General features: G+C 40.4%; 58 protein-coding genes and 4 tRNA genes (1 of these 62 running past the window's edge). 27 read left to right on the top strand and 35 right to left on the bottom strand.

Features of this window, described 5'->3' with window-relative positions; genetic code table 11:
• On the bottom strand, positions 1–76 hold the 5' portion of the coding sequence (locus tag K9M07_00310; protein MCF7851665.1) for a thioredoxin family protein. Its footprint begins 959 nt before the window's first position; the window shows 76 of its 1,035 coding nt (coding positions 1–76); the start codon lies at positions 74–76; its stop codon lies beyond the left edge, outside the window.
• Between the two features lie 300 nt (positions 77–376).
• Between K9M07_00310 and K9M07_00305 the strand changes: the two genes are divergently transcribed.
• A complete protein-coding gene (locus tag K9M07_00305) occupies positions 377–847 on the top strand; it encodes a hypothetical protein (GenBank protein MCF7851664.1) in 471 nt (156 codons plus the stop codon).
• 7 nt (positions 848–854) lie between these two features.
• Here K9M07_00305 and K9M07_00300 read toward each other — a convergent pair whose 3' ends face one another.
• Positions 855–2,039, bottom strand: coding sequence for a tyrosine transporter (locus tag K9M07_00300; protein MCF7851663.1), 1,185 nt, complete (start codon positions 2,037–2,039; stop codon positions 855–857).
• A gap of 226 nt (positions 2,040–2,265) precedes the next feature.
• Here K9M07_00300 and pcnB point away from each other — a divergent pair, with 226 nt between their 5' ends.
• From pcnB to K9M07_00245, 11 genes are all read left to right on the top strand, one after another.
• Positions 2,266–3,507: a polynucleotide adenylyltransferase PcnB gene (gene pcnB, locus K9M07_00295; protein ID MCF7851662.1), complete on the top strand. Its 1,242-nt coding sequence runs from the start codon at positions 2,266–2,268 to the stop codon at positions 3,505–3,507.
• Positions 3,508–3,558: 51 nt separating this feature from the next.
• Positions 3,559–4,320: a hypothetical protein gene (locus K9M07_00290; protein ID MCF7851661.1), complete on the top strand. Its 762-nt coding sequence runs from the start codon at positions 3,559–3,561 to the stop codon at positions 4,318–4,320.
• Entirely contained in the window at positions 4,317–5,453 is a 1,137-nt protein-coding gene (gene lpxB, locus K9M07_00285; protein ID MCF7851660.1) for a lipid-A-disaccharide synthase, read from the top strand. Before K9M07_00290 ends, lpxB begins: the two co-directional genes overlap by 4 nt.
• Positions 5,454–5,467: 14 nt before the next feature.
• Entirely contained in the window at positions 5,468–5,992 is a 525-nt protein-coding gene (locus K9M07_00280; protein ID MCF7851659.1) for a hypothetical protein, read from the top strand.
• Positions 5,993–6,022: 30 nt separating this feature from the next.
• Positions 6,023–6,214, top strand: coding sequence for a 50S ribosomal protein L32 (gene rpmF, locus K9M07_00275; protein ID MCF7851658.1), 192 nt, complete (start codon positions 6,023–6,025; stop codon positions 6,212–6,214).
• Positions 6,215–6,217: 3 nt separating this feature from the next.
• Positions 6,218–7,237, top strand: a complete 1,020-nt coding sequence (gene plsX, locus K9M07_00270) for a phosphate acyltransferase PlsX (GenBank protein MCF7851657.1) — start codon at positions 6,218–6,220, stop codon at positions 7,235–7,237.
• A 705-nt stretch (positions 7,238–7,942) separates the two neighbouring features.
• Positions 7,943–9,454, top strand: coding sequence for an Rne/Rng family ribonuclease (locus K9M07_00265; GenBank protein MCF7851656.1), 1,512 nt, complete (start codon positions 7,943–7,945; stop codon positions 9,452–9,454).
• Entirely contained in the window at positions 9,454–10,461 is a 1,008-nt protein-coding gene (locus K9M07_00260) for a 1-acyl-sn-glycerol-3-phosphate acyltransferase (GenBank protein ID MCF7851655.1), read from the top strand. The genes K9M07_00265 and K9M07_00260 overlap by 1 nt, the downstream gene beginning before the upstream one ends.
• Positions 10,462–10,733: 272 nt before the next feature.
• Positions 10,734–13,643, top strand: a complete 2,910-nt coding sequence (locus K9M07_00255; protein ID MCF7851654.1) for an insulinase family protein — start codon at positions 10,734–10,736, stop codon at positions 13,641–13,643.
• 282 nt (positions 13,644–13,925) lie between these two features.
• Complete coding sequence (locus K9M07_00250; GenBank protein MCF7851653.1) at positions 13,926–14,561, top strand: hypothetical protein; 636 nt, start codon at positions 13,926–13,928, stop codon at positions 14,559–14,561.
• Complete coding sequence (locus K9M07_00245) at positions 14,558–15,103, top strand: nucleotidyl transferase AbiEii/AbiGii toxin family protein (protein MCF7851652.1); 546 nt, start codon at positions 14,558–14,560, stop codon at positions 15,101–15,103. The genes K9M07_00250 and K9M07_00245 overlap by 4 nt, the downstream gene beginning before the upstream one ends.
• A gap of 111 nt (positions 15,104–15,214) precedes the next feature.
• Here K9M07_00245 and K9M07_00240 read toward each other — a convergent pair whose 3' ends face one another.
• From K9M07_00240 to K9M07_00205, 8 genes are all read right to left on the bottom strand, one after another.
• Positions 15,215–15,934, bottom strand: coding sequence for a YebC/PmpR family DNA-binding transcriptional regulator (locus K9M07_00240; GenBank protein MCF7851651.1), 720 nt, complete (start codon positions 15,932–15,934; stop codon positions 15,215–15,217).
• Entirely contained in the window at positions 15,921–16,436 is a 516-nt protein-coding gene (locus K9M07_00235; GenBank protein ID MCF7851650.1) for a GNAT family N-acetyltransferase, read from the bottom strand. The genes K9M07_00240 and K9M07_00235 overlap by 14 nt, the downstream gene beginning before the upstream one ends.
• Position 16,437: 1 nt before the next feature.
• On the bottom strand, positions 16,438–16,947 hold the full coding sequence (locus K9M07_00230) for a GNAT family N-acetyltransferase (GenBank protein MCF7851649.1): 510 nt from the start codon (positions 16,945–16,947) through the stop codon (positions 16,438–16,440).
• Positions 16,947–18,042 (bottom strand): peptide chain release factor 2 gene (gene prfB, locus K9M07_00225; GenBank protein MCF7851648.1). Its coding sequence is split into 2 segments (ribosomal slippage): positions 16,947–17,972 and positions 17,974–18,042, totalling 1,095 coding nucleotides; the frame shifts between segments, so codons are not numbered across the junction. Before prfB ends, K9M07_00230 begins: the two co-directional genes overlap by 1 nt.
• 74 nt (positions 18,043–18,116) lie before the next feature.
• Entirely contained in the window at positions 18,117–20,144 is a 2,028-nt protein-coding gene (locus tag K9M07_00220; protein MCF7851647.1) for a UTP--glucose-1-phosphate uridylyltransferase, read from the bottom strand.
• A gap of 141 nt (positions 20,145–20,285) precedes the next feature.
• Positions 20,286–21,029, bottom strand: a complete 744-nt coding sequence (gene truA / locus K9M07_00215) for a tRNA pseudouridine(38-40) synthase TruA (GenBank protein MCF7851646.1) — start codon at positions 21,027–21,029, stop codon at positions 20,286–20,288.
• The gene (ispD, locus tag K9M07_00210; protein ID MCF7851645.1) at positions 21,016–21,687 is read right to left on the bottom strand and encodes a 2-C-methyl-D-erythritol 4-phosphate cytidylyltransferase; all 672 of its coding nucleotides are present in this window, start codon (positions 21,685–21,687) and stop codon (positions 21,016–21,018) included. The genes truA and ispD overlap by 14 nt, the downstream gene beginning before the upstream one ends.
• A gap of 130 nt (positions 21,688–21,817) precedes the next feature.
• The gene (locus K9M07_00205) at positions 21,818–22,060 is read right to left on the bottom strand and encodes an SWIB/MDM2 domain-containing protein (protein MCF7851644.1); all 243 of its coding nucleotides are present in this window, start codon (positions 22,058–22,060) and stop codon (positions 21,818–21,820) included.
• Between the two features lie 301 nt (positions 22,061–22,361).
• On the opposite strand from K9M07_00205, the gene K9M07_00200 reads away from it, so the two are divergent.
• A tRNA-Leu gene (locus tag K9M07_00200) sits at positions 22,362–22,447 on the top strand.
• 30 nt (positions 22,448–22,477) lie between these two features.
• Entirely contained in the window at positions 22,478–23,152 is a 675-nt protein-coding gene (locus K9M07_00195) for an HAD family phosphatase (GenBank protein MCF7851643.1), read from the top strand.
• A gap of 3 nt (positions 23,153–23,155) precedes the next feature.
• Here the strand turns inward: K9M07_00195 and K9M07_00190 are convergent, their stop codons facing one another.
• Genes K9M07_00190 through raiA form a run of 8 tightly spaced genes read right to left on the bottom strand, consistent with a single transcriptional unit; the run spans position 23,156 to position 30,350 of the window.
• Complete coding sequence (locus tag K9M07_00190) at positions 23,156–23,869, bottom strand: hypothetical protein (protein ID MCF7851642.1); 714 nt, start codon at positions 23,867–23,869, stop codon at positions 23,156–23,158.
• A 30-nt stretch (positions 23,870–23,899) separates the two neighbouring features.
• Entirely contained in the window at positions 23,900–24,730 is an 831-nt protein-coding gene (locus tag K9M07_00185) for a hypothetical protein (GenBank protein MCF7851641.1), read from the bottom strand.
• A complete protein-coding gene (gene gloB, locus K9M07_00180) occupies positions 24,727–25,524 on the bottom strand; it encodes a hydroxyacylglutathione hydrolase (protein MCF7851640.1) in 798 nt (265 codons plus the stop codon). Before gloB ends, K9M07_00185 begins: the two co-directional genes overlap by 4 nt.
• Positions 25,521–27,257: a DUF115 domain-containing protein gene (locus K9M07_00175; protein MCF7851639.1), complete on the bottom strand. Its 1,737-nt coding sequence runs from the start codon at positions 27,255–27,257 to the stop codon at positions 25,521–25,523. Before K9M07_00175 ends, gloB begins: the two co-directional genes overlap by 4 nt.
• A gap of 4 nt (positions 27,258–27,261) precedes the next feature.
• Entirely contained in the window at positions 27,262–27,768 is a 507-nt protein-coding gene (locus K9M07_00170) for a hypothetical protein (GenBank protein ID MCF7851638.1), read from the bottom strand.
• Positions 27,769–27,780: 12 nt separating this feature from the next.
• Positions 27,781–29,334 carry a DUF115 domain-containing protein gene (locus K9M07_00165; protein MCF7851637.1) on the bottom strand — a complete coding sequence of 518 codons (1,554 nt, stop codon included), beginning with the start codon at positions 29,332–29,334 and terminating at the stop codon, positions 27,781–27,783.
• Positions 29,327–29,764 carry a type I restriction enzyme HsdR N-terminal domain-containing protein gene (locus K9M07_00160; protein ID MCF7851636.1) on the bottom strand — a complete coding sequence of 146 codons (438 nt, stop codon included), beginning with the start codon at positions 29,762–29,764 and terminating at the stop codon, positions 29,327–29,329. The genes K9M07_00165 and K9M07_00160 overlap by 8 nt, the downstream gene beginning before the upstream one ends.
• Positions 29,742–30,350, bottom strand: a complete 609-nt coding sequence (gene raiA / locus K9M07_00155) for a ribosome-associated translation inhibitor RaiA (protein ID MCF7851635.1) — start codon at positions 30,348–30,350, stop codon at positions 29,742–29,744. Before raiA ends, K9M07_00160 begins: the two co-directional genes overlap by 23 nt.
• 253 nt (positions 30,351–30,603) lie before the next feature.
• Between raiA and K9M07_00150 the strand changes: the two genes are divergently transcribed.
• Positions 30,604–30,677, top strand: a tRNA-Arg gene (locus tag K9M07_00150).
• Positions 30,678–31,274: a DNA repair protein RecO gene (gene recO, locus K9M07_00145; protein MCF7851634.1), complete on the top strand. Its 597-nt coding sequence runs from the start codon at positions 30,678–30,680 to the stop codon at positions 31,272–31,274. It abuts the tRNA gene before it with no gap.
• A 2-nt stretch (positions 31,275–31,276) separates the two neighbouring features.
• On the opposite strand, the gene K9M07_00140 is transcribed toward recO, so the two are convergent.
• From K9M07_00140 to K9M07_00125, 4 genes are all read right to left on the bottom strand, one after another.
• A complete protein-coding gene (locus tag K9M07_00140; GenBank protein MCF7851633.1) occupies positions 31,277–32,056 on the bottom strand; it encodes a DUF4116 domain-containing protein in 780 nt (259 codons plus the stop codon).
• Positions 32,057–32,084: 28 nt separating this feature from the next.
• On the bottom strand, positions 32,085–32,660 hold the full coding sequence (locus K9M07_00135; GenBank protein MCF7851632.1) for a hypothetical protein: 576 nt from the start codon (positions 32,658–32,660) through the stop codon (positions 32,085–32,087).
• Between the two features lie 561 nt (positions 32,661–33,221).
• Positions 33,222–33,302 (bottom strand) — tRNA-Leu (locus K9M07_00130).
• A 248-nt stretch (positions 33,303–33,550) separates the two neighbouring features.
• Positions 33,551–34,675: a hypothetical protein gene (locus K9M07_00125; protein MCF7851631.1), complete on the bottom strand. Its 1,125-nt coding sequence runs from the start codon at positions 34,673–34,675 to the stop codon at positions 33,551–33,553.
• A gap of 30 nt (positions 34,676–34,705) precedes the next feature.
• Here K9M07_00125 and yidD point away from each other — a divergent pair, with 30 nt between their 5' ends.
• Entirely contained in the window at positions 34,706–34,948 is a 243-nt protein-coding gene (gene yidD, locus K9M07_00120; GenBank protein MCF7851630.1) for a membrane protein insertion efficiency factor YidD, read from the top strand.
• A 5-nt stretch (positions 34,949–34,953) separates the two neighbouring features.
• Here the strand turns inward: yidD and K9M07_00115 are convergent, their stop codons facing one another.
• Positions 34,954–36,147: a LysM peptidoglycan-binding domain-containing protein gene (locus K9M07_00115; GenBank protein ID MCF7851629.1), complete on the bottom strand. Its 1,194-nt coding sequence runs from the start codon at positions 36,145–36,147 to the stop codon at positions 34,954–34,956.
• 192 nt (positions 36,148–36,339) lie between these two features.
• On the opposite strand from K9M07_00115, the gene pheT reads away from it, so the two are divergent.
• Complete coding sequence (pheT, locus tag K9M07_00110; protein ID MCF7851628.1) at positions 36,340–38,736, top strand: phenylalanine--tRNA ligase subunit beta; 2,397 nt, start codon at positions 36,340–36,342, stop codon at positions 38,734–38,736.
• A 14-nt stretch (positions 38,737–38,750) separates the two neighbouring features.
• Here the strand turns inward: pheT and K9M07_00105 are convergent, their stop codons facing one another.
• On the bottom strand, positions 38,751–39,155 hold the full coding sequence (locus K9M07_00105; protein ID MCF7851627.1) for a type II toxin-antitoxin system death-on-curing family toxin: 405 nt from the start codon (positions 39,153–39,155) through the stop codon (positions 38,751–38,753).
• Positions 39,152–39,382: a hypothetical protein gene (locus K9M07_00100; protein MCF7851626.1), complete on the bottom strand. Its 231-nt coding sequence runs from the start codon at positions 39,380–39,382 to the stop codon at positions 39,152–39,154. The genes K9M07_00105 and K9M07_00100 overlap by 4 nt, the downstream gene beginning before the upstream one ends.
• Positions 39,383–39,637: 255 nt before the next feature.
• On the opposite strand from K9M07_00100, the gene K9M07_00095 reads away from it, so the two are divergent.
• On the top strand, positions 39,638–40,639 hold the full coding sequence (locus K9M07_00095; GenBank protein ID MCF7851625.1) for a hypothetical protein: 1,002 nt from the start codon (positions 39,638–39,640) through the stop codon (positions 40,637–40,639).
• Between the two features lie 65 nt (positions 40,640–40,704).
• Here K9M07_00095 and K9M07_00090 read toward each other — a convergent pair whose 3' ends face one another.
• The 3 genes from K9M07_00090 to K9M07_00080 form a co-directional block, all read right to left on the bottom strand.
• Positions 40,705–41,661, bottom strand: a complete 957-nt coding sequence (locus K9M07_00090; GenBank protein ID MCF7851624.1) for a rhodanese-related sulfurtransferase — start codon at positions 41,659–41,661, stop codon at positions 40,705–40,707.
• Positions 41,662–41,690: 29 nt separating this feature from the next.
• Positions 41,691–43,019 carry an HNH endonuclease gene (locus tag K9M07_00085; GenBank protein ID MCF7851623.1) on the bottom strand — a complete coding sequence of 443 codons (1,329 nt, stop codon included), beginning with the start codon at positions 43,017–43,019 and terminating at the stop codon, positions 41,691–41,693.
• Between the two features lie 346 nt (positions 43,020–43,365).
• Positions 43,366–43,929: a hypothetical protein gene (locus tag K9M07_00080; GenBank protein ID MCF7851622.1), complete on the bottom strand. Its 564-nt coding sequence runs from the start codon at positions 43,927–43,929 to the stop codon at positions 43,366–43,368.
• Between the two features lie 239 nt (positions 43,930–44,168).
• Between K9M07_00080 and rpsD the strand changes: the two genes are divergently transcribed.
• The 3 genes from rpsD to asnS all read left to right on the top strand — a co-directional run bounded on the left by rpsD (position 44,169) and on the right by asnS (position 47,176).
• Entirely contained in the window at positions 44,169–44,789 is a 621-nt protein-coding gene (gene rpsD, locus K9M07_00075; GenBank protein MCF7851621.1) for a 30S ribosomal protein S4, read from the top strand.
• A 105-nt stretch (positions 44,790–44,894) separates the two neighbouring features.
• Positions 44,895–45,749 carry a deoxyribonuclease IV gene (locus K9M07_00070; GenBank protein MCF7851620.1) on the top strand — a complete coding sequence of 285 codons (855 nt, stop codon included), beginning with the start codon at positions 44,895–44,897 and terminating at the stop codon, positions 45,747–45,749.
• Positions 45,750–45,775: 26 nt separating this feature from the next.
• Positions 45,776–47,176 carry an asparagine--tRNA ligase gene (asnS, locus tag K9M07_00065; protein MCF7851619.1) on the top strand — a complete coding sequence of 467 codons (1,401 nt, stop codon included), beginning with the start codon at positions 45,776–45,778 and terminating at the stop codon, positions 47,174–47,176.
• Positions 47,177–47,185: 9 nt separating this feature from the next.
• Here the strand turns inward: asnS and K9M07_00060 are convergent, their stop codons facing one another.
• Positions 47,186–48,343 carry a polymer-forming cytoskeletal protein gene (locus tag K9M07_00060; protein MCF7851618.1) on the bottom strand — a complete coding sequence of 386 codons (1,158 nt, stop codon included), beginning with the start codon at positions 48,341–48,343 and terminating at the stop codon, positions 47,186–47,188.
• The gene (locus K9M07_00055; GenBank protein ID MCF7851617.1) at positions 48,336–49,322 is read right to left on the bottom strand and encodes a hypothetical protein; all 987 of its coding nucleotides are present in this window, start codon (positions 49,320–49,322) and stop codon (positions 48,336–48,338) included. Before K9M07_00055 ends, K9M07_00060 begins: the two co-directional genes overlap by 8 nt.
• Positions 49,323–49,437: 115 nt before the next feature.
• On the opposite strand from K9M07_00055, the gene K9M07_00050 reads away from it, so the two are divergent.
• Positions 49,438–49,716, top strand: a complete 279-nt coding sequence (locus K9M07_00050) for a hypothetical protein (protein MCF7851616.1) — start codon at positions 49,438–49,440, stop codon at positions 49,714–49,716.
• On the opposite strand, the gene K9M07_00045 is transcribed toward K9M07_00050, so the two are convergent.
• On the bottom strand, positions 49,710–50,267 hold the full coding sequence (locus K9M07_00045; protein ID MCF7851615.1) for a RecX family transcriptional regulator: 558 nt from the start codon (positions 50,265–50,267) through the stop codon (positions 49,710–49,712). The genes K9M07_00050 and K9M07_00045 overlap by 7 nt on opposite strands.
• Positions 50,268–50,294: 27 nt before the next feature.
• On the opposite strand from K9M07_00045, the gene K9M07_00040 reads away from it, so the two are divergent.
• The 3 genes from K9M07_00040 to K9M07_00030 all read left to right on the top strand — a co-directional run bounded on the left by K9M07_00040 (position 50,295) and on the right by K9M07_00030 (position 51,797).
• A complete protein-coding gene (locus tag K9M07_00040) occupies positions 50,295–50,570 on the top strand; it encodes a hypothetical protein (GenBank protein MCF7851614.1) in 276 nt (91 codons plus the stop codon).
• An 82-nt stretch (positions 50,571–50,652) separates the two neighbouring features.
• Positions 50,653–50,862, top strand: a complete 210-nt coding sequence (locus tag K9M07_00035; GenBank protein MCF7851613.1) for a hypothetical protein — start codon at positions 50,653–50,655, stop codon at positions 50,860–50,862.
• Between the two features lie 2 nt (positions 50,863–50,864).
• Positions 50,865–51,797 (top strand): RluA family pseudouridine synthase, encoded by a 933-nt coding sequence (locus tag K9M07_00030; GenBank protein MCF7851612.1) that lies wholly within the window; start codon positions 50,865–50,867, stop codon positions 51,795–51,797.
• A 144-nt stretch (positions 51,798–51,941) separates the two neighbouring features.
• On the opposite strand, the gene K9M07_00025 is transcribed toward K9M07_00030, so the two are convergent.
• A complete protein-coding gene (locus K9M07_00025) occupies positions 51,942–52,823 on the bottom strand; it encodes a CPBP family intramembrane metalloprotease (protein MCF7851611.1) in 882 nt (293 codons plus the stop codon).
• Positions 52,824–53,095: 272 nt separating this feature from the next.
• Here K9M07_00025 and K9M07_00020 point away from each other — a divergent pair, with 272 nt between their 5' ends.
• Positions 53,096–53,347: a KH domain-containing protein gene (locus K9M07_00020; GenBank protein ID MCF7851610.1), complete on the top strand. Its 252-nt coding sequence runs from the start codon at positions 53,096–53,098 to the stop codon at positions 53,345–53,347.
• A 68-nt stretch (positions 53,348–53,415) separates the two neighbouring features.
• Here K9M07_00020 and K9M07_00015 read toward each other — a convergent pair whose 3' ends face one another.
• The 3 genes from K9M07_00015 to K9M07_00005 all read right to left on the bottom strand — a co-directional run bounded on the left by K9M07_00015 (position 53,416) and on the right by K9M07_00005 (position 57,570).
• Entirely contained in the window at positions 53,416–54,702 is a 1,287-nt protein-coding gene (locus tag K9M07_00015) for a hypothetical protein (GenBank protein ID MCF7851609.1), read from the bottom strand.
• 154 nt (positions 54,703–54,856) lie between these two features.
• Entirely contained in the window at positions 54,857–57,469 is a 2,613-nt protein-coding gene (locus tag K9M07_00010; protein ID MCF7851608.1) for a hypothetical protein, read from the bottom strand.
• Positions 57,470–57,497: 28 nt separating this feature from the next.
• Positions 57,498–57,570: transfer RNA gene (locus tag K9M07_00005), tRNA-Arg, on the bottom strand.
• Positions 57,571–57,671: the final 101 nt, after the last annotated feature.

Genomic DNA, 57,671 nt, shown 5'->3' with positions numbered 1-57,671 from the left:
GAAGCGCGCACACCATTAAAAAAAAGATTTCTCGTCGCCTTGCCAAGCATTTGCGATCAATCAAAAATTCTATCATAGAAAAAAGCCTATCGTTCATGTATTATTACGGGATAATGACAACTCAGATTCATATACCGAAATAAATTGAAGAATCGGTTTTTATCTTCGCCGGCATCTTCGACTTTTTATCCATAATTTTTTGAGCTATCTTCAATAGGTTCAAAAAATTATGCCGGCTAAAGCCTGATAAAAATTCGAAACGCCCTCTTTGCTAAAATTCCAATTCTTCAACTCATTTCGGTATACATCAATTTCCGGTTAAATGTCTATAAACTCGACTTTCCGAAGATGAGTTAAACATAAAAAGGTATAAACTATTTCAACATTTATATTAAGACATTGCAAAGAAAATCTTAGAAAATGCACTTTATCCGGGCTAGAGCAAACACCCGGGCTCATTTTTTTAACCTATCCCAAACACATTCCCGTGTTTGAAAAACCGGTCATTTTATTGACTTTAGATGCTCCCATCCTGAGCGAATCCGACCAATTGGATGATTTATTTCTCATTGACGGAACATGGAAATACGCAGCCGTTATGGAAAAGATAACCCTACAAAAAAACCCTCATCTCATTAAAAGAAGCTTGCCAAGTGGACTCAAAACGAGCTATCCCCGCAAGCAAACGGGATGTATCGACCCCGAGCGCGGTCTCGCCTCAATTGAAGCCCTCTATGCCGCTCATCTCATTACAAAGCGCCCTCATCAACATCTTCTCGATCGCTACTATTGGAAGGACGCTTTTTTAGAAATCAACGCTTCAATCTTAAAAAAATCCTCTCTATGAACAGAGGTCAAGCGAGGGTAAGCCCCACTTCAAAGATCATAAAGATAATTAACAAGGCAAATAAAAGACGTCCTCCCGGTACTTCTCCATGCACCTCTTGCCGGTGCCTTTTAGAATAGCGCTTTATCCATACCATGAGAGTCGGCAACATCCCTAAGAGCAACACACAGCCAATTCCTCCCGCGTAATTGAGGGCAGCAAAGAAAATCGTGGGATTTGTCGTACTGATAATGACAGGAGGCACAAAGACGAGAAGAGCCATAAGCGCTCGACTAGATAGTGTACTTTTAGCTTTAAACCCATCTAGAAAAAAGTCAACTAGCCCCATGGTTACGCCTAAAAATGATGTGGTCATCGCAAAGAAAGCAAAAGCCCCGCCTATAAAGATCAAAGGGGCATGGGGTAAAAAATATTGAAGCGGCTCGATAGCAATAGCACCTACTTGTTTTGCATGTAAAAGACCATGCTCTCCTTCTAAAGGAATAATTCCTTTGAACACGAGATCCCAAATCACATAAATCACAAAAGGAATCGTGCTTCCAATGATAATGGATTTTCTGGCCATCTCTCGATTTTTTCCGCAATACGAAAGAAGGCTTGGAACGACCCCCTGATAACTAAATGTTGTAAATAAAATAGGAAGCGCAGGCGCTGCATATTTAAAATCAATCACTTTCAAATTCGTTAATTTAATTTTATCAATACCCAAAGTAATAAAGGCGCAATATGTCACAGCGAGAGCAATCATCAACACTAAGTTAATCTTATGTATCGCATTGTGACCGGCTAGAACAAATCCCCCAAAGAGGAGTGTAAAGCATAAAATGCCCAAAAAAGCATGGGAACTGCTAAAGAAAAAAGTATTTAGGACGCCGCCGCCGCCCGTTACATAAGCAATCGTCAAGCTATAGAAGAGAAACAGATAGAGCAATAAGGCAATGACTTTTCCGACAGGCCCGAGATAATGCCGGGAAAGAGAAAGAATATTGGTATCTTTGGGCATCGTCAAAGCGACCTCAAGCAAGAGCAGTCCCGTAATTAAACTAAACAACCAGCATAAAACATAGATGCACACGGCAGGTAAAAACCCGGCTTGAGCCGTCGCGATCGGCAGGGCAAGCATCCCGGCTCCGATGGCTGTTCCACCGACAAGCAATGCCCCATTAAATACTTTTTTTTTTGAAAATTCCACTTGTTTATCCCTCTTTCAGCGCTATTGTACTCAAAAAGCTGCAAAATCAACTCTAAGAACCTGATAATGAATTAAATAAACTCAAGACCCGGGTTGTTTACGTATCATTCCAATACCACGTAGACACAAAATCATGCCGCATCGATTTTTTTTAGCCTAGAATTTTCATAGGTTAAAAGTCCTAAATCGATTAAACTACTCAAAAAAACCCAACTTATGACACGGCGTGCTTCCAAAAATATACACTAAAAAACAACACGGTATTTCTCTCAACCAAATTGATCCCGATGCACTATACGTTATCATAACCCTTCAAAAAGCGGGATACACCTCTTACCTTGTTGGAGGAAGCATTCGAGACCTTCTTCTAGGACATACGCCAAAAGACTTCGATATTTCAACCTCAGCAAGACCGGAAGAAATCAAAGCCTTATTTAAAGGCCGATGCCTTTTAATCGGACGTCGTTTTCGACTCGCTCATATTCGCTTTAAAGCTAAAATTATTGAGGTGGCCACGTTTAGAAGTGGGAACACTGAGGGTGAAAATCTCATTATCCAGGATAATACTTGGGGTACCCCGGAAGAAGATGTCCTGCGACGCGATTTTAAAATCAACGGTCTTTTTTTTGACCCCACTTCAGAAACTATTATTGATTATGTTGGTGGTTTTGAAGATTTTCAAATGAAAAAGCTCGAAGTGATCGGCGAGCCCTATATTCGGTTTAAACAAGATCCCGTCCGCATGATTCGCCTGCTTAAATTTTTGGCTCGATTCGATCTGCAAATTGATGAAAAGATGAAAATCGACTTTTTAGAATGCCGACAAGAAATTTTAAAAAGCTCTCAAGCACGTATTTTAGAAGAAATTATGCGCATGCTCCATTCCGGAGCAGCCTCAAAATTTATCCGTTTAATGTCAGACTGGGGCCTCTTGCAACAGTTACTTCCGGAGCTCTCTTCTTTCTTTGAGCACGATCCAAATCATCTGATTTATCGTTATTTAGATGAAATTGATTCGATGATCAAATCGCACCCTCAAATTAAGATCGATCGCTCTATTTTAATTGCTTGCTTAATTTTCCCTCTTGTCGATTCTCACATTAAAACGCAACTGATGGAAAAACCAAAACCACCCCATTCAGGACAAATCCAAACGGTCGCAAAATCGTTAATCGACACCTGTTTTCATCCCTTTTTTCAGCTCTCAAGAAAAATAAAAGGAGAAGTTCTCTATCTAATTTCACTACAGTATCGCCTTGTCCCCCTTAAATCGGATGCTAAAATCCACTATCGTATTCCCGGATCTCCTTCATTTACTCTCGGATTAAAATTCTTGAACTTAAGAGCACGCATCAACCGCGATCTGCAACCGATGTGGTCTGCTTGGAAAACGGCCTATGAAGAAATGAGACAACCGCCTTCTTTTTTTACCCCCCGAAAGCGTTTCCGTAAAAAACGAAGAAAATAAGCTTTGGCTTAAATTAATCTATTGGAGTTTCGATATATAAGATCATCAGTTATGCTAAAAAAACTCACCCTTGAAAATACGCTCAACACCCATTATCTCGGCCCCCATATCGATGAAGGCCCCCTCCCGGCCGTGTTTTATTTCTGCATTTCCGCACAAGATTCTCTATCATTGGATCCCATACATCAACCGGCGCGCGCCTGCGCAGATCAATCCTTGCGCATCTTCAGCGTTGATCTCCCCTTTCATGAGAGTTATATCTCTCCGGATGAAGAACCTATCCGCCGCTGGGCCGAAGCCTTAAAGCGCGGAACTGATTTTATCTCTCCCTTTTGCGATCAAATGCGCCAACTCATCGATGAGTTAGTCAATCGTCAAGTGATCGATCCCGACAAAATAGGTTTGATGGGTCTATCAAGGGGCGTATTGCTCGCCTGTCACCTCGCTCTACATATCCAAACGAAAGCCATTTTAGGATTTTCCCCACTACTTCGTTTTGATACGATTGCAGATTTCTCAAATGAAGAACAAAAGCTGATCGATCGCTTGAGTCTTTTTAACTATTTGGATACGCTCTATTCAAAAACCTTTCGCTTTTATATGGGCAATTGCGACACCAAAACATCAACTAAGACCTGTATGGATTTTATCTTACACTTAGCCGATCGAGCTTATGAGAAGGGATTGCGCTCTTCCCCCATTGAACTGATCATTGGCCCTTCTATCGGTTATAAAGGACATGGAACAACAAAAGAGACATTTACACAGGGAGCTCAATGGCTTAAAAGTCAACTGATTGAGGTATCACATTGAAACAACCACCGCCGATTTTGCCAAAAATGCACCGTTGTGATCTTTTTATATCAGCCGCAGAACCAAGTGGTGACCTGCATGGCGCTGAAATTTTAAAATATCTCTACCCTTATGCATTAAATATCCATGGCATTGCGGGCCCTAGAATGCGCAAACTAGGACTTGAGACGCACTATCGCGCAGAAGATTTCAATGTCATGGGATTTTCCGATGTGCTCTTTGCTCTTCCCAAACTAGTTCGACTATTTAAGAGCGTCAAAAAAACAATTTTGCATTTGAATCCCAAAGTTCTCGTTTTGATTGATTATCCGGGATTCCACCTCAGACTCGCCAAACATTTAAGATATGCCGGATTTACAGGACAAATTGTCCAGTATGTTTGTCCGACAATTTGGGCATGGAAAAAAAATCGCATTCATACAATGAATGCCCATCTAGATCTTCTGTTGACGATTTTACCTTTTGAAACAAAGTATTTTGAATCGTCGCCCTTAAAAGCCCATTTTGTTGGCCACCCTCTTTCAAAAATGATTTCGACAAAGGCCATGTATTCAAAGAAAGACCCCGATTTAGTTGCGATTTTCCCCGGTAGTAGAAAAAAAGAAATCGAGAGAAATCTCCCCCTTCAAATCAAAGCTTGTCATGCCCTAAAAAAACTATCTCCATCACTACACGTCGTCATTTCCGTCGCCGATCGCTCAATCGAACCTTTAATTCGAAAATTCAATATTCATAACTTCCCTCTTGTTCCTTCTGAAGAAACCTATTCTCTGATGCAAAAGTGCTCTTATGCCGTTGCCACATCGGGAACCGTCACTCTTGAGCTTGCACTGCACGGGGTGCCGACTGTTGTCACCTATGCCCTCAGCAAATTCGACCAATTTGTGGCGACTAAAATTTTTAATATTAACCTCCCTTATTACTGCATTGTCAATATCATCTTAGAGGCTGAAATCTATCCGGAACTGATTGGAAGTATGCTGACTCCTCTTTCTCTTCTGAGGGCGCTCAAGCATCTTATTGATCACTGCACACCGGAATCTGAGCGAGAAAAATTCCTAAAACTCAAAGAAGCCCTCACAAATAGAGACGCTTCCATTGAATCGGCTCAAGAAATCATCAAATTGCTATAAAAAAAATTTGAATTGTGGATTTTTTTCACGCTCTTGATTACAATCTAGCCATTGAATTTATTGGCATAAATTGCGTGGAAGATCTTTTCATTATTTACATTGATCGTTTGAAAGCCGGACATGATGAAACCATATCATGTACCGTCCCTCCTGATTTTATGAAAATCGATGAAAATGAGCTCTTTTTCCCGGATGAGGTCACTTTTTCAGGAAAAGTCTATTTGACTGAGGAACATCTCATTATTCATATTGATATTGAAACTACAGCGCAAATGCCATGTAAAATGTGTAACGAATTAAAACGCTTCCCTATTCAAATTAAAGGACATTATTATACCCATCCCCTTGATGAAATAAAAAATGGTCTTTTTGATTTGTCTCTCGTAATCCGAGAGTTAATCTTACTTGAGCTTCCTACTTATTATGAATGTCCTCAAGAAGAATGCGAAGGAAGAGCCGAAGCAAAAAAATATTTAAAAAAAAGCGATGATCGCGAGGGAAATTCCTATCACCCTTTTGCCGATTTAGAAGGAATTTAACCCTTTTTATAACTATACGGAGTTGACCAAATGGCAGTCCCAAGAAACAGAGTCTCTACAGCGCGAAGAAACAGCAGACGCGCGCACCATGCAAAAAAACAAAGAGCAACATGCGAATGTACAAACTGTGGGAAAATCCACCTCCCTCACCGCGCATGTATGCATTGTGGCCACTACAATAACCGCTCACTTATTGCTGGGCAGAGTGGCGATAACGCATAATCTATGACTGAAAACTGTCCCACGATTGGCGTTGATATCTTGGGAGGAGAACGATCCCCACAAGACCTATTAAATGGGCTTTTTGACTGTATTTCTCAAATCAAAATGCCCATTCATCTCGTCTTTTTTGTGACAGCAGATCTGTCTGATTCGTATTCTAAACGACTCATAGAATCCCCTTTTGCGGATTTTATTCGCGTTTCTTTTGTCTCTGCATCTGAGATCATTCAGCTGGATGAACACCCCATTACCGCCGTTAAAACAAAAAAGAATTCATCCATGCACCTGGGGGTCAATGCCCTCAAACACAAAGAGATCGATGCATTCATCAGCATCGGGAATACGGGAGCTCTTCTCACTCTAAGCACTTTGACTCTTAATCTCCTCAAGGGGACAACACGCCCCGCCCTTATTGCAATGATGCCAACAAAAAAAAATCCCGTTGCTGTGATTGATGTGGGCGCTAATGTGACATGCAAACCCCATCAATTTGTAGAATTTGCCGAAATGGGCGTTGCCTTCCAAAAAACGCGAGGTATCGCCAACCCTAGAGTTGGGATTCTCAATATCGGAACGGAAGAAGTCAAGGGAACGCTAGAAATCAGACAAGCGCATCATCACATTGCAATTAAATCGCAGGACAATCCCAATAAACTCTCCAATTTTTTGGGAAATATGGAAAGCCATGATGTCTTTGAAGGCAAAGTTGACGTATTAATTACCGAAGGCTTCACCGGAAATATTTTTTTAAAAACGGCTGAAGCCACGTCTGCCTTTTTAATTCATGAAATCAAGAGCTTACTCGAATCGAAACCCAATCCTCAAATCTCGCACCTTGTCGAGGAGCTTGAAGAGCACTTTTGCCATGAAGCCTACCCGGGCGCTCTTCTTATCGGTTGTGATGGAATTGTCATCAAATGCCATAGTTATTCCGACACCCAATCGATATTCAATGCAATTCAAGAAGCGATGAACCTGATTAAAGAAAAGCTCATAGAAAACATTAATTTTCATTTTGAATAAAAGCCCTAGCTGCAATCCCACTGAGTAGGTATCTACTTGATTATTTTCAAAAATCAAGCTATAATCATTTTTTATTGCTTTCCAATTTTATGGGAGATATGGTTCTTTTTTTTAGGAGCACCACACCTCTCGTGATTCAAAAATTGGAATGTTTAGAAGCCAGCGAAAGCAATGGTCGATTAAGCCAGAGGCTCTTCTACTCAAGTGGGGATGCCGGCGACAAAAAAAAACAACTCTTGAATCACGAGCTGTATATATACACAAACGAACTCAAAAGCTAGTTTCGCTTGACATGGATAGACTTTTTTTTAGTTTAATCACTCGGCGTTGAGTGCGCCTAACTCGAATTTAAAGTGCCTCATTGGCATCGTTTTAACTTTTGAGTTTGTTTATGTATAAATCAATTTTTTAAGGCATCTAGATAATATTGACCCAACTCATTTCGGTATATACCGAAATGAGTTGAAGAGTTGGGGTTTTAGCAAAGATGGCGCTTTGAATTTTTATTAGGCTTTAGCCGGCATAATTTTTTGATCCTATTGAAGATAGCTCGAAAAATTATGAATAAAAAGTCGAAGATGCCAGTGAAGATAAAAACCAATTCTTCAATTTATTTCGGTATATACTGAGATTTTATCTAGTTTGATATGAGGATTTAGTTTGAGCTCAAATAAAGTTATACTTTTGAATATTGAATCAAAAGAAATGCGGCTTGCCATTTTAAAAGCAGGTCAGCTTCAGGATTTAATTGTTGAACGCAAAAAGAGCCGGCAATTAACCGGTAATATTTATAAAGGCAAAGTGATGAATATCCTTCGCAATATTCAATCAGCTTTTATTGATATTAGCGAAGGCGAAAATGGATTTATCCATATTTCGGACATTTTGGAAAATACACAAAAATTCCAGGAAATGTTCGATATGGATTTTGATCTCGATGCTGATATTAGCAATTATAGTCCTAAGAAGCAGCAGGAAGAGGATATCTCCAAATTACTCAAAAAAGATCAGTCTGTTTTAGTTCAGGTTGTGAAAGAACCTATTGGCTCAAAAGGGGCCCGCCTCACATCCAACATCTCCCTTGCGGGTCGCTATCTTGTGATGCTTCCGAATAACCCACATAAAGGGGTGTCGCGTAAAATCCAAGATCCACGGGCAAGAGATCGTTTAAAAAAATTGATCCGCGCTTTTGAAATGCCAAAAGATTTTGGTCTCATTTGTCGTACGGCTAGTGCCGGCGCGACAACGGAACAACTGATTGAGGAAGCAACGGAATTGACAAAGCAATGGAATACAATCGTTGAAGATTTTCATCGCACAGATCGAGCCACATGTCTTTATCAAGAATCAGATCTGATCAAAAAAGCCCTAATGACAGCGATTGACAAACATTTTGACAAGCTTCTCGTTGACAACGCCAAAGTCCATCAAATTTTAGTAAAGCTTCACGACAAATATGCAGGTGATCATAAGGTCAAAATCGAGCTATACCGCGACTCAACCCCTATGTTTGAGCGATTCAATGTGGAAAGGGAAATTGAAAAAGCACTCAAGAGAAAAATATGGCTTCCAAGTGGAGGTTATCTCTTCTTTGATCGCACGGAAGCGATGCATACGATAGATGTCAACTCGGGTCGAAGCACACACAAATCCGATGGAACCCATAATGTTGATGAAACGCTTGTCAAAATCAATATGGAAGCAGCGGAAGAAATTGCAAGACAACTTAAAATCCGCAATGTCGGTGGACTTGTCATCTGTGACTTTATTGATATGCAAACCCGCAAAAACCAGCGACGCGTTCTCGACAAATTTAAAGAGGCCCTTAAAGAAGACTCTGCTAGATGCACCGTATTGGGAATGAGCGAATTTGGTCTTGTAGAAATGACGCGCCAACGCAACCGCGAATCGCTTGCGCAAACCCTATTCACGAATTGCCCCTATTGCAATGGCAATGGCATGATTAAAAACCATGAGAGCGTTTCAATTGAAATGGAAAGAGCTTTAACTAAACTTTTATCCCAACAAAAATACCCGTCTTTAAAATTGACATATCATCCAATGCTTGACCATTATTTAACAACCAATGATAAAGAGCATTTTATAAGACTTGCTAAAAAGTGGCAGTGCCACATTGAATTCGGTATAAGCGATACCCTTCATTTAAATGATTATCAATTTTATTCCACAGAAGAGAAGGAGTTAATTGAAACCTAATGGCGCGCCATTTAAAAGATCTTTTAATTCCCTATCAAAAAAGACAGACGATATCAGGAAAATTACTTCATGTTCTCGATTCTTTTCTTGAAAGTTATGAAGAAGTGGCTCTTTCAAATGGAAAAAACATCGATGAATTGATTGAATCAATGACAAGAATCCTATCTGCCATTGAAAAGCAAATTCTTTCCCCTTATGTTTTCCCTCCCTACCATCAAATGATAAGGCATCCTATTGATTACTATCAGCTTGGGATTGATTTCATTTCACCCCTGATTAAATTAAGTGAATCGACTTTAACGGGAAGCGCATCGATCCGGGCCATTGATCAAGCAATAAAGCATAAAGAAAATGCCATATTATTTGCGAATCATCAAATTGAGGCTGATCCTCAAGTCATTAGCATTATGCTAGAAGAAAACTTCCCGGCCTTAGCTGAAAAGATGATTTTTGTCGCAGGAGAGCGCGTCCTCGTTGATCCACTTGCCGCTCCCTTTAGCATCGGCCGTAATTTGCTCTGCATCTACTCAAAAAAATATATCGATACACCTCCGGAACATCGCGATAAAAAGCAATTACACAACAAAAAAACTATGCAACTCATGAGCGAGCTTCTCACTGAAGGAGGAAAATGCATTTATGTTGCTCCTTCAGGAGGAAGAGATCGCCCCAATGCACAAGGGATTGTAGAACTCGCCCCTTTTGATCCTCAAAGTATTGAGATGTTTTATCTCATGGCTAAAAGATCAAAAACAAAGACCCATTTCTTCCCTTTAAGTTTGGCAACCTATTCAGTTCTCCCCCCTCCTGAAACAACCCAAATCGAACTCGGTGAAAAACGGGTCACTCGAGGTGGCGCCACCCACATTCACTTCGGAACAGCCATTGATATGGAACATATCCCGGGCCTTGATCATTTAGATAAACATAGTCAACGCAAAGTGAAAACGGATTATATTTTTAACCTCGTTAAAACGGCCTATGACAATTTTAATGTCAATTACTAGTGTTTAATTGCAAAAGTCCCCGAGCTTATTTTGATCAGGTTTTTCTGTCTGATGGTCTGTAAAAGTTCAGGGTAGACTTGAGTGAGTCACTCTGAACTTTTACAGACCATCAGGCGGGAAAAGATGATCAAAATAAGCCGGCGGATTTTTGCAATTAGACACTTAGTGTTTGATTGCACAAAAAGATGCCTGATAACGAAATAAAAGTTGAAACACTTAAGCCTCTTATAGTATACCGAAAGTGATTCTATTTACTTTGCTATGGGGGGGTTATGAAACAATTTGTTTTTGCATTATCTTTTTTAGTTTTATCTCAAATTTCCGCTCTGAATTATACGATCATTGAAGATCAATGCCAATTGCAGAGAAAATCCCCGTCCATGCAAAATATTACAACGCGTAAAATTTTGCTCAATAATGGGATCAAAGTCTATATGATTTCCGATCCGAATGCCATTAAATCATCAGCAGCTCTGTCCGTTAAAGTAGGACAATGGCAAGATCCCGATGCTTATCCGGGAACAGCCCACTTTCTAGAACACATGCTCTTTATGGGGAATAGCAAATATCCAAATGAAGAGGAATATCACCACTTTATTGCCGATCATGGCGGGACAAATAATGCTTGGACTTCAACTGATTATACAGTCTATGGCGCCTCCATTAACAACGATGCCTTCCCGGAATTTTTAGACCGGCTCTCACAATTTTTTGTCTCCCCTCTCCTATCTCAGTCTTGTGTGGAACGCGAGTATAAAGCTGTGGATAATGAAAATACGATTTATAATAACAGCGATTCGCGTAGAAAGTGGCGCATTTTAAGCACCACATCCGCAAAAGAGCACCCCTTTTCCCGATTTAGTACCGGAAATTCTCAAACACTCAGCAAAATTCCTCCGGAAACTTTACATGCATGGTTTGAGGAAAATTATGCCCCCGAATATATGACACTCTGCCTCTACTCTAACGAAACGCTCGATGCGATGACAGAAACGTGTAGTCAAACTTTTATCAATATTCCCCATCGCAAAGGCCCCTCTAAACAATATCAACTCATTTTCTCTAATCAGCAAAAAGGCCATGTTGTTTCCGTCAAACCCATTCAAAACATCAAACAGCTCGATCTCACTTGGGAAATCCCCTTTAAAAAGGGAACGCAACTCAATCTCATGTCAGCTAACTTTATTGCCTCTCTTCTTGAAAGCAAAATGGAGGGAAGCCTGTATCAATCCCTCCTAAAACAACATCTAATCGATTCAATTGATGCCGGAGCCTTTCGACTCAGTGATAACAATATCCTCTTCACAATCTCAATCGGCCTCACTGAAAAAGGACTCGATGATAAAGAAGCCGTCATTGAAAAAATCTATCAAACCATAGCAGCTTTGAAAACTAAGCCACTTCCCTCATACCTCTTTCAAGAAATGCAAACCATGCAAACCCTCAATTATGAATTTGAAAATCGCCCCAACGATCCCTTCATGATGGTCATGGAGATGGCAGCCAATTTACAGTATGAAAACTTTGCAACCTTCCCGGAAGAAACACGCATTATCCCCTCTTATAATCCGCATCTTATCCGGGAAATCTTATCCGCACTTACGCCTGATCAATGCCTAACTATTGTCTGTGCTCCTCAAGATGAAGTCGTTCAATATGATCAAGTCGAAGAATACTATGGTATCGAATATACAACTGACTCCATTTCACAAAATGAACTCCAAAAGCTCTCTCATGTCCCGCTTGCAACCGATATTAGAATCCAAGACTCTAACCCTTTCATGCCAACGCATTTAGCCCTGATTGAGCGCTCAGATACTCAGCAACAAGATACGCCTCAAATATTCATTGATCAAGAAGGTGGAGCCCTATTTTATAGAGCAGATCCCGGGTTTTTGACACCGGAAAGTTCTTTAATTGTCTCCATCTCAACGCCCTCTGTAAACCCTTCTCTGACATCCAATGTATGTACATCTCTTTATACTATGATCTTGTCCCAAAAACTCACCCCCATTCAATCGATGAGTAGTGCTGCCGGAATCACAGTCGGTATAGGCTCAAGTGCTGATAAAGAAGATCTGATGATAAGTCTTAGTGGCTATAGTCAAAATGCCTCTAAGGTCATGCTTGAATGCACCCGGATCATGAAATCACCCCATATCACCCGTCATGAGTTTGATCTATATAAACAACTCCTAGTGATCCAGTATCAAAATGCTGAAAAAGCACAACCCATTCGAAAAGGCATAGAACTCTTAAATACAACGCTCTATAACAATGAATACCTTTCTTCAGACAAAGAAAAAATGCTGCTTTCCCTTCAATATGAGGACTTTATAGACTTTACAAGCCATTTATTTGACCGTACTTACCTCAAAGCCTATATGGCCGGCAACTTATATCCTAAAGAGGCGACAAGCCTTTATTCTCAGATGAATCAAACTTTAGGTGGAGCGCCTTTTACTCAAGTCGATTTGGCAAAGCGCAAACTCATCCGTTTTCCTCAAGATCAATCTCCTCTGCAGATTAAGGGCCGCTCCACTCAACTCGGCTCTTCTACTATTCTACTCATCCAATTGGGAGAAAGTGATCCCGAAAAGCTGGCAACTCATTCTATTTTATCCCAAGGAATCGGCTCTTCATTTTTTGATGAATTGCGCACTAAACAACAAACGGGATATCAAGTTGGAGCTCAGGGCATTGAGAGGAATAAGGAACTCATGCATCTTTTCTATGTGCAATCGGCAAACTATAAACCGGAAGATCTCATCAATCGTTATGAGATTTTTCTCAATGAGTGGACAAATCATATCGATACCACCTTATCGCCGGATAAATTCGAAGTGATTCGTCAAACCCTCATTGCAGAGCTCTCTCAACCGGCTGCAAACCTCGATGAATTAGCAATGAAAGATTATAGCCTTGCTTTTGAATATGAGCGCGATTTCGAGCGCATTCATCGTCAGATTAGAGCACTTCAAAATCTCGACTATCCCACGTTCAAAAAAAATGCCATTGATATGGTTTCTAAAAACAATCCACGTCGATTTGCCGTTTTAGTTGAAGGGAAACAAACCGGTGAAGCACCGGTAGAATTAACGCCATCCGACACCTCAAACACCCTCGTGAATTATACCCTCACAACACAAGATGCCATCCGCAAAGACGGCACCTTTTTATGATCTTGCACTGAAAAACCTCTTCCTTCGGATCGAGGAGATTTTTTGATGGATCAAGAAATATTGGCTATATCATATGGTTGGACAGCTTGGACCCAAGGAGATTGCAGCTTAGCTCCATTCAACTATCACATTATTAAAGAGTTAAGGTTTTTATGTTAAGACACTAACCAAAATTCCTATAAAAAATAGGAATTTTGGTTAATTTTTTCTATTTTTTTACTAAAATACCCATTTAAAATAGGAATACCGGTAAATTAAAAAAAGACAATAATCTAGGATGTTATGAGAAATATTTTAAAACTCATTGAAACTCCCTATATCGATGCACAGGCGCTTCTTAAGCTTTTATCCGACTATAAGAGACCTCGAGAGGCGATATTGCGAATGTTAAAAAATGAAGAATTAATCAGACTCAAAAATGGCTTCTATCTTATCAGTGAAAAAATCACCCACGGATCAGTAAAAATCATCCCTTTTGAACAGATAGCAAACCTGCTTTATGGCCCTTCATATGTCAGCATGGAATGGGCATTATCCTTTTACGGAATGATTCCCGAAAGAGCATACACCATTACTAGCATGACATTGGGAAGAAAAAAAGAGTATCATACTCCTGTAGGAGATTTTTCATACTATCCCATATCCTCAGAGAGTTATTCCATAGGAATCACACAAAAAAAAAACCCTGACTATCTCGGAAGTTTTTTAATTGCCAGTCCCGAAAAGGCGCTAGCCGATATAGTCTTTAAGACATGTAAAAACTTGGATAAGTATCAGCTTAAAGATGACTTATTAGAGTCAAAACGAATCGACCAAGAGCGATTACATGAATTAGATAAGGAGTTATTGCATGATATTGTAAGATCTTACCATGCAAAACATGTCCATTATCTCTCAGACATTATAGGAATGTTATGACTTTCGATTCCAGCATCGAACAAATGCTTAAAAGTTATCCCGATGATATGCCCCAAATAAAGGGAGTACATCCCGATCAAAAAATCCAGATCAAACTTGAAATCGATACTGACCCCCCACTTTCTCATATGCCTCCGGAAAGTAAATTAGTCAAAAATCCGGTCCCTTTCTACATTTCTACCTATACAATCATCGATCTTTTTGCAGGTAAAATGCATGCTTCTCTTTGCCGAAATTGGAAGAAGCGGATTAAAGGACGAGACTGGTATGATGTGATCTGGTACATACAAAGCGATATCCCGGTAAATTTAGCTCATCTCAGGGAACGCATGCAACAAACTAAGCATTTGCACCCGAATGAAAAGTTCGGAGAAAAAGAACTATTAGAAAAAATACACAAAAAAATCGACGAAATCGATTGGGAATTAGCAAAAGCAGATGTTGCCTTCTTTATCCCAAATAAGCAAAGACTAGATATTTGGTCAGCTCCATTTTTCCACGACCTTATGAATCACCTGCGAGTTGTAGATACTCCCACATGAGTCCAAATCTATTCTCTATTTTTGCTAACGTCGAGAGCTGTATATTGGGCCACTACTTGATCCAAATACAGTTCACCCTTCTTGAAAGTGCGCCTCAAGTCTATGAAATCATCAATCGAATGCCATATTGTGATAGACTTCAGTCACATCTTCGATCTCTTCGAGCCATTCAATAAGCGCAAGATTTGCTGCGCCGGCCTCTTCATCACATTCGACATAGTTTTGTGGAATCATCTGAAGAGAACACTCCTCGACCTGAATGTTTTTTTCATCAAGGATGTCTTTAACCGCCATGAGTTGATCCGGTGGTGTGGTAATGACATATAAATCACCGACCACTTCAAAGTCTTCAGCTCCCGCTTCAGTTACGAGCAAAAAGAGATCTTCTTCCGTTGATTGATCTTTTGGAACATGGATGATTCCCTTTTTATCAAAGTTATATGCGACGGCTCCCGGAGCGGCAATATTCCCACCGCGTTTATTCGTTGCAATGCGCATATCTGAGGCCGTTCGATTTTTATTATCCGTCATGATATCAACTAAGATCCCGACACCGCCATAGCCATATAACTCGTATTGCATCTCAAAAAAGTCCGCTTGATCTGCACTGCTTGCCTTCTTAATATTGCGCTCAATATTATCCGATGGGACATTTGCAGCGCGCGCTTTTTGAATGGCAAGTTTTAAACGCGTGTTCCCCTTGGGATCGGGCCCACCTTGTTTCACTGCACTAATAATTTCTTTAGCCATCTGAGAAAAGATTTTTCCTTTTTTCGCATCAGATCGCATTTTGCGGTGCTTAATATTCGCCCACTTACTATGTCCGGCCATATTCCCCTAGTTTTTTTTGCATTAAAATTTTATCGCGGTATCCATCCGATTCTTTTAAAAATTTGGGATGTCTTCCATATTCGACATACCCTTTACGGCTATAAAGACGTCTTGCAGGATTGTCCTCATACACTTCCAGATGAATCATTTCAATCTGATGATCTTCTTTAGCCACCTTCTCAAGATAATCGAGCATATAAGAGCCAATGCCCAAGTTGCGAAATTTTTCTGAAACGATGATCATAAAAAGCGATTGGTGCTTAAGTTTGGAAAAAGGACTCACGTATAAAATGACAAATCCGCAAATTTTTCCTTCATATTCTGCCGTATATACGGATCCCACATCCCGATAGGAAATCGTTATGCGAGCGGCATCTTCAACTTCTCTATGATCACACATAGGAAAATAAGGAAGCACCCCGGGTTGCATCAAAAAAGAGATCAGAAAGGGTAGGTCATCATTTTCACTCAGGCGCATTTGTACTTTATCTTCAATACTCATTTTAAAATACAACCTCCATCACAATCCGAGAGTAGTATTCATCGTTTAATTTAAAATAATCTTCTTGACGAAAGACCTCATTAAATCCCTGTTTTTGCAAAACGGGAATCAGCAAACACCCTTCCATTATTTCTGCATGAATCGAATAGAGTTTAAATTGTGTTTTAGCAAGATGCGCAATGTTGCGAACAAGAGAGGTCCCAATGCCTTTCCCTTGTAGATAGGGATCCACGACAATATTAAACATAGCGAGGTGAGCGACTTTCTTATAGGGCATGAGATAAAGTGTCGCGATTCCAACGGGTTTATGTTGATAAGTGGCAGTTAAACTACATCCGAATTTTGAAAACCCAATCCAATTGCGCAAAAAAAGATCTTTTTCCTTGTCTTGCTCGACAGGAAACCATTTGACCACTTCCGGATGTGACATCCATCCGATAAGAGAACTTTTATCTAGAAGACGCGTATACCGAATATTGTAATCACTTGAATCCGTTAACCGATCGCCCATTAACCAAACTCCTTTAAATAAGCTTTTACAAAGAGATCGATCTCCCCATCCATCACCGCTTGAATATTCCCTGTTTCAACTTTAGTGCGGTTATCTTTAACGAGTGTGTAGGGCTGGAACACATAACTACGAATTTGAGAGCCCCATCCAATCTCTTTCTTTTCTCCACCGATTTCCTTGAGCGATGCCTCTCGCTCTAAAACCTCTTTTTCATAAAGTTTAGATTTGAGCATTTTAAAACAGGTCTCTTTATTTTGGAGTTGACTCCTCTCATTTTGACAAGAGACGACGATTCCCGATGGAAAGTGTGTAATGCGAACGGCCGATTCGGTCTTATTGACGTGCTGGCCTCCGGCTCCCGAAGCCCGGTACGTGTCAATACGAATATCATCAGGTCGAATCTCAATCTCAATTGCATCGTCAATTTCAGGCGACACATCGACAGATGCAAAACTGGTATGTCGACGCGCATTGCTATCAAATGGGGAAATACGAACGAGGCGATGCACCCCTTTTTCCGCTTTCGCATATCCATAAGTAAAGGGACCTGTTATTTTGAATGTAATGCTTTTAATCCCGGCGACCTCACCTTCGACAACATCAATTGTTTCACATTTCCACCCCTTCTTATTTACCCAACGCTGATACATTCTTGAAAGCATCATCGCCCAATCACATGACTCCGTTCCACCGGCTCCTGCATTAATACTTAAGTAGCAATTACATCCATCGAGTTCGTGAGAGAGCATTTTTTTTATTTCAAGTTCTTCGAGAATGCGCTGAACTCTTTCGAGTTCCTCAACGAGCTCTTTTAAAAGCTGCTCATCTTTCATCTCTTTGGCTTCCGGGAATAGGGCTTGAATCCCTTCATAGCGATTCAATACGTCTTTAAAAGGTTTAACAATTTCTCTCAGCTCGGAAAGCCTTTTAATCGTCGCATTTGCCTCTTCTTGATGATCCCAAAAATCATTCTGAGTCATCTTGGCTTCTAGTGATTGATATTCTTCTTCCTTGCTGGATAAGTCAAAGAAACCTCCGCATTTGCTCGATGCGTTGCCCGATATCTTCAATCACTTCCGGTGTGAGCTCTAACATAATAACCCCTATGTAATTAGAAAAAGTTGCAAAGCAACGATTATATGATACTTGGTTTTTTTGGGCGAGATTCATTAAGCCGACTCTAAAATAATCTCATGATTAGATCCAATTCGGTATGTATAAAGGGGGATTGCCTCATCAATGGGCTGGAATTGAAACTCAAGTTTTTTATTGATCTGAACGGCTCTACAACGGGTATTATTAGGAACCCGAATGATTAAATCGCCTTTTAATTCAACATCTTGCGCAATAAACTCGGCATTCTCACCAATTGAAATCATGCATTGCTGGTTATGAACTACCTCGCCGCGCACCCAATTTTGTTTGTGTGAAAAATCAATCCCTCGATTTTCTATTTTGACATTTTTCAAAACGGCCCTTCCCGCGCGATTAGAAAAAACAATCTTACCCCGCTCTTTATGGCCTAATATGGCATCTGTTTCGATGATTAAGCTCCCTCGGATCGAAACATCCTCCATTTTAATCTCTGCAATCTCAAGCCGCAATTCAGATCCCCTCTCCATGCTCCCCCCTCTAATTTTCTGGCGAATGATGGAGTAAAAAGGGCCAAGCGCCGGGTGGTAAGCAATCAAAAAAGGAAGCTCTTTAAAAAGATTTTCTTCAAATCCCTCAATTGACGGCAATGTCATTTTACATGAGCTCAACAACATATGAGCCTCTTTTTGCATGTCGATAAAACACCCTTCCGGAGTTTCTAAAAAGGATGAATCTGCGACAAATGCCTTTTTTGCCACTGAAATCGTCTTATGCCTATGATTGAGTGTTAAATATGATTTGGAATGTTTTCGGCTTTCATCCTCAAAAAAATCGGCAATGTTTTGCATTGTGAGTTCAAGGCGAGCAATGGACTGATCTGTGAGTCGATCGCCTGCTTTAAAATTGAGCAGCACTCCCGGAAAAGGATTTTTTTTGACCGCTTCTTCGATCCCGTTTAAATCAGCAAATAAAATATTTGTATTCGCAGGATAATCATCGCTTTCAATTGATTCACTTCGTATATCGCAATACTCAATATTCGATAAGGCCCACTTCTCCTTCCCCTCATGCATGCGCTTTTTTAAAACGTTTACCCCTTCACGGGCATTTTTACGCCTTGGACAAGAGGCAAATCCAAACATCTGATCGCGACTCAGGCCAATCCCTAAAAAAGCAGCTAACCCATAATCGATTCCGGCGATCGGATTGTTAATTTGTCGAATGAGGACTTTGCGATAGCCTCTTTTTTTAAGTCTTTCAATCACCTTTTCCTGTAGCGCGAGCTTCCAAATGACTCCATGCCCCCCCGGCTTGAGCAGCAACTCTCCATCCTCTTGAGCAACCCAAACCCCATGTTGATTGAAGGTAGGAACGAGCGGTTGGCAAAAAAAGATAAAGTTTTCTTCCCCTCTTCCAAACCAATCTTGTGAGGAACAGATCGTTTTTACATGAAAATCATTATCTTTTTCAACCGATGTCATCATGGCAATAGCCGTTTGTAATTGCTCATTGAACAGTCGATAATGGAGATATTCACGAGCAAAAAGATCCCGAACGAGGTATTCCAGTAACGTATGCCGCATAATCTTCAATTTAGCAGCGGGGAGATCAACACCCGTCTTTTCATCGACTAAATTCAGCCGATCGGCCGCTCCGCCAATTGCGTACATCTCACAAAGCTGTCCCATCTGCCGAATGCCGTCAATCATATAGCCGCAAATATCGGCGGTTTCTTGGCGAATATCAATCGATTCCGGAGGGAAGCACTCCATGGCATCTTGATCTTTCTTCCCATTCAACAGATTTAGGACTTCTGCTTGATATCCAATAATGCCCCCGAAATCCCCATAGAATCGATCCAGATTTTTTAATACATTTAATAGGTGATTTAATCGATCTTTAGATGTGAAATAGGGCTTCATTACAGATTCTTGACCAATTGCAATGAGCGATTTTAAAAGATACTGTTCTTCTAATTGATCGGGATAGTATTTTTCGATGTGCTCAACTTCAAAATTTAAGACTTCCAGCTTTTTTGCATGCGACTTAAGCGAAGTGATTTTCGATAACAAATGGCTGAGATTAGGTTGCGGCAATGTCAAAATGAGCTCTTAAATATTAGAGAGGGAGTTGCAGAACTCCATTCGGAGCCAACCCCGCACTCGCTTTGCCGAGTTTTGCAATTCCCTCTAGAGGTTAGCACATTGCACACTATATCGAATTCGAAAATAAAATAAAAACATTCAGTATTGAACTTCGACAAGAAATAGGCCTTTTGCCGGGGCCGTTTGCCCGGCTTTTCGACGATCTTTGATTTGTAAAAGATAAGCCATATCTTCAACGGGACGTTTGCCTCGGCCTATTTCAAACAATGTTCCCATGATGTTGCGCACCATTTTATGCAAAAAACCATTCCCGGTTACCTCGAAAAAAAATAGTTCCTCATCTTTTCCAAAATGCGCCTTTGAAATGATTTTGACAGGGGCATTTTTAGCAGATCCTTCATGTGCTTTATGCGCAAATGAGGTGAAATCGTGCTCTCCGATAATGTCTTTTACAGCCACTTCCATGCGCCTAAGATCCGTATTGGGATAGGCTTCATAGCAAAAATTGCGACGAAAAGGCTCTTGACTCGGCCCGATAGAAAAATAATAGCGATAGGTCTTAGCCGTAGCGCTATAACGCGCATGAAAATCAGATGCAACTTTTTCGCGGGAAACAATTCGAATATCCGGCGGCACAATTTTAGATGCTCTATAAAACAACTGATCTACATCGATTCCCTCTTCTAAATCGAGATGCGCTACATGTGCTTTAGCATGCACACCCGCATCCGTCCGACCACACCCGGTGATATGCACCGGATACCCCAACAGTGTCTGAAAAACGGCTTGGAGCGTTCCTTGGACTGTGATTTTACCCGATTGTACTTGCCAACCCGCATAACGGGTCCCGTCAAAAGCTATCTTGATCTTATATCTCGGCATATTCTGCCATCTGAGTCAGTAAATTTTCAGCAATGAGCAAATCAATGGGATAGGTAATTTTTATATTTTCGCGATGCCCTTCAATCAATGTCGTTGGATGTCCATAGGCTTCAACCATCGACAAATCATCGGTAAAATTCAATCCATGGAGGTTGGTATACTCTGAAGCTTTTAAATAAAGCTGCTTGTGAATGATTTGAGGCGTTTGCACTTCCCATAATGTTTCTCGATCTAGGGTTCGTATCCCATTATCATCCCATTGTTTGACGGTTGAAGTGAGCAAAACAGCTAATGCACATGCTTTTGTCTCAATGGCTTCTTTAAAGCACTCTTCAACTCTTTTTATATCAACTAAAGGGCGAGATGCATCATGGATTGCTACATATTCGCTCTGAGCAAGCGCGCACCCACTCGCCACAGAATCCTGTCGACTCTCTCCCGGTTTTGCAAAACGAATCACTCGATCTTTATGAAAGAAAAGCGACTCATATTCCGCCTCGCAAACAACAATGATTTCATCAATAAAATCTGACTGACAAAATTTTTTAAAACTATGCAGTGCAATGGGCTGATCCGCTAAATTCAAATATTGTTTTGGCAAATTTCCGCCAAATCGCGCGCCCACTCCCCCGGCCACTAAAATCAATGATAAAGTCATACATCCCCTCCTTTCAATAGCTACCCGTCCCAGTATATTAAAAAAGGCAAAAAAAAACCACGTTAAGTCACTCGCCTTCTAAAAGGCAATGCCCCCAACGTGGCTGATTTGATCGGATAGCCGCATCAAATTAAGGTTGTGACCACATGTGCTCGTTAAGTAATTTAGTCATTTCAAACATGTTTACCGACTTGCGTGATTTTCCGAAAACTTTAGCTAGTTTTTCATCAGGAATAATGTTTCTTCTGTTTTTTGGATCTTGACGATCGTGCTTTTTGATATAATCCCAGATTTTTTTTGTCACTTCAGTACGTGGCATGGGGCCCTTTCCAACAACATCCGCTAATTCTTCGCTAAGCTGCATAGGCTGCATAAACTTTGAATTCTTTTTTTTCATAAGGTCGCTCCTTAAGCTCATTTTCTATTGTTTTTAAGTCGTGAGGACTTTGTTTTTCTCCTCTACATGAGAGTCAGTTCTATCTCTATGGCGAATTTAGTGTCAACATTAAATGCGCTGATTGAACCGATGGCTTTCGAGAAAAAGGCCTTCTAAAAAGCGATCAGCGCTAAATTATTGATTTTCACCATTGAGAAAAATATCTCAACCGGTTAAGATATGCTTCGTATTATCTCGACTTCCCCCTTTTTTAAGAAGGTTTTTTTATTTTCTCTATGCCGATGTGGCGGAATTGGTAGACGCGACAGACTCAAACTCTGTTCTTATTCAACTAAGGTGCTGGTTCGAGTCCAGTCATCGGCAATGTATAATGAAATTAAATGACCCCGCGCTATGTTTAACTGGATACAAAATTTTGATTTGCTCTGTTTTGACTTTGATGGACTTTTAGTCAATACCGAAGATCTGCACTACGAAGCCTATAAAATCATGCTCCTGAAGCATGGTTACCACCTCCCCTGGAGCTTTCAACAGTATTGCTTGGAAGCGCACCTCTCAACAGCTATTCTGCGCAATGCAGTATATGGACTCTTTCCCGACCTTGAACAACGTGAACCAAGTTGGGAAACCTTGCGCCAAGAAAAACAAAAAATCTATCAAAATTTGATCGAGCAACACCGTTTAAAACTGATGCCCGGAGTGGGTGATCTTCTCAAAAGACTCCATCAATTCAATGCCAATGCCTGCGTGGTCACAAATTCTACGCATGAGCAGGTAGATCAAATCCGTAAGCTCCTCCCTGAACTTAATCTCATTAAGAATTGGCTTACGCGTGAAGATTATACCCACTCAAAACCCAAACCGGACGGTTATTTGAAAGCGCTACAGCTTTTCTTACGGAAAGGAGGGCGCGCGGTTGGCTTTGAAGATACGATGAAAGGCGTCACCGCACTGATTGGAGCGAATATTCACCCCGTTCTCATCCGTCCCGGCACCTACCCACCTATCTCAATCACAGACGATATTGTTCAATACAAAACCTTCTTAGAGATTGGTTCACTCTCTTGAAGTTTAAAAGGGACGGTATGTTGACCGATAAATTCCCATAACGCGAACATAGACCGCCATCACAAGAACGGCTGCCGCAAAAACGACAAAAGACCAATAAAACTGATATTCGTGATCGGTGACGCTCATTCTTCGCGGTTCAATAAAGCCCTCCTCGCGGAGTTCTCGTTCAGAAACCTCGCGTGTTGAGAGATCAGTTGGAATCTTTTTTAATTCAATCGTCTTAAAAATAAAAAACCGGGTCACTTCCACTTCAATTGTTGATGTTGCAGAGCGCAAATAATAGGTCCTTTCTCCATCGCCTTTTGAAAACGCCGTATAATCGGTAAAAGAGATTTTTTCTCCCACTATACCTGATAAGCTTGGGATTTTTTTGATCATCATCTCTTTAATTTTATCTCTTAAAAAAATGGATTCAAGAGCTAGGGGACGTCCGGATACGCTCCCCTCTATGACTAGTTTTTTTTTATCAAAGAGGTTTTGATCATGCGAATCAGGCAAGTTATTGACATCAATGACTTCCTTAATCAGTCCAAATAGTCTGACTTGCAAGGGTGAAACGGCACGCTTTCCCCATTCGCTGCGGTGATTGAGAAAATATAGGGCATCATGCGCCGTACACCTATACCAGATCGCCGTACACTCAATATAGATCTCCCGAGCCACTTGCGCAAAGAAAACGGGAACAGCACAAACAAGCGAAGAAACTAAATGCATAAAACTCCTCTATTTATGGAGAAGGTTACTTCAATTCATCTGATATAAGTTTAAACATTGATGCGCTTGATTCCAATTAAAATCAACGCGTTTCCCCGATATTCGGTCATAACGCAACTCAATCGTAATAAACGGATGCGTTGTAGGATGATCTAAATCTTCTTCACCTTGTGAATGATGGATTCGAATGATGATCTCGCGATTCATCCAAGAACTCACCCCATTCTGAGAAGAAGAGGCTTCAAAAAATTGCGTAAAAGGTTTTTTTTCTAACACATCCGGATCATCACGATAATATTGCATAAGATATTTAACCGCTTCATAGGGCTTATCTTCTGCTCCATTAACATAAAAATCGACTTCAGCACCCATCATGTGTTTTGAAATTTTTTTCTCGCTTGAATGTGTTGCATAAGCTTGATGCAAAGGACAGCGATGGGCACAGACCACAACAACCTGCCGCTTCATTTGAGCCTGAACATAGTTGAGCAAGTTGAGCAAAATAGGATAGACAAATTCATCGCGGTCTTGAATGGGTAAACTATGAGTCTCTATCCCGCCGCAATCCCTAAAGACCTTATCCCCTAAAACAATATCTGAATGTGAATGCGATCCTTTGCATCGAAAAAATTCTTTTGTAATAGCAGGAAAATCCCCTACAAGCCTTTCTTCCCATGGATAGCGTTCGCGCAAACGAGAATGGCCCGGCTCAACCGTAATGCAGGTTTCGTCACTCAGGCGATAAATAGGTTCATCGATGGCGTTGGCTTTACAGATTTTTTCTTTTTCCGATTTTTCAAGGCCGCGACAGCCAACGAATATCAATGCAATAATGACAATGTGTGTGAAGATAAATCTCATTTAAACGAGCTTTTTAATTCCCTTAATTTTGCTAAAACTTCCACATCCGTGGCATCTAAAAGGTTCATTTTTTTCCGAATCGAAGGACGACTTGTACAAAGAAAAGGATTTGTCTTAAGTTCAATCTCCATTGTCGAAGGAATTGATTCCTGCCCAAACTCAGTGATCTCTCGGATACGCTTTAAAATCTCATCATTGTCCGGATCTATCTCCCGGGCAAATTCTAAGTTACTCATCGTATAATCATGCCCACAAAAAATAAACGTATCTTTAGGCAATGCAGCTAGCTTTTGCAAAGATTCAAACATGATTTGTGCCGTCCCTTCAAAAATCTTTCCGCAGCCTCCGGTAAACAGCGTATCCCCGGAAAAAAGAATCTTATAATCGGGAATATAAAAACAAATGTGATCCAGCGTATGCCCCGGGGTAGCAATCACCTGAATCAATAAAGGACCGACAATAATCTCTTCCCCATCCGAAACAACTTGATCGACAGATTCAATATGAACATCAGAGGGGCCAATGACCCTACACCCCGTTTTCTCTTTGATTTCTTGATTACCACCGACATGATCTGCATGATGATGCGTATTGAGAATCGCTTTAAGCTCTAGCTTCTCTTCTTCGAGCCTTTCGAGAACGGGTTTAGAGACGCTCGGATCAACAACGAGAGCTTGATCCCCCCAACTCAATAAATAAATATAATTATCTTCTAAAGCCGGAATTAAGTGGACCCTGATCGCTTGATCACCAATGCTTGCTTCCCATACTCGTACTGCAGCTTGCTTATTCATAATATTCCCATATACTCGACTTTGTAAATCTTGATATACTCTAAGACGATTTTTTGCATAAGCTTGTATTTTTTTTCTTCACAATCAAGAGCATACTCTTTTTGTGTTTCTTCTGAAGCAAAAAAATCAAGTCTATTTGAAGCTCTCTTAATCCGATTCAAAACAAGAGGTTCGATGCCTTGCATTAAATTTTGAAAAGCAAACTCTTCTCTCATATCCATTTGAAATAAGATGAGTTTTGGGTGATCCATTCTTTTTTCTTTTTGAATGAGTAGGATCATTTCGCAGAGCTTTGCTTCAATCTGTTTTAGACTTGTATAGAGTTTTTCTAACACTTGATCGACGATTTCATTTTTTTCTATTCCAATTTGGGCTACTTCAATTTCCGTATGAACCCATCCCCTCAAGTCATATTCTTTATTTAAATACCGATCTATTGCTTTTTCTAAAGGGATATGATGAAGGCCTTTAATCTTTAATCCTTTCTTTGAGCAGTTCACAATCGGCTTTGATTGCTTTGCAGATTTGGATGCAATCCAATCTGCCTCCATTAACCATTTAACAGCCGTTTTTACTAAACGACCATCAATTCCTTCGCGCAAAAAAACCTGCCCATTAGATCGACCACTTGTTGCACTCGCAGCTTGAGCATTCATTGCCTCATCGAGCACACCTTCGGCATAGAGTTTATCATCGGCATAGGACAAATCAACACCACATAAAATAATGGGATAACAGCCCAATGCAATTGCGTATGCAATCGCTAGAGTGGTGACAGACATCCCATTCAGATCAACTTCTTCTTCAAGTTCAACTCCTTGAAGCGAAAGCTTCTCTTCTATCAGCCGCTCTGAAGCCCCCCCACTGAGTGTTTGCACATAACCCGTGGGACCGTTGAGCGAGGCAAAAATTTTAGGAAAAACGCGCGAAGCAAATAAAATCGGCACCTCAAACGCGCCATTATTTTTAACCAAATCCCATTCTGTGGAATTAGGATCAACTGCGAGCGCAAAATGGGGAAGTAACCCCAAATGGGTGAGCGCCGCTATCCCCGATCCCCCCGCAAAAATCAGAGCCTTATCTTCTATCGCATGAAAATGCTCTTTGATTTCAGCTAATGAAGGCCCCCCTCCACAAATAATGGCAGGAATCTTTTCAAACTGCCCCTTGAGTCGATTAGCAAAAAAACCTTGGGGAATCCGTCGATAATTGACGATTAAATTAGCAAATAGTTGATGGTGATACAGTGTTTCATTCTGCATCGCATTGAGTGTCGTTGCAGCACGCAATAGATTCATTCTTAAAATTTCAAACCGAGCCGTTTTCTCATAGGAAGGAGTAGCTAACACAGCTATTTTATCCGATGGAAACTGATGGATCGCTTCCCTCACGATCTCCTCTAGCTCTTTGCCGGGCATCAGAGCCATGAGATGCGTGCGAGGGTGATAAAAAATGGCATCAAAGCGCCCTTCGTTTTCAAGACGTAAAATCGCATGAAGATCATCTTCAATGAAGATTAACTCCCTCAATCGACTCGCCTCTAACCATGTGAATAATTGATCAAAATAGTGCCCCCTCCCTACCCCATAGATAAATATCGTATCATATTGATCCAAGGCATCACAATTCACTTCAACCGCTTCATCACCGCCTTCGCTTTTAATTTTGGACGGGGGCGAAAATCGCATTAAAAATGATAACCCGGGATACCTTTGATCTAATAATCGCCCCATATTTTTAGATCTGTTCCCTATGTTCATTAAAAATCATATTGTCCCCGATGCGCTTGCCATAATGATACTCCACCTTTCGCTTCACTTCTCCCGAAGGATAATACAAAATAGAAAGGCCGTGTAACCGGCCATGTTGATATTCGATTTCACTTTTTAACGCGCCGCTGCGATACCAATACAGTTGTTTGAGATGCCGCTCCCCTTCTTTCCATTTTTCGCGAGCATAAGGAGCTCCTAGAGAATAAAACATTTCACTAACGCCCACCTTTTTCCCGCCAAAATAATAGCTTCGAGAGATGAGCTGCCCTGATTTGGTATAAAACTCACTGGGACCATATAATTGATGATTCTCATAGAGCAGGCGCCCCTTGAGTTCATTTGTAGGATAAAATAAACGTTTTTCTTTTAATTGTTGGATATCGTGTTGTTTATGAATATAAATTTCAAGCTCCTCATCAATGAGAATAAATGACTCCAAATCAAAATGAACTTGGTACGATTGTCTTAACAAAAAAACACTCTTTTAAAAGGATCGTATGACTCTTGAAATAAGGTCTTTGTAAAACCCGATTTCACAGACCTTTGATTTTATCTGATCTAAATCAAAAGGTTGAACTTCATTTTTATCCGATGCTTGATCAAGCAAATACTTCCATTGATCCCACATTGGTCGTAAGTAATGAGCGTAACAAATCTCTTCTTTTAATTCGATGTCATGTAATGTAAAAAGAGGTGAAAATTGTGGTTTACCCACCTTGATCATCGATTTTAAGGTCTCTAAAATCAGATCACATTTGACAAGCGCTCTATCAAAACTCACCTTAAGAATCAAAGGATCAAAATCAACCGGCTGCTGAGTCAGCGGGCACTTTTCTTTTTTCATCACAGGCAGATCTCTACTCCAAATCTTGAGGCCTTGAACTTCAAGTCCAAGCGTCCCCAGTTGATAGAAATCGATATCGGATTTCTCTTGAATTAGGCGTTCTATCCACTGTATTGACATGAGAAAATCCCGTTTTGTTTTGACAATGTCCCCCTGCCGATCGCGCACCTCTATACACTTCATATTATCGAGATGAGGAACCGATTCGGCATATTTCTCCTCTTTCCGATAGCAGTGATCTTGACCTGCGAAAATAATCGGATAACACCCCAAATAGACGGCAATATTTGTTAGAAAATTAGAGACATTCCACCCCGCTTCAAAAAAATGGCTGATACCGAGATGGCGATAAAGCCATGTTTGTAAAGGATATCCCTCTCCAACACCTGACCAAACGCAGGGTTGTTGAACTCGCCGCATCATGTCGGAAGCAGCTCGATCTTGATAAAACACCATTGAGACATCGCGCGTCACATCTTCGATCTGATGACTGACAAAAAGAGGATCAATCACCCCACCGAAATCAGCCCTGATTGAAACGCTTTTCAGCATTTCAAGTGCCCTCACTCCTGCAAAAAGATACGCCCTTGAACTTAGCTGCGCAATCGCTTCATATTGATCTTTGAGAGAGGGTCCTGCACCACAAATGAGCGCCGGTTTTCCTTTCAAGCATCCCTTCATTGGCTTTAAAAGATAAAGCGCATCTTTAAACAAAGAGAGATTATCCATCACATTGCTCAAAACGGTCATGCCTTTATCTTGCCCATCTACTAAAGAAAGCTCCACCCCCTCCTTAAAGAAGTAAAGCTTCTTTTTGATGGCATCTCCATCAGGGCGCAAAGAGACAAACTGCATGGATCGAAAGGCTATATTCCAACTGAGGCGCTTTAAATCCTCTTCTTGATTTGCCGCATAACAATGTACTCTTGGATGCTCTAAACAAAGGGCATTGCTCTTCTCATTCAAAAAATCATCCCAAGCATGATCAATCAAATACAGTTGATGATTTAAGTCACAACTCAACCAAGGCAAAAGAGATACAATCGCTTGAGGATGGGCTCCATAGATGCAAAGATGTTGAAAGCCTTTGATTGGGATTTGATCGGAAATAAAAGCGGTAGCTTTGGAATGTGTTAGCGTGATTTGCAACGCTAAGCCGGGATTTTTTTCTCTTAACAACTCAATATTAGACATGATCAAACCATTTTACCAAGCTTGCAAAAGGGGGCAACCCTGCCGAAAACACCCATTGATGTTTCTTCACATCATACCTTCCCATTCTCACTTCATACCGCCCGGCAATCGCAATGAATGGGGCTATGACATGTGTGTTATATCCGATCACCTGATTTTCAGTCGCCTCATTGAGGATTTCAGCTTTACATTCAATCAGTAGCAGTGGAGATCCGCTAGGATGATAGCAAATAATATCAAAACGGCGATTGACGCGTTTTGTTTTTAGGCCTTGGATTCCCCTCTCTATAGCAATAAGGCTTTTGGGATAACCACCTTGGTCGGTCATTACCCTCAAAAGCCCCTGTCTTACACACTCTTCCGGTGTCGCAATCACCCATTTTTTTCGAAAGGGATCAAACAGTTGATTATTCCGGTTGGAGGAGTCCATAGCTCTGATCGCGTCGTCGGTAGACAACTTTGAGTTTTTGGTCTTCTTCACTGCGATAGACTAAGAAGTTATCTGCAGATAGCTCCATTTTCATCAGTGCTTCTTCAAGTTTTAATGTTTTTAAAGACCGCGTTTTTGTTTTAACAATAGAAGGAGGAGCCAGTAAAGATTCTGCTTCACTGATATTTTCATCTTCGATGGCATCATTAATCGCATCTAAATAGGTCTCTGTCTTTGCAAAGACATCAACAGGGACGGAAATGATCTCCTTTTGTCGATTGTGATGATCCTGGATCTTTGTTTTCCACTTATAGAGTTTTCTTTGAAGCTTTTCAACAGCCCGATCCACTGACAAATACAAGTCGTGCGTCATAGCGTGAGCCTGAACGTTGAAATGAGAAAATTTCATGACAATATTGACTATATGATCCAGTTTTTGCACTTCAATTCGAACGTGAACATCGATAATATTGTTGGTTAATCGCTCGACCTTAGCTAATTTATTTTGAATATAAGTTTTAATCGCTTCACTTATTTCATGATTTTTACTGACAATATGAATGGCATATTCTTGATGGTTTTCCATAGCTTTGTTCCTCACAGTGCTGTTCTTACCGTTGTCTTTTGCAAAAAGCTGCAAAGTCGAGTTGTATCTAAGAGAACCGATTATACTCAACAGAATCTCCCCTATTTATGGAGGAGATTTTCTAAAGGATTATAGAGTCTCGAGAAAAAAAAGCAACTAAGAAAAAGAGAGAGGCTTCCGTTCAATTTACTTTAGTATAAACCGCATTTGCTATAAACTAGTGAGACCGGTTTATACCGGATCAAAAAAATGGGCACCGATAGCTCAATTGGATAGAGCACCCGGCTTCGGACCGGGCGGTTAGGGGTTCGAATCCCTTTCGGTGCGTTGACTATTCACCACAGCTGCAGCATGATCAATGAAGAAGGTATTGTCCTTAAATCAATTGACTTCCGAGATCACCAAAAAATTATCACTCTCTATACACCCCAATTGGGCATTATTTCTGCAATTGTTAAAAATCTAAGTCAAAAAAAGCTCCAAGAGCACAGTCTTTGCTCTCCTTTAGTGCGAGCTCAATATATTTTAAAGAAAGGTCGATCGGAATGCTATGGGCTCATCGAAGGCTCGGTTATTGATCTCCATTTAGAATTAAGGCGCTCTCTCGCAGTTCTCACAATCTCCCTCAATATGATTAAAACCATTTCCCAAACTCAGTTGCCCGGGAAACCCTCACAGGAACTCTATCAACTGCTTAAAGTTTACCTCAAAGAACTAAAAAAAAATCCCTACGCTAATCAACTACTGATGAGCTTTTACTTAAAACTATTAAAATACGAAGGGGTTTTTATTGAAGAAGCCATCCCATCCTCCCTAAAATATCTTGCCCACATCCAACACTTCGATGAAATTCAAGAGAGAACTATCTCTGAAGAAGATGAATTGATCGTCAAAAACTTGATGCTCTGTTACCAAAACGCTTGAGCTTATACCTCATGAGCCCTAATCTCATACTTCCCACTATCCGAGACGCCGACTCCGCCATCTTCATACTCATAGGGTGCAGTATTTCCATGGGATATGAGAACCTCTATTGTACCCTTCTCTTTCGTTATCCAATCCTTATGAGAAGAAAAGGTTTCCCATATTCTTTTTTGATCATCGGTTAAAAATCGTGCATGAGAATTGTGTGCATTTCGAAACCGGACAAACGTCCCTTCCAAGACTTGTCCTATAAATGTTTGGATCGCCTCTTTCATGCTCGGATCGCGGTAATGCAGTGCAGAATATGTCAAAATCGCTTCAGGAACCGGTGATAATAAATCTGATGCGAAGTATAATTCGCTCCCATTCTTCTTGACTGCAGCTAATACAACTTCCTTATCCGATAGAAACCCCCGTGGCGAGTCATAAAGAGAAAACGGATGAGAAAGCAATGCAGCTTTTTTTTCCTGATAGTCCTCTAATATTGGAGTAATGCGATCTACGGTAATGATGTCAGGAATAGTTGGGGCCGCTTCCGCGCTAAATAAAGAAGTAAAAAGCTCTGTTATTTTAGAGGTAGAGGCTGTCGAGACTGAAAATTTCTCTCTGAACAGCTCTTTATCGAGATAAGCCGGTTCGCCACTAACATCAATGCGGATGTATTTGTGTAATTCACCGGATGCAGCCTCTGATGAGCTCGTTTTGACTTCGGCAATCATCCGGCTATCTTTATAAAACTGAAGCGATTGATGGTCAGGCGAAAACCGAGGCTCTATAGACATCGCTTCTCCTTAGCAAATAAGTGGAAGGCTAAAATTCAATATCATCAAAAGAGGGTTGAATGAGAACATTGATCTCTTCATACAGCTCATTGATCTTATGATTGAGATCTTTGCCTTTTGCCATCAATGACTCGGCGGCCCTTTGATATAATTTACTATGTTCGTCACTTTTAATCCCGGGAATAAACTTGAGAACATCAATTTGAAAGCGAGAAATATCCGCTTTGAGAGCATCCCCTTTTGATGTGGTGACTTCATTTAATTGATGAGAGAGCCCCTCAAATGAATTTTGATAGTCGGCATCTAAGTAAATAAGAGATTCTTCAACCAGCTTATGCTGCATTTGAGCCATGAGCCTTAAGCGATCTTCATCATTATCGCATCCAATGACTTTTTCATTGAGATCATGCAAATGATCTTTCAACTCAAGGTTTTTTATGGTATTGATTGAATCTGAAACAAAATCGTGAATGGAATTGATATCATTGTTTTTAGTCATCAATGCATTGCCGAGTAGCACCAAATCGTTATTGATGCTGCGAATATAAGAATAATGTTCATCTATAGGTTCCGGCTGAGCTAAATTTTCAGCTGTGTTCTCCATCTTCTACCTCAAAATGGGACAATTGCAAAAAAACGAATAAAAAAATAAATATTACACGCTAATAATCCGCGTATATTAAATTATTCATTTAAAAGATAGAGATTTTTATAAAATTTTATTTATAACGAAACAACCTAGTGCCTGGTCGCATTATCTCGAGTGATTAAAAAATCACCCGGTATAAAAATTTAGAAGCAAGAAAAAGCTAAAAACCGCATATGTCGATCTTTGGTCGTAAATTTTATAAACTTTTCACGACCGAAAACATACAATTGTTATTTATACCGAAATGAGTTGAAGAGTTGGGGTTTTAGCAAAGATGGCGCTTTGAATTTTTATTAGGCTTTAGCCGACATAATTTTTTGATCCTATTGGAGATAGCTCAAAAAATTATGAATAAAAAGTCGAAGATGCCAGCGAAGATAAAAACCAACTCTTCAATTTATTTCGGTATATACTCATTGAAAATTGAGTTGATATGAGAAAGGCCATTGCCTGACCTTTATAGAAAAGCATTTTTTTCTTCTTAGCTTTGCAATTTCCTCTGGATGAAAAAAAAGATGCGGAAGGGGGGACTTGAACCCCCACGAGTTACCCCGCTACCACCTCAAAGTAGTGCGTCTGCCATTCCGCCACTTCCGCATTTGAAGTAGGCTGCTGTAACTTCCCTGTTTAAGCGGGTAGCTCCAAGCGGCCCGGACGATGTGATAGCTAATATTCATTAACTACCAAAAAATCTCCTCTGTTTATGGAGGATTTTTTTTAACGACGAATGAGGCTCAGATCATACAAAAAGGACCTTTTTGCTGCAAGTAGGAATATACCGAAATACAGGGCATTTTCTTCAATTCACTTCTTTTGAGCGCCATCCAACCGGAATGAGTATATTATTAATAATCCTTCAAAATTTCATCCTTGAGAAGCTGTGTAAACGCCTCAGTTGAAAATTTTTGTGCTTGTTCGCTAAGCAAAAATTTTTGAATATTAAAGAGATATTGTTCGTATTGTTCTTGCGGCATCGACTCTAAAAATTGCATCAATGCATCAATGGAAGCAAATGTGCGCAAATCGATGAAACAGCTAGATGGAATTTCATCTGCAATATTACTTGCCCCTTCATAAATGGGAACCGTTAATGCGCTAAACGCATCAAAAATTTTCTCGGTAATATAGCCGCGCACATTGCCCATATTTTCTAAACAAAATGTGAAGCGATAGTGCTTCATTGTTTCTATTTTATCGGGGACCGATCCTCGATAGGATTTAAAATATTCACTGTCCCAACCATGTCCATAGAGATGAAAATCCGGGCGGTGATCCAGAGACTGAATGATTTGATTGCGTTTACTATAGAGTTCATCCGGGTGCGAGGAGTGCTTATTGGCAACCACCATGCAGACAAGTGATTTATTTGAAAAAGAAACAGGTTCATCAATCGCCGGCTTTAAAACGGGATAATAAAATTTAAAAAAAGTCTTGTTGTCAACGAGATCGTCATTCCAAGTGAAAATTTTACGAAAAGATTCTTTTACTTTTTCTTGATATTGATGCTCGATGACCGTCGGGGGTTCGATCAAAAATAAAATCATCTTTCTTTTAGGTAGATTAAAGAACTTTCGCGAATGAATAAAGTGAGGCATCCCCCAGGCAATAATGAGATCCGTAGACGCTTTCAATTGTGTCCAAGGCATCAAGCGCAAAAGCTTATGCCGCTTTTTAGGGACATCTGACAAATCGGTAAAATTTAAATCCCCTCCCTTTTTGATGACATCTTGATAAAAAATGCTCCAAGCGCGATCCCAGCCCGAACGCATGGGATCCACTTGCTCTTGAGGACTTAAAAATTGATAGTGCATATCTTCTTCACAAGAAGGGACAATTTCAATCGCAAGAGAAGAGGCATGTAGTCCACGACAAGATATCAATAAGAGCGATAAAAATGTAATCACCTTACAGAAATATTGAATGGTGGTTTTTATTTGCTTAGTTTCGATTAACTCTTTAAAATAGATCATTGGACATTCCCTTCTCAAAGCAGATTATCTATGGCGCAATTCCTAACTTTAATTATCAGAGGCTACCAAAAGTGGATCTCCCCTCTTTTAGGAAGACGTTGTCGCTTTTATCCCACTTGCTCTCAATACGCCTTAGACGCTCTTAAAATTCATGGTTTAAGACACGGCCTTTACCTTACCATAAAACGCCTTTTAAAATGCCACCCTTGGCATCCGGGCGGTGTCGATTTTGTGATCCCAAAGCGGCGGCGCAAATATAACGAAATAGAGTAAAGAACTCACTTTTCGGGAATGCATAATTTCATCCCGACATCGAGTTTTTTAGATGAAAGTTGATTGGTTTCAATAATGTCATCCACGCTCACTTTATACTTTTTTGCAATGAGCCACAAAGAATCCCCCGGCTTGACTGTGTATTCATTCATCGAGCGCGTTGGTAAAGCGGTCTCTTTTGTTTTATGCGAAGCCATACGGGGGAAAAAATGCTGTAGCGCCATTTGATGTTGATAAGGTTCAGGTGGCCTTTCCCCTAATAATTCATATAACTTCTTCCCGGCAGCTTCCCTTACCGTATCAGTGCGAATCGATAGGATCATTTTTCGCAAAAACTGATCGACTGAATCGTTATGGTCATTGATTCTAGCTATAAGATCGACTAAAAGTGCATCATCGATACGGCGGATCACATCCTCGCGATGATCCTCGATCATCACTTGAAATAATTTAGCTGACTTGAATTTTAAGAACTGAAAGATAAATGCATCAAAAATTCTCGGAGAAAAATCAATACTGACTTGCTGAGCAAAAACAAATTTTTCAATAAACTCCCATTCTCCATCGAGAAGAATATCAATCAGCAATTCGTTAGTTAAATCATACCCGGATCTTGCAAATAGGGTATGGATAATGCGAAAGCAATCAGACAAGGCAAACGCATCATAAAGAGAGTGCTCTCTCTTTTTTTGCGTTAATAATTCATAAAATAACCCCCTTGCAGTCAGGGGCCATTTTTCTTGTTTGACAAAAGCTAAAATAGCCGCAAAGTGTTCTTCTTTCAGCCCGGGATACAGATGAAATTGAACGTGCTCATTACCTGCGGAGCGCACAAAATGAATTTTCCTCTTTTGAAGCTCCATACCTTGCAGCGCTCGTTCAATATCTAAGTCGTAAAAATCGACAAGGCAAGTCAGTGCGATATCTCGTTTTTTTAAACCGTCTTGAATTGGAGATACATCGCGAAGCAAATCGAGAAGTTGAAAAAAAGAGAGTCCAAAAAAACCCTCAATGAGCTCAGCATAACTCATGAGTTTGGGTTTATCTTTGAGAGGCGTTTTTGCAATAGGCTGTTGATCTTTTGGACGGGAGTGCATTGCTCTTGCCCCAAGAGCAACAATCAAACCGATATTGAGCGCAATGCTTAGCACTAAAATTTGCGTTACGATTTTTAATCTTTTATTTGAATCTCTTTCCATGCTGCACAATAATTTGGGAATTTGAAGAGGTAGGTTAATCAAATTATTTAATACTGCTCTTTTTTAGTCGACTCTTTTCATCCTGTTGATGAGATGGGAATCTCGCTCCTCTTCTTATTTGCCTTTTTTTTCTCGAGCCTCTACAATTCCGGCAATAGGATCATAGAAAATCTTTTTCTAAAAGGACACACCATGCGCGTTTTAACCTCTTGGCTCAAAGAATACATCTCTTTCGACCTTTCTATTAATGACCTCAGCAATCTCCTCACTCTAGGAGGACTTGAAGTTGAGGGAGTCGAAAACGCCCATTTTTCTTTTAAAGACGTTAAAATAGCCAAAGTACAGCAAGTCACTCCTCATCCCGATGCACAGCGCCTCCATATTGCTAAAGTCTTTGATGGAACGGAGCTCCATACGGTTGTATGCGGCGCAGCAAATTGCCGCGAAGGCCTGATTGTTGCCTTTGCACCGATTGGGGCCATCCTCCAAGGCCCTGATGCAAAACCCTTTAAAATTTCTAAAGCACGCTTAAGAGGCGTCGAATCTTACGGAATGCTTTGTTCTGAAGAGGAATTAAAACTCTCATCTCAGCCTTCAGACGGCATTATGGAATTGCCTTCTGATGCCCCCATTGGAGAACACCTGGCTCGTTACCTCTATGATCCTATCTTAGAAGTGAGTTTAACGCCTAATTTAGGCCATGCAGCCTCCATGATCGGCATTGCAAGAGAGCTCTCTGCCCAACTCAACACCCCCTACCAACTACCCAAGAGGGCGATTGAAAAAACCACTGCATCCGATGCGCTTTCAAAAGTTTTTATTCATGTCGATGATGCTCAAGATTGCTCTCAATATCGCATGCGCATGATTGAAAACATTAAGGTCGAACCTTCTCCTTCATGGTTAAAATCGCGTCTTGAACAATCGGGAATCAAATCGATTAATAACATTGTAGATGCACTGAATTACGTCATGCTGGAGCTTGGCCAGCCAATGCATGCTTTTGACTTTGATAAACTCGAGCATAAAAAGATTTCAGTTAAAAAAAATCCTTCTGAAACTAAGCTTAAAACGCTTGATGGCCAAGAAAGACGCATCCCTGCCGGAACGCTCCTTATTTATGACGGAGAAACGCCTATTGCAGTAGCCGGAGTGATCGGAGGAGATGATTCGGCTATTTCTGATCAAACAACCACAGTGATCATTGAATCGGCCCATTTTAACCCATCTGAAATCCGCCGCTCTACAAAAAAAATCGGCACGCATTCCGATTCTTCTTATCGATTTGAACGGGGAATTGATCCTTGTGGCGTCCAAAGAGCCCTCGATCAAACCGTGGCTCTCATTTGTGAGCTGACAGGCGCAACCCCCTCTAAAAATACCCTAGCCATTGAAAAAACAGCCTTTAAGCCCCACTCGATTCACTTCCGGATCTCTGAAATAGAGCGCATCATTGGCATTCAATTGAGCCAAAACGAAGTCATTGCTCTTTTCAAACGACTTGAATGTCAGATTAAAACTTCTCACAATGAAAGTTTAACGATCACTCCCCCCTCTTACCGCAATGATATACGTCACGAAATTGACCTTCTCGAGGAGGTTTGCCGCCTCTTTGGATTCAATAATATCAAACGAGAAGAATGCCGCTTCTCACTCTCCTCAATAGGGCATCATCCAAGATTCCTTTTAGAGAGAAAAATTAAGGCCAAGTTGATGCAGGAAGGGTTGCAAGAATTTTTAACCTGCAATCTCATTTCACCGAAGCTCGCACACGTTGGCCTGGATCAAACGTTGAAAAAAGAGAATTTGATTTCAGTTCTGCATGCAAAATCAATCGACCAATCGATCTTGCGCGCGAGTTTTTTACCGGGCCTATTAGAAACGCTTAAACACAATCAAAATAGACAAATCTTCGATATTCAAGCCTTTGAAATGGGGGCACTTCATTTTCATGAAAATGACAACTATTTTGAAAAACACGCCCTAGCCATCCTTTTGTCGGGGAAACGTCGCCCTTATCATTTTTCCGATAAGCCAATGGATGTGGATTTCTTTGATTTAAAAGGTCATGTAGAAAATCTTTTCATTGGTCTCTGCTTATCCAATATTGATTTCAAACGCTCCCATTTTTATGCTTTTCATCCGGGCCGTCAATGTGAAATTATCTTAGACAATGAAACAATTGGAGTCTTAGGAGAAGTCCATCCTAATGAATGCCGAAAACTATCGTTAGATCCGAAAAAACGAGTTCTCTACGCTCAAATCGATCTCGATAAACTTTTACAACTCGATTTAGATTCAACCACGTTCGAATCCATCCCCCAATATCCCGGCTCACAACGCGATTTGACGCTCACTCTTAGCGACAATATATCCATCCATGCACTCTACGATAAGATTGCTCAAGGCAATTCACCCCTTCTCAAAAACATTGAACTCATTGATGTTTTTAAAGATGAGCAAAAAGTTGGCCTTGGAAAGCAAAATATGACCCTCCGCTTTACTTATCGGGATGATACGGGAACACTAGAAATGAAACAAGTGGATGAAGAACATGCCAAAATCATCCAAAATCTCGCTTCCATTTGAATATTGGGCATTTTTTAATCAGAATCTTTTATTTTTTTGTGTTGCGAATTGCGAAAAAATTTAGCTATTTCTTTTTTTGTTACTTCTCCTTGAGCAACTCTCAGAATGAGTTCTTGATATTCTTCATTAAAAATAGTAAATCCTTTTTTACAATTTGAAGCAAAGAAAACCATTGCTGCCATTGATGCAGTACGCTTGTTGCCATCTACAAAAGGGTGGTTTTGAATAATATGAAAAAGATATGCCGCAGTTTTATCAAAAATCGTTCGATGTAAATCTTTCTTATTGAAACGTGCTTTGGGCATTTCTAAAGCGGATCTTAAAAGACCTTCATTTAAAACCCCCGTTCTTCCACCGTATTCACTAACTAAATGATCATGAATTTCAACAACATATTGATAAGTAATGTAATGAATCACAAATCCGCCAAATTCTGCATAAGTTTTTTATGTTTTTTATTGAGTTCTTTGAATTTTTCACGAAATTCATCGAGATTAGTATCTGTGACTGACTGAATAACTAATCCGCCACTAGGGTTTACTGAAATTTGAAATACGGCATCTTCTGGAATTCCCGCAGCTTCTAAAATAGCCTTATCTACCACTATCGCACGGCTATTACCATGCTTAATTAAGCGTTTTAACATAAAAAAGCCCTCCCTTCTGTATTCACAATGTTACTACGAGAAGCGAATTAGTGCTAGATTTTTTTATAAGTCATTGGTTTTCAGAACAAATTGCAAAAGAAAAATCTTTATTAAACGGCAATTATTAGCCCCCGATTTTTTCCTCGGAAAAAATCGAGGGCTAATAATTGCCGTTGGATTTACTTTCTGATTGTAAAAAAGATCCAATTAAGTAATGTTAATACTCAGTACTGATTAATATTAAGGGAGTTTTTCATGTGGTATCGAGATATTTTCCTCCTATCTTGTATTGCCCTTGCGACCGTTGCTTGTGATAACCGCGCCCATCAAAGTGGAGATGAAGTCATTGCAGTGCGTTGCATTCATAAATATGGATATGATGTCCCAAAAGATGAGTGGGAAGCTCATCATTATCCGGGCAAAATCATTGCGACACATCGCAATGGTGTCACTGTTTCAACCCATTATGAAGATGGATTAATGCACGGGGAGCGGGCCCGCACCTATCCGCATAGCCAAACTGTGGAAATGAAAGATTTGTTTGAAAGGGGTACCCTTGTCAAGAAAACGACATATGATCTCAGAGGGATCCCGTCTACAGAAACACACTACCTATCCCCCACTCACACAAAAACAATTTCATGGTATAGCTCCGGAACCCCTAAATCAACCGAAGAATATGTCAACGGCAATTTAACCACCGCCACATACTACAATGCGGCAAATGAAGTTGAATCGACCATTGAAAATGGTTCCGGAACCCTGACTCAAAGAGATGGTCATGGCGAATTGAAGTCACGCGTTGTCTATGACAACTTTGCAATCGTTCAAAAAGAATACTTCTCTAAAAATGAAATCCCTTCTATTTCAGAGTTTTATAAAGATGGCCTTCTCAACGGCCCTCGCCTCGTTTATTCTGAATACGGATCTCCCATTTCCAGCGAACAATATAAAGACGGTCTTCTCAATGGAGCCTGTACCTATTACCAAAATGGGTATAAATACCTGGAAATCCCATTCTTAGATGGACAAAAAAATGGTATCGAGCGCCATTTTATCGATGGCGAAGAGCTTGCTGAAGAGACGGAATGGCATGATAATATTAAGCATGGGCCTTCAGTCATTTTCTATGATGGCGTACCTACCACAACATGGTACTACAACAACGAAAAAGTGAGCCGCATGAAATATGAAGAGTTATGCCGTCGAGAAGACGAAATCATGCGAATCAATGACCGCGGCACCATTTGGAAATAGCCAATACAATCCCGCGTGCGACACGTCATAAAAAAGGCCATGTTTACCATGGCCTTTTTTTTATTTCATTTCGGTATACCCTTAAGTCGTTGCTTCTCTTCATAAGGAAGCTTCCTGAATGGAATCTGCTTATCGATTTCTTTAAGAGGGCGATTACGGCCATGCTCCTCGCAATCTTCTGAACAGCATCCCTTGTGTTCTTCATAACAAGAGGGACATGCAACAATCAGATCATTACAATCCATGTTAGAGCAATTGTAATAATGATCCGCTTTTTGATGGCAGTAGTGGCACTTGCTAATCACTTCATCTTTTTCATCGTGGATTGGAATAACCATCCGATCATCAAACACAAACAATTTTCCTTTCCAGTGCTTGGATCGCTTTTGCAAGCCATATTTAATAACGCCCCCTTGCAACTGATAGACTTGATCAAAACCAATCTCTTTCATCAAGGCAGAATAGAGTTCGCAACGAATTCCCCCGGTGCAGTACATCATTACCTTTGTCTTGTGAGGATCCCGTTTTTCTTTGAGTTCGCGGGCATATTTTGGAAACTCTCGAAATGTTTTTAATTCGGGAAGGGCTGCTCCATCAAAATGCCCCACTTTCCATTCATAGTCATTGCGCACATCAATTAAAACAGTATCATCATCTTTTTGATCGAGCATCTCATCCCACCTTTCAGGAGAAAGGTGGGTGCCGGTATGCTTCATATCAACTTTTTCATCAAGGGCAACGATCTGCTTACGGTATTTAACCGTCATTTTGCTAAAAACATTATGCTCACTTTTGTGAATTTTAAATTCAATACCCGCAAACCGAGGATCAAGCTTCATCCATTCCATGTAAGCTTCAGCATCTTTTTGCTCACCGCTGAGCTGAGCATTAATGCCTTCTTCCGAAATATAGATGCGCCCGCTCATATCGCGGTTTTTACAAAAAACTTTTTGTTTTTTGATCTCGAGATGGGGATCTTCAATCTGTGTGAAAATATAATATGCAATGACGTCGTAATTCATCAATTTTGACAGCGAGGAAACCTCGTTCTTTAGGACGAGGAGGAAACGCTGCTCCTTGTTTTAAATTTTTTAGATATATAGTTATAACCATCAGCTTGTTGCTTATTTTGGCAATATCTATGATTTATACCGTCTACTTTACCATCTGCAGTATCGATGCAAAAGTACCCCGTAAGTCTAACTGCCACTCTCCCGAAGTACTCTCCTTTTTTCTTGCCTTGTTCTACAAAGGCTTTAACCAGATTCCCTGTTTTAAAGCCGTGTATACTTCGCTGTTTTTTAGCAGATGTTCTAGGAAATCCATGCTTATCTACACGGCAAAATTGTCGAGAACCTCTTCCAGTCGCCGTAATTAAAAGAACATGAAATTCCTCCGGAAGATATATATTCTCTCCTGATTTTCCCACGCAAGCTGCATCGATGTAGTGATCTTTCTCATAGCATTGTTTGACTCTATTGTATTTTGTTCTTCCCCCACTCCACTTTGTTAAGGGGAGGTGACTTGAGTCAAGAGCTAGAGCTAAAGCATTTCTTGTGGTGTTAACGGCGGCAGCATGGATTAAAGGTGCTTTAGTCTTAGATAAAATAGCCGAATAAAGATTTTTGTTTTTGTGTAAAAAATCTTCAAGGGTATGATTTGCTTTTTTGAGATTACATGCCCTGCAAGCAATGGTGAGATTTGAGACTCTATCACTACCGCCTTTACTTTTAGGGACGATGTGATCGATTTCTAATCTTGTATTTTTTGCGCTGCAATAAGCACATTTCCGTCCCCATTTCTCAAGAAGGTATTCTCGGATCTCATATCCCATGAGCTCCCCTTGTTGGTAGAGCTTTCCTGAAATTTCAGAATTTTGGATCTCTTGCATATCGAAGAGCACTGTTTCTAATGCAGTAGAAGAAATAGGAGCTAGTGTTTGCAGTCTTTTTACAAATGTCAAAATATTATCGACTCTAGATTGTAGAGAAGGGGCTATCCATACTTCTTTTCGTCTTCGATTATCAAATCGAGAGGATCTATATCTAGTTTTTCTTTGTCTGCGACTTTTCCTAATAGCTCTTCTAGAGTCAAGTGAAGATTTAATGGAAGTGCCTCTATGCGTGAGATTAGCAGCCCATATAAGTGTCATTCTTTTTTTAAAGTATCCAACAAGTGCGATGCCTGAGGTTTTGCTTCCGGGATCAATTTTAAGTTCAATATCCTGAACAGCTCCTCCCTCTCTATCTTTGATAAGAATAGTAAAAGGATAAAGCTTTAATAAGACAGCTTTCCCTTTGGAGAGGAGTTTCCTGGCTCTAGATGCCCTGCAAGGCATCAAAGGGTTTCTATTTTTGTCTAATACGAATGCTCTTTGCATACATTCCAAAATAAAAAATTTAGCACTTACGTGCAATCGCCACTTGAGTTTACACCCTTGTGGGTAAAGTCCTCCTCGACAATGACTACAACCGGCTCCCTTGCGGCGAATAAAACCTTCGGGTCTTTACCTTTACCCAACATGATCCTATCCTTCTAGAGCTTGGGACTGGAGTAGCATCCCAAGGTAGGTCTTAAACGACCCGTTAGTAATCGCAAGCATCCGGGTGGATACTTAGTCTGGTCAACCCAAGCTTTAAGAGTTACCTCTTCAAGCCACCTCCTTTAGGGGGTGGTAGTTGACAAAACTCCTTTTGAAAAGAGACCGCGAATCATTCTATCATCTGCTAGCTATTTTTCTCAAATGGCAAGATATGCCTATCAATTAAAGCTTGCATTTCCTTTTTAATGGCATCGATGTTATCCCCCTCCATTGAATCGCTAAGCAGCAACTGCATACTCTTTCGCGTCACTACAAGCTCATTTTTAATCTCATCAGGGGAAGAGCGGGTCATCTGCCCCTGCTTACTTTTCTCCATTTCAGTGAGATAATACACAAACTTTCTTTGAAGCATTTTTGCCCGATCACAGTAGAGTCTCATCGGATGGAGATATTCAAGCCTTATCTTGACGGAGCGCATATTGCGCATAAATCGCTCTTTTAGATGGCTTATGCGCTCAAGAAAATCTTTTTCTACAGTTTGTTTTTGATAAAGAGGCTTTGATTTCTCTGCCGAAATTTGCCATTCGGCAAGGAGCTTCTGTGCTTGAACCAAATATTTTGCATAACTATCGTAAACGAGCTGTTTATGTTCAGTTAATTCATGCTGAACTTCATCTGACATACGGACCAGTTGCAAATAGGAGCGCTCCATATCAAAGGCTATATCTTTGTTTTTCTTATCGACCATCATCACTCCGGAAAATAAAATCTATACACAAGGGGCACCCAAACATTGAATTTTTGAGCGCCCTTGTGTATAAATTTTCAAAAATTTATTATCAATTAGTGTTTCGGAGCCCTCATTTTTGCAGCGAGGTGAGTCAAAAAATTGCAAAGTCGAATGAAAAAAAAATTAGGGTTGTTAAAATATCCATTTTCCCCTAAGATTTATGGCTATATTTGATTCGCATTTATGAAGGAGAAATAATGGCTCGTTATACTGGCCCAAAAAACCGCATCGCTAGACGTTTCGGCGCTAACATCTTTGGTCGACTCCGCAATCCACTGCTTCACAAACCCAATCCACCCGGAATGCATGGGGCCTTGCGTAAGAAAAAGTCCGATTATGGAGCCCAGCTTGAAGAGAAACAAAAATTAAGAGCAATTTACGGGATGATCCCTCAAAAAAAGCTCTTGAAATACTATAAAGAAGCTGTTCGCAGAAAAGAAAACACTCACCACCTTCTTTTAGAATTTTTAGAGTGCCGCTTAGATAATATCGTCTACAAGCTAAGACTTGCTCAAACGATTTTTCATGCGCAACAACTCGTTTCCCATGGACACATTTATGTTGATGGAAAGCGCACCTCTATTCGTTCATTTCAAGTTCAACCGGGAATGGTGATTTCACTCAAACCGAAATCGCATCAAAACCCCATTGTAGTAAGAGCTCTTGAAAATAAATCTAGAGATCTTCCTGAGTACTTAGAATTTGATGAAAAGAAAATGGAAGGCAAATTGATTGTAAAGCCTGCTTTTGATCAAATCTCTCTTCCCCTACCGATCAACGTTCCTCTAGTTTGCGAGTTCTTAGCTCACACAAACTAATTTTGTTTTGTTTTAACACCTATTTTTCTTTTTAGAAGGATAGGTGTTTTACAATTTTAGAGACTTGTGGCATAACTCTCAATATCGAACAAAGTTCAATTCAATATGGCTCATCACCTCCCACTTCTTATTGGCGCCCATACCTCAGCTGCCGGAGGCGCTCATAAAGCGCTCTTACATGGCGAAAGAATTGGTGCGACCACGATTCAGCTCTTTACCGCTAATCAAAAGCAATGGAAAGGAAAGCCCATTTCCGATGAAGAAATGGGGCTCTGGTTTGAAGCGCTTGAAAAAACAGGCATTCAAAAGGTCATGTCACATGATAGTTACCTCATTAATTTAGGCTCTCCTGATGACGAGGTACTGGGAAAAAGCCACACTGCTTTTGAAGAAGAAATCAAACGCTGCCACCAATTGAAACTCTCCTTTCTCAATTTCCATCCCGGTGCTTATACAAAAGGCTCACCGGAAGCCTGTTTAGATCAAATTGTAAACAGCCTACTTAAAATGGAAAAATTAGCAGCCCAAGGTCCTACGCGTCTTCTCCTTGAATCGACAGCAGGACAAGGGACTGCACTCGGTTATGATTTTGCCCATCTTGGCTATATTATCGATCGCGTTAAAGATCGGATTCCCATTGGAGTCTGTATTGATACGTGTCACTCATTTGCTGCCGGATATGATATTCGCTCTAAAGAGGGATGGGATCGCACATTGGATCAATTTGAAAAAGAGGTTGGACTTGAGCATCTCTATGCAATGCATACAAACGACTCCTTAAAGCCGCTCGGATCAAGGCGAGATCGCCATGCTAGCCTTGGGAAAGGAGAAATTGGTATGGAATGCTTTAAAGTCATGATGACCCATCCAAAATTGAAAAATATTCCCAAATATTTAGAAACACCCAATCCGGACATTTGGAAAGATGAAATTGCTTTATTAAGAGGATTTGGAAAATGACGAAGGTTTTATCAGAGGCTCAAACGATGACTAAAGCGCGCATTAAAATTAAGGCTTTAAAAGCAGACCCTACAGCCTTTATCGGAAGAGAAATTCTCCTGGCAGGCTGGATTCGCACCGTAAGAAATCAAAAGAATTTTACCTTCATTGAACTCAATGACGGTTCAACCGTATCCAACTTTCAAATTTTAGCTAACGAGACCATGGAAGGATATGCTCTGATCGGTGATTTATCGACAGGAGCTGCACTTCGAGTGATTGGAAAAATTGTCGAGAGCCCGGGTAAAGGACAAAGCATTGAAATGCAGGCGCAAATGATCGAACTCGTCGGAGCCTCCCCTGCAGACACCTTTCCCCTTCAAAAGAAACGCCACTCTTTTGAGTTTTTACGCTCGATTGCGCATCTGCGCCCACGCACCAACACACAAGGAGCCGTAGCGCGAGTTAGAAGCCTTCTCGCCTATGCAACCCATCGATTTTTTCAAGAACGGGGCTTTATCTACCTCCAATCACCTATTATCACCGCTTCAGATTGCGAAGGTGCCGGTGAAATGTTTCAAGTCACGACTCTAAAACTCGATAATCCCCCTAAACGTAGCGATGGCTCAATCCACTATGAAGAGGATTTTTTTGGCAAACCCACCTACTTGACAGTCTCGGGCCAACTCAATGCCGAAGCTTTTGCGCAGGCCTTGAGCGATGTCTACACATTTGGTCCGACATTCCGCGCAGAAAATTCAAATACAACACGCCACTTGGCTGAGTTTTGGATGATTGAACCGGAAATTGCCTTTGCCGATCTCAACACTATAGCCACCTGCGCTGAAGACTACATTAAATATTTGATTCAATATCTCTTTGACCATGCCGAAGAAGATCTCCAGTTCTTCGATCGCTTTATTGAAAATGGGCTGATTCTCCGCCTTCAAAATGTCTTAGAAGAGCCTTTTGCCCGCGTCACATATACAAAGGCGATTGAAATTTTGAACCAATCGGGTCAGAACTTTGAATTCCCCTGTTTTTTCGGGACCGATCTGCAAACTGAACATGAGCGCTATTTAAGTGAACAACACTTTAAAAAACCGGTGATTGTAACTGATTATCCCGTAGAGATTAAAGCCTTTTATATGCGTGCTAATGATGATCAAAAAACAGTTGCAGCCATGGATCTTCTCGTCCCCAAAATTGGAGAGCTCATTGGTGGCTCTGCGCGCGAAGAACGCCTCGACCTGTTAGAGAAAAAGGTCACTGACTCCGGTCTCGATCCGGAGACATATCACTGGTATTTTGATCTACGCCGCTATGGATCCACTCCCCATGCGGGATTTGGCCTTGGTTTTGAGAGGCTCGTTCAATTTGCAACGGGAATTGAGAATATCCGCGACGTCAATGCATTCCCACGCTTCCCGGGGCATTGCGATTTTTAATCAATGGTATTATTTTTTGAGTTGCCTTTTGGAGGGAGCTTTCACATTTCCGGCAATGACGGCCCCATAACCAAATAGCATACATATCAGAGATAAAAACCAGCCAAAAACAGGAATAAACGTCAGGAAAAAATAGACCACTAAAAGGGCTAAATAATACCTTTTAGGATACCGATAAAAGTTCCATTTTTTGAGAAATGTCAATCCAAAATAATAAAGTGTGACAATTTTTGCAGCATACACCCCAATAAGGTTGAGGGCAATGAGCCCTAAAGCAAAGGGAGTCCCCACAATGGAAATGAGAAAGACAAGTGCAACGATGGGGAAAAGAAGGGTAATCACAATGCCCGTAAATAAAACATAGAATGGGCGTTTGGAAATAATTTTTGCTGCATGATCGAGCTTATTGCGAAAGAATTGAATTAAAATGAATCCTAGAATCAACGAAAAGAAGAAGTTCATAACGGATCCGGCAATTTTTGATCCGATTCTAATCTTTTGTAAAAAGCCCTTTTGTGAAAGCGTATAGATAAATGAGGGGTTATGAACAATGTGCCCTCCCACTTTCGCCCCCTGATCAAAAAATGCGGGCTCATTAGAGAAATATTCCATTCCACCTAATATCTTAGCTTTCGACAAAATACGTAGAGAACCAACGTGCGCTGATAATTTCCCCGCAATCACCCCTGATACTCTTAAAAATGAAGCAAATATCGTTGCATTTTTTGAAACTAAACCAAGAAGATCACATGACCCTGCAAAAGCAATGATACTCCCGTGGCTTTTGGACGTCGGACTGAATTCGATACTCGCTGCAGCGATGGAAATATTTTCGCCAACCTCTCCCCCAATCATGATCTGACCGGCCATGCCCCTAATGCCCCGTTTAACGACTCCTTTGACATCAAGAAGCCCCGCCATACAAATCACATCTCCATGGACAATGCCATCGATGTAGACTTGTGAAGCCATAACATAGAGATCCCCCTTCACTTCTCCGGCTATTTCAACGCTTTTACTCACAACTTTTAAATCCCCTTCGATAACTTGAGTCGAAGGAACAATCACAATATCCTCATCGTCATTATCTTCGGCAAAACAAAAGAAGCTCACACATAACATTGCAATCGATAAGATAAACCATACCCCCCCTCTTTTCTTATGCATGTAAGAACAACCTCATTTTGTAGAGCTCTCTTTCTGCATAGATTTTTTCATATCTCTCAGTCAACCGTTTAATTTCTTGCTCGCAACGCTTTTGATCGAGATCTGAGATTTTTCTTTGTTTTTCAATCTCATTTGCAATGACCTCTAAATCATAAAGCCCTACCCCTTCATACTCTGCCAGCATGGGCTCAACATTGCGCGGAATGCCTAAATCGAACAAATACCGTGTCTTGACATCTTTAAGATAAGCATGTTCTTCTCGAATCAAATAATGGGGATATTTCGTTGCAACAATCACGACGGGATAATCAATCCATCTTCTGACCTGTTGAAAATCAAAAGAGACAATCCTCTCATCCTCAGAGCCAAAACGGGTGCAAATAGCTATGTTTTTGACCTTGCGATGGATAAATTCTTTCATTAATTTGCGATTAATATCGGAATATCCAATAAATAATACCCCTTTATAAATGTCCTCTTTCACCGTCTCAAAAATATAGCGCTCCAGACTCATCAGGCGATTGTGAGAAAAAAAGTGGGTTCGCAAGAGTTTCCCTATTCTGAGCGACTTTTGAAAGAGATAGTGAAGATCTTTAGAAAGCGAACGCTTTTGTTTTGCAAAGAGATACGCCTTTTTAACTTGCCTTTGCACATCGCTCTCTCCCAAAATGGCAGAATCAAGCCCTGAAATCACTTTAGCGAGATGTAAAAAACAAGTATGGCCAAAATAATAATAAAATGAGGCTCGACCAAACTCGTTTACAATCATTTCTAAAGCGCTCACAATTTTATGTGAGAGCTGATATAAATCGCTTCCGCTAAAGTAAATTTCAAAGCGATTACAAGTTCCAAGCAAAATAAATGGGCAACCAAATACCCCATTCAAATCCATTTTTTCATCAATTTCTCGAGCTAAGCTCTCTCTAAGTTTTAAAGATGCGGTCTTATAACTCACACCAACGACACCAACTTGAAGCATATTCACCACAAAATTTTTTTTGAGCACAGGTCTTCGCTCTGCGCTCTTATGATCGAAAATAAAGGTTTGATTTTTTTCTGTCTGCATCTATTAGTAGGTGAAAATGAGGTTTGCTATGCCTGTACCCCCATCAAAAGAACCTGATTCAAGTCCCCTTGGATTCAATCCTAATTTAGAAGGGCCCGGTGCACCCCCCACTTTTGAAGTTCCAAAGGGCGGATATGGAGGATGGACAAAATTCGAACAATTCTTAGGTCCTGAAGGCTTTAAAAAATTTCAAAGTATTTTAGAAAATATGATTCGCGAACAGGTCAGTCAAGAAGAACAAAAGGCAAAGAAGGCTACACAAGAACTCAAACAAGCTGAAGAGGGACAGCCCTGGGAAGGTCAGTAGTCAAAGCCTCTTTTGATAAGATGTGCCTTTATCTCATAAGAAGAACTCCCTTTTCTTTGTATTTTGGCAATGATTTTCTGCCTGCCCGTTTCCAGCTCATCTGAAAAATCTTCCGAGGCAAAGATCTCACTGAGCGCCTCTTTGGATATCCCCAACTTAAAACTCAGCTTCGGAATCATCAAACGCGGCCCATATCCTTTCAACAACTCTCGTCGCATATGAGCCTTGGCAATATCCTCATCCTGAATATACCCATAATTAAGACATTTTTGAAGCACAGCATCTTGGGTTTCTTGACTAATGCATTTCTCCTTCAATTTAGATCTCAATTGCTGAGTTGAATAAGCGGTGCGGCCGAGAAGCCATAAGACATAATCAAGGGCTCTTTGATATTCTATCGAATCAAAAAGGTTAAGAAACTCCTGACTGTTTTTAGCTTGTTTTAAATTCCTTAAGTGCTTATAAAAAAAGGGCTTATAAACTGTTTTTTCAATCTGATCCGCATAAGTTATTTTTATTTTTTTATCGTTAAGTTCTTGTAAATCAAGCATTTTAACCCCATTTTTTCAGGATGAATGATGTTTAGTATTCCAAATTTCGATAATAAGTCTCAAGGATTAGCCGCTCAAGATGCCTCCCTGTCAAATAATGCATATCCCACTTATAATCAAGGTGATACGACTTTAAAAACCATGGGGGCTTTCGAAAACTACTTAGGCTCAGATGGTTATGATCAATTTATGCGAATGATAGGAAGAATGGTTACCCATGAGTTCTCCAAAGCCGATAAAAAACTCAAAAAAGCCGCTAAGAACCTTAGAAATAGTTTAGAAGGGAAACCACACGAAGCTTAGAATTAGTCACTTAGGGATTCATATTTTATTGAAAAAATAATTTACCATGTGCTATAATTATAGTATAAAGGTAGGTGAAAGTATGGATGTTTCCGGTATTAATAATATACTTGAGTCAAATGGCGTAAGTAACACATCTTCTTCGGGAGAGATCAATGGATTTCCAAAAGCGATGTGTGATATGATGGAAAAAGCTCTACAGGGGCAAATCCAAGAAGATCAACAACAAACTAAAGCGGCAAATGATGCCTATAGAGCATCTATTAATGGAGAGCCGTTACCAGCCAATTAATCATGTCAACTGAAGAAATTTTTCATATTAGTCAAGAATTAGAAACTTTTGCGCGACTCGACCGAGTGCTTGCGCAAAAGTTTCCTTCATTTTCGCGCTCATATTTTCATTCGCTTTTTGAAAAAGGAGCCGTGCTCATTAATGGTAAAATAGCGATTAAACGCTCGAAAATTCAAATGGGCGATCAAATTAATGTCACTTTTTTGCCGGCAGAACTTTGCTCTTTAGAGCCTCAAAATATCCCCCTCAATATTCTTTATGAAGATGAGCATTTCATTGCAGTGAATAAACCTGCAGGGATGGTTGTACATCCCGCGCCCGGCCATTACGACCAAACCTTTGTCAATGCACTTCTTTTTTATTGCGATACCCTTGAAATCGAAGAAAACTCTTTAAGACCGGGTATCGTCCACCGCCTAGATAAAGAGACATCGGGCGTCCTCATTGCAGCAAAAACCAAACAAATGCAAGCAGCGCTCACTGAGCTTTTCTCTGAGCGGAAAATGGTAAAAGAATATATTGCCATTTGCATTGGAATCCCCAAAGAACTCAAAGCTTTTGGCAAAATCACCCGCCATCCCATTAAGCGACAAGAAATGATGTTTTCTGAAGAAAAAGGCAAAGAAGCGGAAACACACTTTGAAATCTTAGATCGAGGAGAAAAGCTCTGCGTGATCAAAGCTTTTCCTAAAACAGGGCGAACCCATCAAATCCGCGTTCATCTTAAAACGCTTGGCGCGCCCATCCTCGGCGATGATGTCTATGGGAATGCCTCCTTCAATGAGCGCTATAAAATTAAAAGACAACTCCTTCATGCCCATGCCCTGCGCTTTACCCATCCCATCACACAAGAACCTATTGAAATCGTAGCGCCTCTCCCGGAAGACATGCTTGAAATCATCAAAAAACTGCAAAGTCGAATTATACCGAAATGAGTTGAAGAATTGGGAGTTTAGCTTTGATGGCGCTTCGAATTTTTATCAGGCTTTAGCCGGCTTAATTTTTTGATCCTATTGAAGATAGGTCAAAAAATTAAGGGTGAAAAGTCGAAGATGCCGGCGAAGATAAAAACTAATTCTTCAATTTATTTCGGTATAAATAACACTACTTGCTTTTTGAGAATTAATCGCACTAAATGCAACGGCATACATCACATCTTTAGCTGCACCATAAACACAGACTGAAACATTAAATAAAAAATGCTGTGTCATCGATGGAATAATCGATTGGTATTGATTTCTGAGTGAGCCTGCTTGCACTCCATTATAAGCCGTAGTTGTGATGCGACAGATATTCCAAAATATGTCCTTATTTTTTTCACTATGCGCCCATCCAAAACAAATCGCTTGTCCCATATTGGCTATTGTTTCTCGCGTCTCTCTAGCTATGGGGTAGATATTGCGATCGTAGAAAAAAAGAAGATCTTCCAAAAAGGGCTGAAAATAATTTCTGAACATGAGTTCTTCTAATATGGGAGCGCCTATTATAGTATAGGGGTTATTAATAACACGAACGCAGCTCAGCAGCAAAAAGGATAAACCGGGTCTTTCTGCTAATTTAAGCGCAAATTTTGAATCAATGGTAGATGAAGGCCCTAATGGGGAATTTGTTCCCAAAACACTTAAGACAACCCCGGAGATCAAGATCATTTTCCACTGAGATTTGCAATGATCAAAAATCTGCCTCCCTGAGGAAAGCATCGGAGGAGTGGTCGTATCTTCTTCTTCTCTACCCAGCCATTCTCTAAACGCCGTTACAATGAGATATGTGAATGCAATAGGTACGGCAATAAATCTAATTTCAGGAGACACACTCAATTGTACAACACTATAACAAGCCAATGTTCCGATCGCAATGTTGGCTATTTTCAATGAAACATCCACCACTTGAGCTGCAAGTTGAGTCGCTCTAAGCACATCTCGCCTGTCTATTAACGGTTGATAAATCGAAGGCACAGCCACTTTAAACCTCTATTTGAAAAAACAAAGATTATATCACTTTTATTAAAAATCGACCAGTTTAATAATTAAAATATTAAAACCATAAGAAAATAGCATGTGATGGCCAATTCTCCCTCTGTGGGCTCTCTAGCAAACTGTAATGCGGGTGGTAACAAATATTTTAAAACCGATTCTGCGAAAGTTGCTACCTCATTATTTTCTAGATAAATATATAAAGGTCATGTATCCTCAATTAATAATACTTCTGGTCATGCAAAGCGAGGAACCGAATTATGAAGGAATTTGTCGAATATATTGTTAAGAATTTAGTTGATCACCCCGATAAAGTTTCAATTAACGAAGTAGGTGGAACTCAATCATTCATCGTCGAACTCAGTGTTGAAAAATCTGACATCGGTAAAATTATCGGTAAGCGCGGGAAAACGATCAATGCCATTAGAACGCTTCTCATGTCAGTTGCTTCACGCAATGGCCTCCGAGTTAGCCTTGAAATTCTCGAAGACGAGGAAAGCAAAAAGGATTAGTCCTTCTTCCTTCTTTATCTCGACTTTAAACCCAACTCAGAGCTAGTGCCTAAGTTGGGTTTTTTTATTTAATCTGTTTCTCCGCTCAGTAACTTCTCGGCCAATGCACTTGTCTTTTTTAACATGGCCAGCATACTTGAATTAGCCCCCGATGCCCAAGTTATTCCCTTTTCATCTACTATAATTTTAAATTGATGAGCATTAAATTCACGATCTGTTACGGGTATTTGAAGAACTTCGATGTCATATCCTTCAAAATAGTCCTCTACCCTTCCCATTTCTTCGAGCGGAACAAAAAGATACTTTATCTCACGACCTATAAAAGCCGCCCCTTTCAATGCATATTCACCCATATTACCATAACTTAAATCCATAATCCTATCTGAATCAGCAGGTAAAGTCGCCCCCCAGATCATGGGGAATACACTCGATTCGGCCCAAATTCTATCTGCATCGCTCACGGGATGCACTCCTCTCTCTTTTAATGACCGCATTGTCTCTAAATTCTCTTCAATCAAATCCCTACAATAGTAGGGGGATTCAAAATAGCGGCCAAACTTCTTATATGTCGCAAGAATATCGGGATGAGAGGGTTCAGACACAGCTCTGATTTCTTCTTTTACTTTAAAAAGATCACCTAATCGAACCCGCTGCAGATCCCATTTCAAAGAGTGATCTTCAATTGCAGTCATACAAAACACGATATGATCACATGTTCTTACACCATCAATCATGCTTCTGCTTCTATTCTCCTTTATCTTTATCACAACGCCCGATTTCCAATACCGGCGATCTTCTATTTTAATCATGACAACCCTACCAACAAGCGCACCCAAATCTTCTATAGAAATCGCTTCTCCAACGAAGGTCTCAACTATTTCAGATTCATATAGCTTCATCCTGTCGATTCTCTTATTCATTGCATCTATTGAAAGGACTAATGGGTCTAAGATAAAATCAGGTTCTTTGTATTTCTCTAAGAAGTCCGATAGCGCTTCAATGATGCGATCCATTGCAGGAGGATTTGATAAATAAAAATATTGAAGAGCTTTCATTTTTAATTCGAGCGTATAGACACCCTTGCTTAATTCAGATAGGGACCCGAAAAATTCCTTTCCGTATTCATGAACTTTATGCTCTATTTGGCCGTATTTCAGGAGAACCCGGAACCTACCTTGAAAATTTGTGTCAGCTTCTTCACCGCCGAGCCATACCCCTGATAAAGCTGTTTTATTTATACCATTTGGGTGATATATCCCTATAGAAAGCTCTCCTGAGCAAGGGACAAATCCACCCTCTAGTAATAGTCCGGTTGGAATCAGTGCTAAAGAACTTCTTATTGCTGCAGCAGCCATACAAATCTACTATTTTGTTACATTTTATAAATTAAAACGGATAAGTTAATTATATTTTTAATATATTATATCATAATAACAATAAATTTAGAAGACCTTGTTGCTGCTTTGTTGCATAATTCGACAAACCATCAAGTTATTGACAATAAGTGTTTTATATAGAATCGTTTAGTTTAGGTAGATAGGGAGAAATCATCGATTTACGTGAATTGATCGATCCCGCTTTGTAATGGATGATTGCAATGGGGATATCGTACTCATTAAAGACAAAGGAGCATGGAATAAAACTCTCTTGGAAAATCATGGCGAGCTCTTTGCCGTTTTTGCCCAAGAATTCGACTTCCAATCCCTCTTCCGGAAGATGAGTTGAGCGGGAAAAGCCGCTGAGGAATACTTTTAAATGCTGCTCTGCCACATCCGTAGGTGGGATATAAATCCAAAGCTCATCTTTATGTTCATATTCAATCTTTGCCCCCTTAAAGAGATCTTCAGCAGAAGCAATAGTCGAAATCATTAAAAGATGCAGATCAATTTCCGGCATATCATGCGCGGCTTCAATCGATTCTTTAACCCAAGCATTGAGGATTTCAGCAGCATGTTGGCGCAGCAGGGGAATATTTTTAGCAAAAACTTTTCTCTGTCCTACACGGGCGCAACCATTTTGAATCTTTGTATCTTCAAAGATCGGTGTTTGCCCTAATGTAAAGCACTCTTTGAGGTGTTGGCTGATGAGCATTTCCCTTTCTTGATATACTTTGCTATAAAGAGAATAGAGCTCCTCATTTTGCAAGAGCCGCTTTGCACAACAGCTGACATAATCGGAAGCATTTTCATCAATATCATCAAAGTGAACCGATTCGACTTCTCTTTGAATAGAGAGGGATTTCATACGATTCAGTAGAGAAGCTACACAAAAAACATCGGGCTTTGAAACTTTAGTTAAAAGATCGGTATCGTCAAAGATCGCATAGATAAAGTGCATATATTCCATCAATTCTCGATCGGAATCGATACGCGACGTCTTGTTCAAAATCATATTTTTCTTGCGCATCAAGAGTCGCTGTTTGAGACGTAGGGTCAATGGCGTATCTTCATGCTCATTCAGTTCATGAAGCTGAGCATTGACTTTATCAAGCGTCATGCCTCCAAAACTATAGCGATCATTAATCGCCATACTCATCTGGGCCACTAATACATTGACTGACTGGACGTCTGCAATGATCATTTTAGAGGGGGTCCCATTTGTAAGCGATGTTTTGTGGTGGTCAATGGCACTAATCACTTCGAGATAATGAGGAATATGCGTCTCATCGGTATTTGAAAAATCGCGCAAAGAGACCGTTCCTAAAATAGGTTTCTGCAAATCATTTGCATAAATAACGCCGAGAGGATGTTTTTCACCTCCCGAACCGACATAGTTTACCGTCAAATAAGAATACGCCTGCATTTTGCCCTGGATTTCGATAATATCTGAACGGTAACCTAAAAAATTCGGTCGATAGCCTAAAACTCTTTCTTTAATTTTAAATGCTACACCGAGGCTATCCACATAAGCACGCACCTTTCGCAAGGCAACGGATAGCGATGTCACCACTTTTTCAAGTCTTGAAAAAATCAATGGTCGATCTTCAATTAAATGACCGTCTCCATTGAATAGATCTTCAAGATAGAGCTCTCTGATTGACGCATGGAAATCAGAAAAGTTGGAGACACCCAGCTTTTCCATACTATGAATCAAATCGTCAAAGGTTGAATTAATTCCCTTTTCAATATGCAAAACTTGAGACATATAATTATTGAGGTATTCGTATTGAGCTTGAGTCAAATCACCGGAAGGTTCAAAAGTCTTGAATTGATATTGATAAATTTTTGTGATGGCCTCGAGTAGATCATCTCGCTTAAGTTCTTTTTTCGCAAAAAGGGTGATTAAGTTAATCTGAAAAAAGTATTCGAGAAAACGAAGATGGGTATTGAATAGATTAATGACTTGACGCACCCCTTCCACATCAATAGAGCGCCAATCACCAATATAGCGATCATCATCATCGACAATCACAACAGCGCTTTGCAAACGTTGATGGGCAAAATCAAAAATCAGATCTTTAGGTTTCTTTTTAACAAGCCCCTTTTGAGTGAGAAGATCAGAGCTCGAAAGCGTTAAACTCAAGCGCGAGCGCGACATGGCCTTAAACACATTGGGCCCAAATGTTTCATAAAAGAGCATCTTGAGTTCGACAATTGCACTAGGCGCTCCTCCCGGAACATTCCATACGTGAAGGCCGCTGCTCACACGGGCAGCAAAGGCATCGATAAATCCCCAAAATGAAGCGACAATCGTATCGAGATCGGGTGAACCATGGGCCGTGACAAAATGAGTTCCATCATATACTTTGTCCATTCCAATCGGAAAAATATCTTGGTATTCGCCACGCGGAATATACTTTCCCACAATTTTACAGCGAATTTGATAATTTTCTTCGGGACTTAGGTTAGAAAACTGATTAAGCCAAAGCTCAAAAACGGAGAAGTTATATTTATCGACAATCCCTTCTTCAAAGACCCGTTGAATGTAATCGACCAATTCTCTTAAAACAAACGTAGACCCCGATGCTCGAATCAAATCTAAAAGCTTTGCATTGACCTTCAGCTGACGGGCATACGGGCTCAAACTCATAAATTGTGAAGATTTAAACTCCTGAATCGTATTGTCGATAACGTCAAAAGACTTGCGTTCGAAGTGAATAGTACCTAGGAAATTTTCTTGCATTCGATTATAGTTCGAGTAAAAAAGGATACGGACCGAGCAGGATTCGAACCTGCGACCACCCGCTTAGAAGGCGGGTGCTCTATCCACTGAGCTATCAGTCCAAATTTTTTGTCCGCAATATTAGCGAATTATGATTTCAAATTCAAGGCATACCTAAATTTAATCAACAAAAAAAACAACTTTAAGCAGAATATACCGAAAT

The sequence above is a fragment of the Simkaniaceae bacterium genome (genome assembly GCA_021734805.1).
GTDB lineage: Bacteria > Chlamydiota > Chlamydiia > Chlamydiales > JACRBE01 > Amphritriteisimkania.
The sequence above is the reverse complement of the archived record's forward strand: the minus strand, read 5'-3'. Positions and strand labels throughout refer to the sequence as shown.

What these genes read in the sequence shown, in the direction of transcription:
- K9M07_00135 (MCF7851632.1), bottom strand. Translation starts at nt 32,660, where the DNA reads ATGGAGAACACAGCTGAAAATTTAGCTCAGCCGGAACCTATAGATGAA.
- asnS (MCF7851619.1), top strand. Translation starts at nt 45,776, where the DNA reads ATGACTAAAGCGCGCATTAAAATTAAGGCTTTAAAAGCAGACCCTACA.
- K9M07_00235 (MCF7851650.1), bottom strand. Translation starts at nt 16,436, where the DNA reads ATGAGTATTGAAGATAAAGTACAAATGCGCCTGAGTGAAAATGATGAC.
- K9M07_00060 (MCF7851618.1), bottom strand. Translation starts at nt 48,343, where the DNA reads ATGCATAAGAAAAGAGGGGGGGTATGGTTTATCTTATCGATTGCAATG.
- K9M07_00040 (MCF7851614.1), top strand. Translation starts at nt 50,295, where the DNA reads ATGTTTAGTATTCCAAATTTCGATAATAAGTCTCAAGGATTAGCCGCT.
- K9M07_00185 (MCF7851641.1), bottom strand. Translation starts at nt 24,730, where the DNA reads ATGAGATTTATCTTCACACACATTGTCATTATTGCATTGATATTCGTT.
- K9M07_00265 (MCF7851656.1), top strand. Translation starts at nt 7,943, where the DNA reads ATGCGGCTTGCCATTTTAAAAGCAGGTCAGCTTCAGGATTTAATTGTT.
- K9M07_00115 (MCF7851629.1), bottom strand. Translation starts at nt 36,147, where the DNA reads ATGGAAAGAGATTCAAATAAAAGATTAAAAATCGTAACGCAAATTTTA.
- pheT (MCF7851628.1), top strand. Translation starts at nt 36,340, where the DNA reads ATGCGCGTTTTAACCTCTTGGCTCAAAGAATACATCTCTTTCGACCTT.
- K9M07_00090 (MCF7851624.1), bottom strand. Translation starts at nt 41,661, where the DNA reads ATGAATTACGACGTCATTGCATATTATATTTTCACACAGATTGAAGAT.
- K9M07_00020 (MCF7851610.1), top strand. Translation starts at nt 53,096, where the DNA reads ATGAAGGAATTTGTCGAATATATTGTTAAGAATTTAGTTGATCACCCC.
- K9M07_00030 (MCF7851612.1), top strand. Translation starts at nt 50,865, where the DNA reads ATGTCAACTGAAGAAATTTTTCATATTAGTCAAGAATTAGAAACTTTT.
- K9M07_00195 (MCF7851643.1), top strand. Translation starts at nt 22,478, where the DNA reads ATGTTTAACTGGATACAAAATTTTGATTTGCTCTGTTTTGACTTTGAT.
- K9M07_00190 (MCF7851642.1), bottom strand. Translation starts at nt 23,869, where the DNA reads ATGCATTTAGTTTCTTCGCTTGTTTGTGCTGTTCCCGTTTTCTTTGCG.
- yidD (MCF7851630.1), top strand. Translation starts at nt 34,706, where the DNA reads ATGGCGCAATTCCTAACTTTAATTATCAGAGGCTACCAAAAGTGGATC.
- K9M07_00205 (MCF7851644.1), bottom strand. Translation starts at nt 22,060, where the DNA reads ATGCAGCCTATGCAGCTTAGCGAAGAATTAGCGGATGTTGTTGGAAAG.
- K9M07_00125 (MCF7851631.1), bottom strand. Translation starts at nt 34,675, where the DNA reads ATGATCTATTTTAAAGAGTTAATCGAAACTAAGCAAATAAAAACCACC.
- rpmF (MCF7851658.1), top strand. Translation starts at nt 6,023, where the DNA reads ATGGCAGTCCCAAGAAACAGAGTCTCTACAGCGCGAAGAAACAGCAGA.
- gloB (MCF7851640.1), bottom strand. Translation starts at nt 25,524, where the DNA reads ATGAATAAGCAAGCTGCAGTACGAGTATGGGAAGCAAGCATTGGTGAT.
- K9M07_00100 (MCF7851626.1), bottom strand. Translation starts at nt 39,382, where the DNA reads ATGTTAAAACGCTTAATTAAGCATGGTAATAGCCGTGCGATAGTGGTA.
- K9M07_00055 (MCF7851617.1), bottom strand. Translation starts at nt 49,322, where the DNA reads ATGCTTCAAGTTGGTGTCGTTGGTGTGAGTTATAAGACCGCATCTTTA.
- K9M07_00175 (MCF7851639.1), bottom strand. Translation starts at nt 27,257, where the DNA reads ATGGGGCGATTATTAGATCAAAGGTATCCCGGGTTATCATTTTTAATG.
- K9M07_00250 (MCF7851653.1), top strand. Translation starts at nt 13,926, where the DNA reads ATGAGAAATATTTTAAAACTCATTGAAACTCCCTATATCGATGCACAG.
- K9M07_00240 (MCF7851651.1), bottom strand. Translation starts at nt 15,934, where the DNA reads ATGGCCGGACATAGTAAGTGGGCGAATATTAAGCACCGCAAAATGCGA.
- K9M07_00035 (MCF7851613.1), top strand. Translation starts at nt 50,653, where the DNA reads ATGGATGTTTCCGGTATTAATAATATACTTGAGTCAAATGGCGTAAGT.
- K9M07_00010 (MCF7851608.1), bottom strand. Translation starts at nt 57,469, where the DNA reads ATGCAAGAAAATTTCCTAGGTACTATTCACTTCGAACGCAAGTCTTTT.
- K9M07_00255 (MCF7851654.1), top strand. Translation starts at nt 10,734, where the DNA reads ATGAAACAATTTGTTTTTGCATTATCTTTTTTAGTTTTATCTCAAATT.
- K9M07_00045 (MCF7851615.1), bottom strand. Translation starts at nt 50,267, where the DNA reads ATGCTTGATTTACAAGAACTTAACGATAAAAAAATAAAAATAACTTAT.
- K9M07_00160 (MCF7851636.1), bottom strand. Translation starts at nt 29,764, where the DNA reads ATGGACTCCTCCAACCGGAATAATCAACTGTTTGATCCCTTTCGAAAA.
- ispD (MCF7851645.1), bottom strand. Translation starts at nt 21,687, where the DNA reads ATGACTTTATCATTGATTTTAGTGGCCGGGGGAGTGGGCGCGCGATTT.
- K9M07_00260 (MCF7851655.1), top strand. Translation starts at nt 9,454, where the DNA reads ATGGCGCGCCATTTAAAAGATCTTTTAATTCCCTATCAAAAAAGACAG.
- K9M07_00165 (MCF7851637.1), bottom strand. Translation starts at nt 29,334, where the DNA reads ATGTCTAATATTGAGTTGTTAAGAGAAAAAAATCCCGGCTTAGCGTTG.
- K9M07_00095 (MCF7851625.1), top strand. Translation starts at nt 39,638, where the DNA reads ATGTGGTATCGAGATATTTTCCTCCTATCTTGTATTGCCCTTGCGACC.
- K9M07_00245 (MCF7851652.1), top strand. Translation starts at nt 14,558, where the DNA reads ATGACTTTCGATTCCAGCATCGAACAAATGCTTAAAAGTTATCCCGAT.
- K9M07_00230 (MCF7851649.1), bottom strand. Translation starts at nt 16,947, where the DNA reads ATGGGCGATCGGTTAACGGATTCAAGTGATTACAATATTCGGTATACG.
- truA (MCF7851646.1), bottom strand. Translation starts at nt 21,029, where the DNA reads ATGCCGAGATATAAGATCAAGATAGCTTTTGACGGGACCCGTTATGCG.
- K9M07_00080 (MCF7851622.1), bottom strand. Translation starts at nt 43,929, where the DNA reads ATGGTCGATAAGAAAAACAAAGATATAGCCTTTGATATGGAGCGCTCC.
- K9M07_00290 (MCF7851661.1), top strand. Translation starts at nt 3,559, where the DNA reads ATGCTAAAAAAACTCACCCTTGAAAATACGCTCAACACCCATTATCTC.
- K9M07_00085 (MCF7851623.1), bottom strand. Translation starts at nt 43,019, where the DNA reads ATGCAAAGAGCATTCGTATTAGACAAAAATAGAAACCCTTTGATGCCT.
- K9M07_00050 (MCF7851616.1), top strand. Translation starts at nt 49,438, where the DNA reads ATGCCTGTACCCCCATCAAAAGAACCTGATTCAAGTCCCCTTGGATTC.
- K9M07_00070 (MCF7851620.1), top strand. Translation starts at nt 44,895, where the DNA reads ATGGCTCATCACCTCCCACTTCTTATTGGCGCCCATACCTCAGCTGCC.
- rpsD (MCF7851621.1), top strand. Translation starts at nt 44,169, where the DNA reads ATGGCTCGTTATACTGGCCCAAAAAACCGCATCGCTAGACGTTTCGGC.
- raiA (MCF7851635.1), bottom strand. Translation starts at nt 30,350, where the DNA reads ATGGAAAACCATCAAGAATATGCCATTCATATTGTCAGTAAAAATCAT.
- plsX (MCF7851657.1), top strand. Translation starts at nt 6,218, where the DNA reads ATGACTGAAAACTGTCCCACGATTGGCGTTGATATCTTGGGAGGAGAA.
- K9M07_00140 (MCF7851633.1), bottom strand. Translation starts at nt 32,056, where the DNA reads ATGTCTATAGAGCCTCGGTTTTCGCCTGACCATCAATCGCTTCAGTTT.
- K9M07_00015 (MCF7851609.1), bottom strand. Translation starts at nt 54,702, where the DNA reads ATGGCTGCTGCAGCAATAAGAAGTTCTTTAGCACTGATTCCAACCGGA.